Source organism: Streptomyces sp. TAA040 (assembly GCF_000424845.1).
This window is the reverse complement of the sequence record NZ_AUKR01000007.1, coordinates 173015-230072: the sequence shown is the minus strand read 5'-3', so window position 1 is coordinate 230072 and position 57058 is coordinate 173015. Positions and strand designations below refer to the sequence as shown.

The following is a 57058-nucleotide window of genomic DNA, read 5'->3' as shown; positions in this document are numbered from 1 at the left end:
GGGGTTCGCCGAGGCGATGGAACGCCGCTGGGCGGAACTCCCGGACGCCGCCCGGACGCCCGGCCAGATCCTCGGTCGGCACGGCGTCGGCTGCGAGGGCACCCACGGCGTCTTCCCCAAGTGCAACCTCGCGTGCACGCCCTGCTACCACTCCCGCGACGCCAACCGGGTCCGCGTCGACGGCCCCCACACCCACGAACAGATCGCCGCGCAGATGCACCTGCTGCGTGAGCTGCGCGGCCCACGCGCCCACGCCCAGCTCATCGGCGGTGAGGTGAGCCTGCTCGCCCCGGACGACCACGCCACCGCCCTGGCGATCATGCGGGACCACGGCCGGGAGCCGATGAGCTTCACCCACGGCGACTTCGACTACGACCACCTCACCCGGCTGGCCCTGGGCCCCGACGGCACACGGCGGTTCGAGCGGCTGTCGTACGCCGCGCACTTCGACAGGTTCATGTACGGCCGGCGCGGTATCGCACGCCCGCCGGACGAGGAAGCGCTGAACCCGTACCGGGCGCGGTTCGCCGCGATGTTCGCACGGTTGCGACGTGAGCACGGCGTGCGGTCCTTCCTCGCCCACAACATGACCGTCACCCCGGGCAACCTCGACGAGGTCGCGGGCGTGGTCCGCGACTGCCACACCATGGGCTACGGCATGTTCTCCTTCCAGCCCGCTGCCTTCCTCGGCGACGAGCGACGCTGGAAGGAGAAGTTCCGCGAAGCGACCCCGGACGCGGTGTGGGCGGAGATCGAGCGCGGCGCCGGAAGCCGCCTGGACCACCACGTCTTCGAAAACGGGGACGTGCGCTGCAACCGCACCGCCTACGGCTTCTACGCCGGCCGCCGCTGGTTCCCCTTCCTCGACGGTGACGACCCCCGCGACCTCGCCGTACGCGACGCGTTCTTCCGCTCCTTCGGCAAGGTGACCTTCACCGGCACCCCACCCGGACTGCTCGCGGCCCGGCTCCTGCGGGTGGTGGCCCGCCATCCCTCCACCGCGGTGACGGCGCTTCGCTGGCTCGCCCGCACCGTCCGCCGCGTGGGCCCGCTGCGGCTGGCCCGCCACCGGATGCGGGTGCGGCCGGTCACCTTCGTCATGCACCAGTTCATGGACGCCGATGTCGTCGCCCCGGCCTGGGAGATGACGCAGCACGGCGAGCGGGCCACGGAGCCCCGGCTGCGCGAGGCCCAGGATCGGCTGGCCGCCTGCCACTACGCCATGGCCCACCCCGAGAACGGCACCCTCGTCCCCGCCTGCGTGCAGCACGCCGTGCTCGACCCGGCGGAGAACGCCGCGCTGCGCACCCTGCTACCGATCATCGAGGTCCGCACCCCCGCCGGCACCCCGGCGCAGGAGAAGAAGTAGGCCCTGTACGGCCGGGCCGGGGCCGCATCACCGTGCGCGAACCGGTGCTGCCCGCCCGTCAGGGCCGCAACGCCCGAGACGCGCCGCAGAGGCGAGGGGAGGCGTCCTGTACGTCGGGTTCCCCTCGTATCGCCGTCTGCTGCGGGACGGGGTGGGACGGGGTGGGCCGCTGCGGGACGGGGTGGGACGGGAAGGTTCGGGCAGAAGGACCCGTCGGCGCCACCCGGGCGTGCCCGGTGGGGCAGACTGCACGGGCGAGCGGGCGACCACCCGGGGGGCGACCGGGACGGGAAGAGCCCGTCGGTCGGCCGCGGGGTACCGATCCCGCGCTGAGGTCCGCCGGGCTCTCGGCGTACGCAGACGGGACGGACGCGAAGTGAACGCAGAGGAGCAGAGCCGCACGATGAGCCAGGAACCGACTCTGCGCCGACTGGCCGCTGATCCCATGATCGGTCTGCCCGCGGGAGCGATCGTGCTGCGGGACGAGGGCACGACGACGGACTGGGAGGTCGAGGTCGCCGCCTTCCGGCTGGCGCCGAGCCCGGTCACCCGCGCGTGGTACGCCACCGTGCTGGCCGAGGTGCCGGAGAGCTCGGCCGGGCCGCGGACGCCGATGACCGAGGTCTCGTGGAAGGACGCCGTCCGGTTCTGCAACGCCCTCTCCCGCGCAACCGGGCTCGAACCCTGCTACACGAGGGGTGACAGCCCGGACGCGGAGGACGTGGCGTGCGACTGGACGGCGGACGGCTACCGCCTGCCGACCGAGGCCGAGTGGGAGTACGCGTGCCGGGCCGGCTGTTCCGACGTCCGGTACGGCGAGCTGGACGAGATCGCGTGGCATCGCGGCAACTCCGAGGGCCGGCCGCACGACGTCGCCACGCGGGCGCCGAACGCCTGGGGCTTCCACGACATGACCGGCAACGTCTGGGAGTGGTGCTGGGACGTCTACGACCCGCGGGTCTACGGCCCGTACCGCGTCTTCCGCGGCGGTGGCTTCTTCGACAGGCCCCGGGGGTGCCGGGCATCGTGCCGCCGCAAGAGCCACCCGACCCTCGCCATCGACGACCTCGGGTTCAGGCTGGCCCGCTCGCGGTGAGCACGGCACGTGGCCGGAGAGGCCGGTGGCCGGGGCGCGTACACGGGGAGCCCTCGTGAACGACGAGCGCAACTCCGGCCCGAGCAGCCCGCTGTACCAGGGCCTGGACACCTCCGAGGTGGACTTGCCGCGGTCACACGGACTCCGGGCATCCTGAACCTGATCGTCGGCACCCGGGAGACCTCGCCGCCGGGCGGTTGACCGCCCCCGATTCGACCAGCAGTACCGAGTCCGGCAGGTCCGGGCCGGCGCACCGGCCCGGACCCGGCCGCTTCAGGCCGCTCGGCTGGTCCGGTCGCACGCTTCCTGAGGGGTCGAGCGCTCCGGCTCCTCCCCCTCCTTCTCGTCCTCCCGAGGGCGCCACGGCAGCCACGTGAAGGGGTCGTCGGTCGCGCGCGGCCCGTTCGGCCCGCGCCCCGCCGGGGTCGATCGCGGGAAAGCGGCGTCTCCCTCGGCACGTGCCGTGATACCGGTCGGCAATTTCTTGTACCGAGTGCGCTGATACCGCGCAGAAGGCATGACGTTGCCCAGCGTGTCCATTTCTCTCTCCTGCCGCGTGCTTGAATGTGGGGGTTTGCACCGCGCATGACAAGGTTTCGACTTCCGACCGCCCCGCCCCGCGAATTCGCACGAGAAGGGCGAAGTCGAAACGGTAGTGGAGAGGCTAGGACAACATCACCCGGTGAAACAAGTGAGACCGAAGGAGAGGGAAACCCGGCCGGAAAAGGGCACCTCGCTGTGTTTGCGCCCGGGCATCCCTTCGCGTTCCGTCCGCGCCATAGGTGCAGGACAGCGCGGCTCCGTCGCGGAGCCGGTCCGCCCCGAAACCGCCCGGTGCCCGGGGCGTCGCCCGGACAGGGGGCGGGGCGGACCGGTTCGTGCCCGCTTCGGACGCCCGCTGCACCGCCCACGGCGACATCGAGCCGAACCGGTGCCCGGGTGCCCGTGCCGGAACCGGTGCCCCGGCGGCCGGCACCGGTCCCCGGGAGTCCGAGCAGCGGCTTCCGGTCGGAGGTGCCGCCGCTCGGGGCGCGTCGGCCGGCGGGCCTGCCGGGCGACGGGTCTCAGGAGGGGGGCTCGGGCACGGCGGCGGGCCTCCCGGCCGGCGCGAGGCGGCATTCCACCGCGCGGGCCGCACGGATGGTGACGCCCACCTCCAGCGGTACCTCCTCCGGCGTCCCGGTGAAGCGATGGCGCTGGAGGAGCGAGGCCACCGCGAGTCTCATCTGGAGCATCGCGAAGTGGTTGCCGATGCAGGAGCGCGGACCGCCGCCGAGCGGGAACCACGCGTAGCGCGGCCTGCCGCGCTCCTCCTCCGGGCGGAAGCGCTCGGGGTCGAACCGCTCGGGTTCCGGCCAGTAGGCCGGGTGCCGGTGCGTCACCCAGGGCGAGACGTACACATACGCCCCGGCCGGTATGGCGTGCCCCTCGACGACCGTGGGCCGGGCCGCCCGCCGGATGAGGACGGGCGCCGCGGGGTAGAGCCGCATGGCCTCCTTGAGCACCCGTTCCACGGCGGGCAGCGCGTCCAGGTCGGCCGGGGTGGGGCGGCGCCCGCCGAGGACGGAGCGCACCTCCTCGCGGACGGAGCCCTGCACTTCGCGGTGGCGGGCCAGCAGGTGCATGGTGAACGTGAGCGACGTGGCCGTCGTATCCGAGCCGGCGAGCAGGAAGACGAGCACCTGGTCGCGCAACTCCTCGTCGGTCAGCGGGGCGTCCTCGTCGCTGCGCGCGTTGATCAGCAGGGTCAGCAGATCGGTGCCCGCCCCACCCCCCGGGTCCCCGCTGCGCCGCCGCTGCTCGATCAGCCGGTCGCACAGCGCGTGCAGTTCCCGCTGCGCGGCCCGCGCCCGGCGGTTGGCGGGGGCGGGGAAGGACCGGGGGAGGTTCACCGGCATGAGCCCCCGCCTGAGGGTGTACGTGCTCAGCGCGGGCATGCAGCGGCGGACCACCTCGGCCGCCTGCTCCGCGTCCGAGCCGAAGAGGATGCGGGTGATCATCCGCACGGTGAGCCGGCTCATGTCCTCGTTGAGGTCGGGGTGTCCGCCGCGGTCGGCCTCCCACTCGCCGCACAGGGCGTCGACCTCCTCGCACACGGCCGTCGCGTAGCCCGCCACCCGCTTCTTGGTGAACAGCGGGGAGAGGAGGCGGCGCTGCCGCAGGTGCTCGTCGTCGAGGCTGCTCAGCAGACCGTTGCCGAAGCTCTCCCGCATCTCCTGGGAGAAGGCGTCGTCCTTCCGGAAGTCCGCCGACTGACCGGCCAGCACCTGCTGGGCGCCGGCGGCCGAGAAGACGAAGTGGATCGTCGTCCGCAGCCCCGGCGGCCCGGACACGATGCGCACCACGTCGCCGTGTTCCTCGCGGGCCCGTTCGTACGTCCCCAGCGGGTCGCGCCGAAGGTCTCTCATCGACCCCAGGAGGGGGAGTCCGCTGGCGGCGGGCACCTCGGTCGGGTTCGTCTCCATCCTGCTGCATCCCTTTCCACGGCTCGGTGCGGGCGGCGCGCCGCGCTCCCGGCTCCGGGGCGGCACGCGGCCTCTCCCTCCATTGCAGCCCCGCTGCTGCGCCCCCGGCAGGGCCGCCGTCCCCCTCCCCGTCTTCCGTGACCCGCGCTTGTGCCCTTGTGCAGCAGCGCTCGGCGCCTCGTTCAGCCCGCGAGGCGTTCCGGGGGGCCCTGGTAGGCGGCGTAACCGTCCAGGCGGCCGAGGGCCGAGCGCACGGACGGCCGCCGGGCGTGGGGCAGCAACCTGGTGCGCAGGTCGTCGAGCCGGTCGGCGGTGCGCGGGCAGCGGATGCGGCCGTAGTCGTCGAGCAGCCGGTCGGTGACGGTGCAGGCCCGGTCCAGCCGGCCCTCCAGCAGGTGGACCTCCCCGAGTTTGGCCAGTGTCAGTGCACGGGCGCGGTGCGAGCGCGGCGGCCGGTGCCGCAGCGACGCCCCCAGCGCCTCCCCGGCCCTGCCGTAGTCGCCGAGGCTCTGGAGCACCTGGCCCCGCTGGTAGTGCAGCGCCGCCAGGGGATAGCCGCTGAACGGTACGGGGGACTCCTCCTCGCCTCCGCCGTGCAGTGCCCTCGCGTCGGAGAGCGCCGAGAGGGAGCGTCGCCGCTCCCCCGCCGCCGCGTGCACCACGGCCAGGTGGCTCATGAGGTACGCCCGGATCGGCGCCGGAGCGTCCTCGGGGGCAGCCGACCAGGCCGCCTGGGCGAGAGCCGGGTCGTGGTGGCCGAGCTGGTTGAGCTGAGCGCTCATGGCCCGCAGTGTGACGGCGTACTGGGTACGGTCCCCGGCCTCCACCGCCAGCTGCGCGGCCACGTGGAAGTACTGCTGGGCCGCGCCGCTCTGCCGGCAGTCCACGCACATGCGCGCGAGCAGGTGGGTCAGCCGGGACAGCTTGCCGAGGATCAGCGCGTGGGTCCGCCGATCGGACCGGTCGGCGAGGAACGCGGCACCGTCCGTGGCGAGGTAGGCGGGCAGGGCGGTACGGCCGTGGGCGCCGCCGTGGACGTCGATGGAGTCCGCGTAGTGCGTGAGGGTGTGCGTCAGGGCCGCGGCGTCACCCGGCCCGATCCGCCAGGGGCCCCGCGCGGGACGGGGCTCGATCTCGCCCCACTCAGGAGGGGCGCTGGCCCGCTTGAGGGGGAGCGCGCGGAAGGCCGCCCGGGAGCCGGGTCCGAGATCCGCCGCGGTGAGCATCGCCAGTGCTTCCGGCCCGCGGCCTCCGGTCGCGCCCAGGGCGTCCGCCGGCTCGTGGGGGACGCGACCCAGCGCGGTCTCCTGGACACTGACGTGCCGGCCGAGCCGCCGGGTCAGGACCTCGGCCACCAGCTCGGGGACCGGGGCGGGGGGCCGCGAGCCTGCCAGCCAGCCGGCGACCGACTTGCGGTTGTACCGGAGCCTGCGCTGGTTCTCGGCGGCGCCGAGGTTGACGGACCGGGCAAGGGCCTCGCCCGAGAGCGCCGCCTCCCCCATGAGCCGTTTCAACTGGTGGTTCGGGTGACTGCGTGACATGACGGCTCCTCCGAGCTCGTTCCAGTGGCAGAAAGAGAACCCCCGCTGACGGCTGTGCACCGTTGGCCGACGCAACACGGCGACGGTATGCCGAGACCGTCCGTCGACCACAAGGCAGTCATCGTGTAACCGCGTTCGCGTGCACTAAGCGATGCTTTCCAGCCGCCTTTTTGCCGCCCCTGATCCGAGTGGCGAAAACAATCCCTCGGGCACAAGCTCACAAGAATGCGACCCGTGGGACACCGAGGTACGCGGAAGGATCTGGCACCGCGAGAGCGCCGCTGCTTGACTTCTGGATGTCGGCAGGCCGGTGAATTCGGCGCCGTAAATCACGGGTGAATTCCTCGCGTCCCGGGCGAGCGGTACGGCTCCCTGCCGCGGGCCGTCGCGGCGGTCCACGACGGCCCCGCGGACACGCGCCGCACCCGACATGACCGGACCAGTGGGAGTGGGAGACGAGATCCATGGAACAGACAGAGGTCCGCAGCGCCCCGACCGCCACCGGCGTCGAGGGAGTGCTGGCCGAGTGCCGTGCGGCCACGCTCCCCTCCCTGGGCAGAGCCGTGGAGGGCATGCATCCGCGGCTGGCCCGGGTCAGTGCCTACCACCTGGGCTGGTGCCGTGCGGACGGCACTCCGACCGGGGCGCACGCCGGCAAGATGCTGCGCGCCGCCCTGACCATGCTGACCGCGCGGGCGTTCGGGGCCAGTACCTCGGCCGCGGTGCCGGGCGCGGTCGCCGTCGAACTGGTGCACAATTTCTCTCTGCTGCACGACGACCTGATGGACGCGGACGAACTGCGGCGAGGCCGCCCCACCGCCTGGGTGGTGTTCGGCCGAGGGCCCGCCGTGCTGGCCGGCGACGCACTGCTGAGCGGGGCGCTGCGCGTCCTCAACGAGGTCCGCGGGACCTCCGGTCCTCCGGCGGTCGCCGCGCTCTCGTCCGCGGTGGACGCCATGATCCAGGGGCAGGCGGCCGATCTGGAACTGGACGGCTGCCCGGTGGACGAGGTGGGCACCGGCGACTACGAGGCCGCGTGCGCCAAGACCAGCGGGCTGCTCCGCGGCTGCCTCGAAACGGGAGCGGTGCTCGCCCATGCCCCGGCTCCGGCGGTCCGCATGCTCCGCTCTGCCGCTCAGGACCTCGGTATGGCGTGGCAGGTCGCCGACGATGCCGAGAGCCTGTGGGGGGACCCCGCTGCCAGTGGCAAGGCGCCGTGCGGCGACCTGCGTGTCGGCAAGAGGACCTACCCCGTCATCGCCGCGCTGCGGTCCGGCACCGACGCGGGATACCGGTTGGCCGAGCGGTTGGGCGGCGGGGAACCGGCGGACTCGGAACTGGCCGAACTGGCGGGCCTCGTGGAGGAGGCGGGCGGGCGCAGCGCCGCCGAGCGCACCGCCCGCCACCACCTCGACGAGGCTCTGCGCACGCTGGAACGGGCGGGCGGGGAGCCCGCTGCCGTCGCCTCCGTGTCAGCACTGTTCCGCCACGTGCTGGACCGCCATCACCGGCGGTCCTCCCCCGCCGCGTCCCGCACTGCCGCGGTCACCCCGCCCGGGGCCGCCGCAGCCGCCTCAGTCACGAAGGGAGCGGCTCTGTGAACGCGGTCGGGGCCACGGGCCCCACGGCAGGGGCGAGCACGGACACCGCCGCCCCCGAGGTGGCCTCTCCCGGCCCGGACACCGGTCCCGACGCGTGGCTCCACCACGCCCGCGCGGTCACCGATCCGGTGCTGCGGCGGGCGGTCGCTCCGCTGCACCCGCGGGCCCGGACCATCGCGGGCTACCACCTGGGCTGGTGGGACGTGCACGGCCGACCCGTCACGACGGGCTGGGGCAAGGCCGTGCGGCCCGCCCTCGTCCTGCTCTCCGCCCGGGCCCTCGGTGCCCCGCCGGGCACCGGCGCGCAGAGCGCCGCCGCCGTCCAGCTCGCGCACGACTCCTCGCTGCTGCACGACGACATCATCGACCGCGACGAGGTCCGGCGGCACCGGCCCGCCGCCTGGCGTGCCTTCGGCACCGCGGGTGCGCTGCTGGCCGGTGACGCCATGCTCGCCCTGGCGGTGTCCCTGGTCCGGCGGGACGGCGCGAGCGCGCCGGCGACCGCGGCCCTGAACGAGGCCGTGCAGCAGTTCCTCGGCGGCCAGTTCGAGGACATCGGCTTCGAGGAGCGCGCGACGGTCTCCCTCACCGAGTGCACCGCCATGGCCGCACGGAAGACCGGCGCCCTGCTGGGTGCCGCCTGCCGCCTGGGTGCGCTGGCCGGCGGGGCGGACGAGGCGCGAGCGGCAGAGCTGGCGGCCTTCGGCTGCTCCCTCGGACTGGCCTTTCAACACGTGGACGACCTGCTCGGCATCTGGGGGGACCCGCGGACGACCGGCAAGCCGGCGGGTGCCGATCTCCACGCCCGCAAGAAGAGCCTGCCGGTGGTGATCGCGTGGGAGTCGGGCACCTCCGCGGCCGGCGAACTCGCCGAGCTCTATGCCCGCGACCCCTCCCTGGACGACACGGAGACCCTCCGCCGCGCCGCCCACCTGACCGAGCGCGCCGGGGGGCGGCAGCGAACCGGTGAACTCGCACGCCGGCACCTCTCCGAGGCGCTGGACCGCCTCGACGGCGTGCGACTCCCCGAGGCCGACACCCTGCCGCTGCGCGACCTGGCCTCGTGGCTGGTCCTTCGCGACCACTGAAACGCCGCTCCGGCCCTCCCCCGCCCGCACACCCCTCACGCGCCCGCCCACCGGCGGCGCCGCCCGGCCCACGGCCGGGGAAAGGAGAAGTATCGTGCACAGCCCGGTCTCCGATCCCGTCCTCGACACTGTCCTGCCCCACTGGCCCTTTCCTGCCGCCCCCTCCCGCGACCCCGGCGACATCGCAGCCGTCGAGAGCGGCGGTGCCCGATGGGCGAGGCGCCTGGGCCTGATCGACTCGGAGGACCCCCGGCACCCGCTGCGGTGCCTGTGCGCGGGTGAACTGGTCAGTCACGGCTATCCCCGGGCGGACACCGGGGTCCGCGTGCTCATCACCCAGTGGACGATGTGGTACTTCACCCTCGACGACCACTTCGAGGACGGCGACGCGGGCGCCGACGCCGACGCCGCGGACCGTGCGGCGGCGCCCTTCAGGCGCCTGGTGGACGCCGCCAGGCGGCGCGAGCCGCTCCCGGACACGGAGGGCCCCCTCCAGCAGGCGCTCGCGGACCTGCTGGAGCGGACCGACCAGCACATGGCGCCCGTCCAGTTCGCCGAACTCCTCGCGCACCTCGACGACTACTTCACCTCCCTCGTCGTGGAGTCCGACTACCGCGCACGCGGCGTCCTGCCCGGCGTCGACTCCTACATCGCCCTGCGCCGGGACACCGGACCGGTGCTGCCGCTGCTGGACTTCGTGGAGCAGGCCGAGTGCGTACGGCTCCCGGCCCGCTTCTACGGCACCCCGGAGTACACCGAGATGATCGGCTGCGCCGCGGACATCGCCTCCTGGATCAACGACCTGTGTTCGGTCTCGAAGGAGCTGGAGCGCCCGGACGCCTACAACTTCGTGGTCCTGCTGCACCGGCTGGAGGACAAGTCGCTCCAGGACGCGGCCGCCGAGACACTGGCCCGCATCGAGCAGCGGGTGCGGGCACTGGAGCAGGCGCTGGAGCGGGCCGGCGGGCCCTCCGGCACCGGCGGGCCCTACACTCCAGCCGAGAGGGCGGCTCTGGACACCTGGGCCGGCGGGCTGCTCAGCTTCCAGAACCACGTCGAGTGGTATCTGCGCCACGGGCGCTACGACCGGGACGAGTCCCGTTCGGAGGTCCCGGCGTGACCGGCGGCGGCCCGGCCCCGAGCAGCACCCCCGCGGCGTCCACCGGGGGGCCCGGTCCCGACGGAGGTCCCCACGTCGTCGTGGTCGGCGCGGGCATCGCCGGCCTCACCAGCGCCTTCCTGCTGCAGCGGCAGGGCTGCCGGGTCACCGTGCTCGAAAGCGCGGGCCCGGAGTACGTCGGCGGCCGGATGGGCTCCGTGCAGCGCGGCGGCTTCTTCGTCGACACCGGTGCCTCCTTGCTGTCCCGGCGCTACCACGCGATGCTGCGGCTGGCCGATCTGGCCGGGGCGGGCGACCGGCTCCTGCCGTCCTCGGACACCATCGGGCTGATGCGCGACAGGCGGGTGCACCGCATCCGGGTCGGTTCGCTGCCGCGCATGGGGGCCGGACTGCTGCGGTTCGCCCCGTTCCCCTCCGACCTGCCCAAGCTGATGCTGGACCACCTGCGCATCCGGCGCTCGCTGGACTGGTACGACATGTCGGCGGCGGCCCGCCACGACGGTGAGTCGGTGGCCGGGTACGCGGTCCGCCGCGGGCTGCGGCCGGGGACCGTCAACCACCTGCTGGACCCGCTGTGCATGCTCGCCTCGCTCCAGGACGTCGAACGCACCTCCTCGATCGCTCCGTTCATGCTGCTCAACTCCCTGCTGGGCGGCGGCGGGCTGTTCACCTTCCGCGAGGGTGTCGGGCTCCTGCCGCGGCTCCTCGCGGCCCGGCTGGCCGTCACCCATCACGCCACCGTGCGGCAGGTCGAGGAGAACGCGACCGGCGTCGCCGTCACCTGGGAGGGGCAGGACGGCACCGGTGAGCACACCGAGCGGGCCGACGGCTGCGTGCTGGCCGTGCCCGCGTCCCGGGCCCCCGACCTCTACGGTCAGATGCGGCCGCCGTTCGCCGAGTTCTTCCGGCGCACCGAGTACACCGGCAGCGTCCACGTGGCCTTCGGCCTGGACCGGCCCACCGCCGAGCGGTCCGTGATGGTCAACGTCCCGCGTGCGGAACACCCCGCCCTCGTGGGCGTGATCCTTCCGCACAACACCGCTCCCGGGCGGGTGCCCGAAGGCCGGGGGCTGGTCATGGCGCACTTCCGCGGCTCCTGGTCGGACCGCCACCGCGACCTGCCCGAGGAGCGGCTCGTCGGCCACGCGCGTTCCGCCCTGCGGAGCGTGGGCCTGGCGCCCGAGACCGAGGAGCACACCGTCATGACGCACGTCATGCGCCCCGGCCAGTGCGTGGTCTTCCGCCGGCCGGGCGACTACCGCGAACTCGCCCGGCTCAGCTCGGCCTGGCCGGCCGCCTCCCGGGTCCGCCTCGCCGGCGGCGACTTCTTCACCCAGTCCAGCACGCACCACAGCATCTGCTCAGCCGCACGGGTGTCCCGCGAGCTCCGGGAGCGGCTGGAGTCGGCTCCGCCGGCCCGCCCGCACGCATCCGTCTCCGTCCGGACGAAGGGAACGCAGTGAACGCCACGGACACCAAGGAACCGATCATCGTCGTCGGGGCCGGCATCGCCGGTATGACCGCGGCCTTCCGACTCCGTCAGGCCGGGCACCCGGTCCGCGTCCTGGAGGCCGAGGACCGGGCCGGCGGCCGGATGCGCACCCGGGACAGCCGGGGTTACCACATGGACCTCGCCGCGATCCTGCTGATCGAGAACTACACGCAGATGCGCGCGCTCGTCCGCGACCTCGGCATCGAGGACACCACGCTGCGCACCAACAACCTCGTCGGCATCCGCCGCGAGGGCCGCGTCCACCGCCTGCGGGCGGACCGGCCCACCGACCTCAAACGGTCCGGTCTGCTGCCCTGGTCCTCCGTCCCGGGGATGGTCCGCCTGCAGGCGGACCTCCGCCGGTACGCGAACCGCCTGCGCTGGGACAGCGACATGGGCGAGGCGGCCGCGCTCGACACCGAGACCGCCGCCGCCTACGCGGAGCGCCGGCTGGGGAGCGCGTTCCGCGACTGGATCGTGGACCCGATGAGCGCGATGTTCTTCAACTCGCCCCCGGACCTGTCGGTGGTCAACTTCCTGTTCTCGATGCCGGCCGTGAACGCGCCCTGGTTCAACTTCCAGGACCGCGTGGACACGCTCACCACGGCCCTCGCCGCACGCCTGGACGTGGAGACCCGCGCCGAGGTCACCCGGGTGGAGGAGACCGCCGACGGGGTCCGGGTGCACTGGCGGCGGGAGGGCGAGCCCGGGCACACCGAGGAGGCCGCCGCCGCGGTGGTCGCCCTGCCCGGCCCCGTCGCCGCCGGGCTCTGCCCGGGTCTGGGAGCGGCGACCCGGGACTACCTGGCGAACGTGCCGTACGTACCGGACATCCACGTGTACTTCGGTGTCGACCGCGTCCCGGACGAGCCGGCCACCTGTGTGCTCTTCCCGATGCGCGAGCACGCCGACCTGGGGGTCATCACCTTCAACCACAACTTCGCCCCCGGCCGCGCCCCGCAGGGCCACGCCCTGCTGACGAGCTACTACCGCTACCCGTGGGCGATGCGGCACTGGGACGACGACGACGAGAAGGTCGAGGAACTGACCCACGAGGTGCACCGGCAGGCCTGGCCGGAGATGGCCCGGCACATCGAGGCCCACCAGGACATGGCCTACGTGCAGCGCTGGAAGAACGCGGTCATCCTGCGCAAGCCCGGCGACTACGCCCGGCTGCGCGATTTCAACCGCGGCCTCGACCCCCGCTCGCGCATCCAGCTCGCCGGGGACTACCTGGCCTTCAGCGCGACCAACTCCAGCCTCGTCACGGGCGAGCGCGCCGCCGAGCGGGTGAGCCGGGTCGTCACCGCCGGCACGGTCGCCGCCGACCACGGCTGAGGACTGTCCGGATCGAGTGCCGGACCGGAGAAGCGCCCGGGCGTCCGCGGCGTCCGAGCCGGGCTCGGCGCCGGACCGTCGTGCGGCCGCCCGGCCGGTTCGGAGCGGCGGCGTCCGTCGGAAGGGAAAGGAAGCCGGACCATGTCCACGTACTGCACGTCCACGCCCGGGGAGCAGCGGATCGCGACGGGTGAGGCGCACGGCAAGGCGATCCTGCTGGGCGAGCACGCGGTGGTGTACGGGGCGCCCGCGCTGGCTCTGCCGTTGACGGCGCTGACCTGCCGTGCCACGGTGCGCCGTTCGCCGGGAACGGGTCCCGCTGCCGCCGGTCCGCTTCTCGCCGCTCCCGGCAGCAGCGGCCAGCGCAGCGGGCCCGGGGGACACGTCCCCGACGAGTTCCGGCTCCTGCTGGGTGCCTTCGCCGAACGGGCGGGCCTCGGCGCGCCGCCCGCCGTGGAGATGCGCCTCGACAGCCGCATCCCGACCTCCCGCGGACTGGGCTCCAGCGCCGCGCACGCCCGCGCGCTGGTCCGTGCGCTCGACACCCTCTTCGGGAGCGGCCTGGACGAGGAGGCAGCCTTCTCCCTCGTGCAGGTGGCCGAGCAGGCGGCGCACGGCCGGGCGAGCGGGATCGACGCCCGGGCCACCGGCGGCGAGCGGCCGGTCCTCCTCGCGGACGGGCGTCCCCGCACCCCCGGGGTGGGGGCCGGGTTCCACGTCGTCGTGGCCGACAGCGGCAGCGAGGGCAGCACCCGCAGAGCGGTCGGCATGCTGCGGGACGCCTTCGCACGGGAGCCGCAGCAGCGCACGCGGTTCCTCGGCCGGTCGACCGCCCTCACCCGTGCCGCGCTCGACGACCTGGCCGCCGGCCGCCTCGCCATGTTGGGCAGCCACCTCACCGAGGGCCACCGGATGCTCGCCGGTCTCGGCCTGACCACCGACCGCACGGACGCCCTGGCCCGGACCGCCCTGGAGGCGGGCGCGCTCGGAGCCAAGATGAGCGGCGGCGGGCTCGGCGGCTGCGTCGTGGCCCTGGCGGCGACGTCCGCGCACGCCGGGTCGGTGGCCGCCGCACTCACCGCCCGCACGGGCGCCCGCACCTGGACCGCCGCCGTGGCGAAGGGAGCCGGACATGACCACCACCCGTGAGACGGCGACAGCCGTCGCGCACCCCAACATCGCCCTGATCAAGTACTGGGGCAAACGCGACGAGCGCCTGGTGCTGCCTCTGAACGACAGCCTGTCGATGACCCTCGACGTGTTCCCGACGACGACTTCGGTCGGACTCGACCCGGACGCGGTGGCGGATCGCGTCGTCATGGACGGCACCCCCGCCCGGGGCGAGGTGCTGCGACGCGCCACCGGCTTCCTGGCGCTCGTGCGCGAGCAGGCCGGGCGACGGGAGCGGGCCGTGGTCGACACCCGCAACACCGTGCCGGTGGGCGCGGGGCTCGCCTCGTCCGCCGGGGGGTTCGCAGCCCTGGCGCTGGCCGCGACCCGGGCCTACGGCCTGTCCCCCGACGCGGTGCGGCTGTCGCGGCTGGCCCGCCGGGGGTCGGGGTCGGCCGCGCGGTCCGTCTTCGGGGGCTTCGCCGTCTGGCACGCCGGCGATCCCGGCGCCGCCGACCCCGACGCCGCGTCCTACGCGGAACCGGTCGCGGACGCCGCCCTGGACGCCGCGCTGGTCGCCGTCGTCCTGGAGCCGGGGCCCAAAGCCGTGTCGAGCCGCGACGCCATGCGCCGTACCGTCGCCACCTCGCCGCTCCACCGGGAATGGGTGGCGGAGAGCCGCGCCGACCTCGCCCGGATGTACCCGGCGCTCCGTGCCGGGGACATGGCCGCAGTCGGGGAGATCGCCGAGCGGAACGCCCTCGGCATGCACGCCACCATGGAGACCGCCCGACCCGCCGTCCGCTACCGCACCGCCGCCTCGGAGGCGGTCCTCGGCCACGTCCGCGGACTGCGCGCGGACGGGGTGGGCGCGTGGGCGACGATGGACGCCGGTCCCAACGTCAAGGTGCTGTGCGCCTCCGCCGACGCCGTACGCGTGGCCCGGCGGATGCGCGAGGCCACCGGCGCGCGGGTGGTCGTGGCGCGCAGCGGCCCCGGTGCGGCGCTCCGGCAGGTGACGGCCCCGTGACGGCCCGGACCGTCCGGCGCGCGCCCGGGAAGGTCATGGTGGCCGGGGAGTACGCGGTCCTCGAACCGGGGCGGCCCGCCGTGGTCGCGGCCGTCGACCGCTACGTCACCGTCGGCGCCTCGACCGACGGGGACTTCGGGGGCGCCGACGTCGTCGTCGCGTCCGACCTGCTGGACCGCGAAGTGCGGCTCGGCCGCGACGGGGAGCGGCTCGACGCGCTGCCGGGGCAGGACCCCGCCCCGGTGCGGGGCGTGCTGGGACACGTGGTGTCGGTCGTGGAGACGGTCGGGCGGTTGCGGACCGAGCAGGGCCTCGGGCTCGCGCCGGTGCGGCTGTCGGTGCGCAGCGAGCTGCACCACGGCGGCGTCAAGACCGGGCTGGGGTCCAGCGCGGCGGTCACCGTCGCGTGCGTCCGGACCCTGCTCGACCTGTACGGCATGCGGCTGTCCGCCGAGGACCGCTTCCGGCTGGCGCTGCTGGCCACCGTCCGGGTGGACGCGGGCCCCTCGGGGGCCGATCTGGCGGCCGCGACCCGGCGGGGGTGGGTGTCCTACCGCTCGCCCGACCGGCGGGCGCTGCGGGACGGCCTGCACCGCAACGGCGTGGCGCACACCCTCCGGGCGCACTGGCCGGGGCTGGCGGTCCGGTCGCTGCCGCCACCGGACGGGGCGGCCCTGCACGTGGGCTGGAGCGGCACCCCGGCGTCGACGAGCGCCCTCGTCGCCGACCTCGCCGCCCGGCCGGGCCGGGAGAGCGCCTCCCGCGTCCGCTTCCTCGACGAGAGCGAGGAGTGCGTCACCGCCGTGGAACGGGCGTTGCGGCGGGACGGGCCGGAGGCGCTGCTCGACGCCGTGCGCACCGCGCGCGGTCTGCTCAGCCGGCTCGACGAGGAGACCTCCCTCGGCATCGTCACCGCCTCCCTGCACGAGCTCTGCGAAGTCGCCGAGTCCTGTGGTGCCGCCGCCAAGCCCTCCGGCGCGGGCGGTGGCGACTGCGGCATCGCCCTGCTCCCGGCCCACTGCTCCGCCGGACTGCTGCACCGCCGCTGGACGGCGGCCGGCATCACCCCTCTCCCGCTGCGGGTGGCCGACGGCGCCGGACCCGAACCGGGACCCGTGGCGGCGCCCGAGCGGGGGCCCGGACCGGGGCCCGGCCCGGCGCCCGGCACCCGCCTCCACGGCACCGCTCCCGCCTCCGGCAGACGCTCCGGGCCCGAGGCCCGGAGCAGTCCCGAAACCCCACCCTCTCCGCAAGGACGGACCCGATGACCGCACACCGGAAGGACGACCACGTCCGGCTCGCCCACGCGCAGTACGCGCCCGCGGCGGAGCCGCCGCAACCCGGCACACCCTCCAAGGCGCCCCCCGCGTCCCGGCCGAGCCAGTTCGACGAGGTGCGCTTCGTGCACCACGCCCTCGCCGGCACCGACCGCGCGAGAGTCTCCCTCGCGACCCGCTTCGCCGGCATGCGCTGGCCGGTGCCGCTGTACATCAACGCCATGACCGGTGGCAGCCCGCGGACCGGCGAGATCAACCGCGACCTGGCCGTCGCCGCACGCGAGACCGGACTGCCGCTGGCCACCGGCTCCATGAGCCCCTACCTCAAGGACCCGGCCACCGCTTCCACCTTCACCCCGGTGCGCCGCGAGCACCCCGACGGATTCGTACTGGCCAACCTGAACGCCGACGCCACCCCGGAGCAGGCCCGGCGCGCCGTCGGGCTGCTGGCCGCCGACGCGCTCCAGGTCCACGTCAACCCCGTGCAGGAGACCGTCATGCCCGAGGGCGACCGGTCCTTCGCGCACTGGGCCTCCGGCATCGAGCGCATCGCGGCGGCCGTCGACGTCCCCGTCGTGGTCAAGGAGGTCGGCTTCGGACTGAGCGGACGGACCGTGCGTGAACTGGCCTCGCTGGGAGTCCGCGCCGCCGACGTCGCCGGCAGCGGCGGAACCGACTTCGCCCGCGTCGAGAACGACCGCCGCGACAGTCCCGACTACGGCTACCTGGAGGGCTGGGGGCTCAGCACACCGGCCGCGCTCCTGGACGCCCGCGGCTGCGGCCTGCCGCTCCTCGCCTCCGGCGGCGTGCGCAACCCCCTCGACATCGCGCGGGCGCTCGCCCTCGGCGCCCACGCCGTCGGCGCCTCCGGCCCCTTCCTCACCACGCTCCTCGACAGCGGCGTGGACGCCCTCGTCCGGCACATCACGACCTGGCTGGACCACCTGACCGCTCTCATGACCCTGCTCGGCGCACACAGCCCGGACGCACTCGCCGACTGCGACGTGCTGTTCACCGGCTCACTGCGCGCCTTCGCCCACGACCGCGATCCGAAGCGGACCGCGGAGAACGGAGCAACCGCATGACCCTCACGGCCGAACCGTCGACCGACACCGCAGCGGCGAACGTCCCCCTGCGCTGGGTGGGCCCCGTACGCATCTCCGGCAATGTCACCACCACCGAGACGGAGGTGCCCCTGGCCACCTACGAAACCCCGCTCTGGCCCTCCGTCGGCCGCGGCGCGAAGATCTCCCGCCTGGTCGAGGGGGGCATCCGCACCACCCTGGTCGACGAGCGGATGACCCGGTCCGTCCTGGTCGAGGCCGACGACGCCGCGGCCGCCCACTCCGCCGCCCGCGCGGTGACGGAGGACCTCCCCCGGCTGCGGGAGATCACCCGGAACAGCAGCCGCTACGCCCGCCTCCTGGACGTGCGCCACGAGATCACCGGCCCGCTGCTGTTCATCCGCTTCGAGTTCGCCACCGGTGACGCCTCCGGCCACAACATGGCCACCCTCGCCTCCGACGCGTTGCTGGCGCACCTCCTGGCCACCGTCCCGGGCATCCGCTACGGCTCGATCTCCGCGAACTACTGCACGGACAAGAAGGCGACCGCCGTCAACGGCATCCTCGGCCGCGGGAAGAACGTCGTCGCCGAGATCCTCGTCCCCCGGCACGTCGTGGCCGACCACCTGCACACCACCGCCGACCGGATCACCGCGCTCAACATCAACAAGAACCTCGTCGGCACCCTGCTGGCCGGCGGCATCCGCTCCGCCAACGCCCACTACGCCAACATGCTCCTCGCCTTCTACCTGGCCACCGGCCAGGACGCGGCGAACATCGTGGAGGGCTCCCAGGGCGTCACGTACACGCAGGACCGCGACGGCGCCCTCTACTTCTCCTGCACCCTGCCCAACCTGGTCCTCGGCACGGTCGGCAGCGGGAAGGGGATCGACTTCGTCGACACCCACCTCACCCGGCTCGGCTGCCGGGAGGACCGGCCCGACGGCGACAACGCGCGAAGGCTCGCCGCCCTGGCCGCCGCCACCGTCCTGTGCGGCGAACTGTCGCTCCTCGCCGCACAGACGAACCCCGGCGAGCTGATGAAGGCCCACACCCGCCTCGAACGCGCCACGGGAGACGCCCATGTCCGCTGAGACCGCCATCGGCATCCACGACCTGTCCTTCAGCACCACCAGCCTGGTGCTGCACCACACCGAACTGGCCCGCTGCAACGGCACCGACGTGGCGAAGTACCACAAAGGGCTGGGCCAGCGCGCGATGAGCGTACCCACCGCGGACGAGGACATCGTCACCATGTCGGCGGCCGCCGCGCTCCCCCTGGTGCAGCGGCACGGCACCGACCGCATCCGCACCGTCGTCCTCGCGACCGAGAGCTCGATCGACCAGTCCAAGGCCGCGGGCGTGTACGTCCACTCGCTGCTGGGGCTGCCGCCGCAGGTCCGCGTCGTCGAGGTCAAGCAGGCCTGCTACGGCGCCACCGCCGCCCTCCAGTTCGCAGCCGGACTCGTCCACCGGGACCCGGACGAGCAGGTGCTCGTCATCGCCAGTGACATCTCCCGCTACGACCTCGACAGCTCCGGCGAGGCCACGCAGGGCGCGGCGGCCGCGGCCATGCTCGTCTCCGCCGACCCCCAGCTCCTCGAACTCACCGGCCCCACGGGCCTGTTCACCACGGACGTGATGGACTTCTGGCGCCCCAACTACCGCGCCACCGCGCTGGTCAACGGCAAGGAGTCGGTCACGGCCTACCTCGACGCCGTCGAGGGCACCTGGCGGGACTACCGTGCGCGCGGCGGCCTGCCGTTGGAGGAGTTCCGCGCGTTCTGCTACCACCAGCCCTACACGCGGCTGGCGTTCAAGGCGCACCGGACGCTGCGGGAGACCTGCGGCGCACCGGCCGACGAGGACTCGCTGCACCACGCCGTGGCCCCCACCACCGGCTACAACGAGACCGTCGGCAACAGCTACACGGCCTCCGTCTACCTCGCCCTCGCCGCCGCCCTGGAGAACTGCCCGGACCTGGAGGGGCGGACGCTGGGCCTGTTCAGCTACGGCTCCGGCAGCGTCGCCGAGTTCCTCGCCGCCCGGGTGCGCCCCGGCTACCGGTCGCTCCTGCGGTCCGACGCGCACCGGGAGGCCGTCGACACCCGGCAGACCATCGACTTCGACACCTACCGCGCGCTGCGCCGGCAGGACCTGCCCACCGACGGAGGCCACCACGAGCTGCCCCACCGCACCCGGGGGCCCTTCCGGCTGGCCGCGCTCCGCGACCACCAGCGCATCTACGAGGCCGCCTGACCCGCAGCGGTCCCCCGGGCCCCCGGCGCACGGGCTCCGCGGTCCCCGCCGGACCACCGACGCGCCGGGGCCCACCCCCCACCGCCCACTCGGGCCGATCGGAAACGAGTCCTCATGACCAGTCGTTCAGCCGCAGTCCCCACCGCGGGAGCCGTCGGTGTGCTCGGCACCGGTTCCTGCCTGCCCGGCGACGTCGTCACCAACGAGGAGGTGGGAGCACCGGCCGGGGTGACACCGGAGTGGATCGTCCGGCGCACCGGTATCCGGAGCCGCCGCCGGGCCGCGCCCGACGACGCCACCTCCGGTCTCGCGGCGACCGCCGCCCGTGCCGCTCTCCGGGACGCCGGGGTGGGCGCCGAAGACCTCTCCCTGATCATCGTGGCGACCTCCACTCCGGACTCGCCGCAACCGCCCACCGCCGCCGCGGTGGCCGCCGAACTCGCCGTCCCGCCCGGTACGCCCGCGTACGACATGAACGCCGTGTGCAGCGGCTTCGTCTTCGCCCTGACCACGGCCGAGCGGATGCTGCACGGCACCGGCGAACGCGCCCTGGTCGTCGGTGCCGACATCTACTCCCGCATCCTCGACCCTGCCGACCGGCGCACGGCGGTGCTGTTCGGCGACGGCGCGGGGGCCGTCGTCCTGGGGCCGGTCCGCGGCAGGGGTGTGCTCGCGACCCGTCTGGCGTCGTTCCCCGACGACCGGGACCTGATCCGCGTCCCGGCCGGCGGCTCCCGGATCCCGGCCTCGCCCGAGTCCCTCGCCGACGGACTGCACTACTTCACGATGGACGGCCGGGCCGTGCGCACCTTCGTCGAGGACCGGGTCGGGCCGATGATCCGCGACTTCCTGGACACCCACCTCGTCCGTGCCCAGGGCGAGCACGGGGCGCAGGGCGGGCAGGGGGCAGGCGGGGCGCGGTGGGCGGGTGGCGCGCGAGGAGAGGCAGAGCCCCGCGTCCACTTCGTGCCGCACCAGGCCAACGGCCGCATGATCGAGAAGCTGGCGGCCGACCTCGGCTTCGCACCGGACCGGACCCACGTGACGGCAGCGGACTTCGGCAACACCGGGGCGGCCTCGGTACCCCTCACCCTCGACCACGCCACCGACCGCCTGGCCCCCGGGGACCTCGTCCTCCTGGCGGGCTTCGGGGGCGGCATGGCCGCCGGACTCGCCCTCCTCGAATGGGAGCCCCCACCCGCGCCGACCCCCTGACCCCGACCGGCCGCGACGTCGCGCCGGGACCGGACCCCGGGGCCGGAACCCGCCCGGGCAGCCCCGACTGCGGCCCGACCGGGAAGCCCTGAGCACGCGGGGCCCGCAACCAGGTGTGCCGTCCACGCCTTCGGTGCTCCGGCGGTGCGGACGGCACACCCCTGCTCGGTCAGTGCCGCGAGGCGAACTCCACGAACGACGCCCATCCCGCGTGACCGACCGCGAGGGGCGGACGGCACACGTCCTTGGAGTCCCGCACGTGAACAGCCGGTTCCCCGATCGCGATCTCCACGCAGTCGTCGCCCTGCGTTCCGCTGTAGCTGGACTTGAACCAGGCGAGCTCCGTCATACCGCTGCTCATGGCTCTCCTCGGAGTCGCTCCAGCAGGTCCCTGGGCTCCTTCGGATTCAGGCCTGAGAGCGCAGTGTTTCATAGCGCTGACAGAGCAGGCTCATCTCTTTCGGGACGGAGATGAGGCGCCCGTTCTGCTGACCCTCGGAGTAGCCGAGTCGCCGTCCTTCCGAGGTCTCCAGGATGCGCACGGGACCGTCCAGACACCCATGGAACTCCGAGTCCGTGGGCACCACTTGCAACGTCACGTTCCTGGGCGCCGTCACCTCCAGCACATGATCGAGCATGCTCGGGTACACATGCGTCCCACCCAGCCTGCGCCGAGAGATGGACTCATCCACGATGAAGCTGAACGGCACGGTCGGTCGCTCCCGCATCATCGTCTGCCGAGCCAGTCGCGCTGCGAGTTGGGCGTCCCGCTGCTCATCGGTCAGCAGCGGGACGCTGTTGTCGAACACCGCCCGGGCGTACGCCTCGGACTGGAGCAGTCCCGGCACCAAGCGGCACTCGTACGTGCACAGGCTCACCGCTTCGCGTTCCAGCCCCGCCCACCGCCGGAACCACGCCGCCAAGCCGACCTCACCCCGCGTGAGATGACGGGCCGCCTTCCGCAGCGCGCCGGTGTTGCCCAGCGCCTGCTCCGCACGTTCCACGAACGACTCGTCCGGCATCCGGCGCCCCAACTCCGCCGACGCCACCGTGTGCTTCGAGTACCGCACCCGATCACCCAACTCCGCCCGACTCAGGCCCGCATGTTCCCGCAACGTCTGCACGAACGCCCCGAACGTCCGCGTACTGTCCGACGGATGCGGCTCCCGGTCCCAGCACTCCCCCGAACCGCCGCGCACGGCAGCACCCTCCCCGTCGGCCACGGTGCCGGGCCCGGCACCCGCCCCGGCACCGCCCTCGTCCCTCATATCCATCCGCTGCCCTCTCCGAACGCGCCGTGCCCTCACCACGACGGCCCCTGCCCCGCCGCCGCACTCACCCACCATCCTGACCCCGCACAAGGCGCGCCACCGCAGCCTCTGCCACGGCTTCGCCACCCTTCAGGGGGCCAACGGCTTCCAGTGGAGCGCCGACGTCGACGAGAGCTTCGAGTGGCTGATCGCCTTCGCCGACCGCGGCCTGCGCGCCGGATGAGTGCGCTTCCGCCGGGGTTCGGCCCACCGCCGGGCCCCCGGCACTCCGGCACCCCGATGCGTGGCCGTGCGCCGCTGAAGGCGGCCGGATGCGGCCTCCGTCAGCGGCGGACGGCGCGGACCACTGTGTCCAGGGCCGTGGCGTCCCCGACCGGACGCCGGGCCACCTCGGCCAGGACGATCTCGGCGTACGGCTCCCAGGCGGCGCGCACCTGCCCGACGCGGGAGAGCAGCCGCTCGTCCTGCGGGCCGCCGGTGCCGTGCTCCCGGTTGCTCACGTCGTGACCGACGAGGAGCAGGGTGCCGCCGGGCGCCGCCGCACGGCAGGCGCTCGCCAGCACCCCGTCCATCTCGGGGCGGGGCAGGTGCAGGTAGGAGATCAGCACCAGGTCGTAGGCGGCCTCCGCGGGGGTGTGGCGGGTGACGTCGGCGACCTCGGCGTGCACGGCGTCCGCGTGGAGCCCGGCCGCCTCGGTGATCCGGCGCACCGCCACGGGTGAGAAGTCGAGGGCGTCCACCTGCCAGCCACGGCTCGCCAGCCACGCCGCGTTGCGCCCCTCCCCCGCCGCCAGGTCCAGGGCCCGGCCGGGAGGCAGGCCTCCGACCTCCCGGGCCACCCAGCGGTTCGGCTCCGCCGACCACACGCGCTCCGCGGCCCGGTAGCGCGCATCCCAGTCGTCCGCGTCCATGCGTTCCTCCTCCGTACTCCGACCCGCCGGCGGCGCCGACCGGGTCGAGCGGATCGTCCGGCGGCTCACGCTACGGGAGCGGGACGGGTCGGGTGCCTGAGGGCTGTCCCGCACGTTCGACCGGCCGGAAGCGAGACCCGGAACCGGAGAGAAACCGACCGGACGGTATGCAGTCGCTCCCCACGGGGCTAGGCTGCTGCCGTCCGTGACGGAGAGGGCCCGGCGGCGCCGGGCGCTCAGCGACGAGAAGGGCCGCACCGTGGCAGTGGATCCCTCGGAAGCCGAGATCGCCCGGTTGGTGGCGGAGGGCCCGGACGGCCCGGTCGTCATGCTCAACCTGCTCCGCTTCAGACCCGACGGCCGGGCGTCGTACGAGGAGTACTCCCGGCAGGCCGGCCGTTTTCTGAAGAAGTACGGCGGCGAGGTGCTCCACGCCGGTGACGGGGGCACTCCCCTGGTCGCGGAGACGGGACAGTCCTGGGACGCGGTCCTGGTGGTGCGCTACCCGAGCCGGGCGGCGTTCGGCGCCATGGTCGCCGACCCCGAGTACCGGGCGATCACCCACCTGCGCACCCGCGCACTGAGCGAGGCCGTGCTCCAGCCGACCACGCCCTGGGGCACCCGCTCGCGCGGCTGAGCCCGTGGGGCCTGCCCGGCGACGTTCCCGGCGGCGGAGCCCCGGGCGGGGTCACGGCCTCGGCGGGGCAACCGTCCCGGCGGTGCGGACAGGAACTCGAGGGCCCCCTCCGCGTCCCACACTTCGGCCCAGGCGTCGCCCCTTGTCCGGCAGCAACCGCGGGCCCCGGCGGTACAGGTCCGCAGGGGCGGTGGTGCGGGTGTCCCTCGTGCCCCGTTCCGCAGCAGTTCGGACCGCCGGTCCGTTTCGTTTCCACTATACGGACCGAAGGTCCGCATAGTAACCGGTCGGCCTCGCCCGGGTTGCCCGCGGGGAGGTTGCGGCGAGCGCCGGCCTCCGCGACAGGGCAGCGGTGCTCCGGGCCCGTTGCCCGACGTCCGCGGTGCGGGCCGGCGTGACCGGCCCGCACCGGGCCGTGCGGAGATCGCCTACTGTGGTGGACCGGCGGGAGGACTCGCCGCGCCCCGGGCAGGCCACGGCATCCGCCCGGTCCCCGCACACCCACCGGACCCGTACCGCGGCAGAGGACGCCGCAGAAGGCACCCGCCGTGTTCGAGACGTACCTGCTGCCCGTCGAGGCCGCGGTTTCCCTGTTCCCGCTCATCACCGCCCTGATCATGGTCCCGGTGGCCATCCGCGGCTACCGCCGGCGCGGAAGGGCCGGCGGGTGGTCGGCCCTGGTCTTCTACAGCTTCGTCTTCTACCTGCTCGCCGCTCTGCTGCAGACCGTCATGCCGCTGCCGGCCGACACCAGCGCCCACTGCTCCGCCGTGCGTTACGCCGCCAGTCCGCAACTGGAGCCGTTCGCCTTCTACTCCACGGTGTCCACGGCCGCCGGCGGCGACTGGGACCCGGCGACGCTGTTCGTCCTGACGCCGACCTGGACCACACTGCTGAACGTCGCGCTGCTCTTCCCGCTGGGCATCTACCTGCGCTACCTCCTGCGGCAGAACCTGCTCCCCGCGACCGTCCTGGCGTTCACCGTCTCGCTGTTCTTCGAGACCACCCAGTACACCGGCCTGTGGTTCGTCTACGACTGCCCCTACCGGCAGTTCAACGTGGACGACCTGCTGCTGAACACCGGCGGCGCGGTCCTCGGCTGGCTGGTCGCCGGCCCCCTGCTGCGGCTCCTGCCCGCGAACGACCCGGACCGCGAGCGCTCCCGCTACGGCGACCGGGTCAGCGTGATCCGGCGGGCACTGGCCTTCCTCACCGACCTGGCCGGCTGGCTGATCACCTGGACGCTGACCACCGGCCTGATCGCCGTCGGAACCGACTGGCCCACCGGTCGGCAGTACGCCCTGCCCATCGGCACCGCGCTGGGCGTGCTCTGGTTCTGGTTGCTGCCCGCGGTGTTCGCCTCCACCCCCGGCAAGCGCGCCGTGCTGCTGCGCATCGCCCGGCCGGACGGGAGCAGGGCGGGGCCGGTACGCATCACGCTGCGCACCTGGATGCTGCACTCCCCCCTGGCGGTGGGCTGGTTGGCGGTCGCCGAGCACGTCGGCGCGGTCTCCGTCCCCGACCCGGTGGGGCCGCTGCTGCCGTACGCGGCGGTGCTCGCCGCCACGGTCGTGTGGGGCTGGTCGCCGATGGCGGTCCTGCCCCACCGGGACCGGACGGCCCCGTACGAGCGCTGGTCCGGTACGGCGAACCTCGCCGTACCGGGACGGCGGGACCGCGTACCGTCCGTCCCGGCGCAGGACGGGCCGGCCGACGGGCCGGACTCCTCCGCCGAGGCCGACGTCCCGGCGGGACCGCAGGAACGGTAGGACGCCGCACCTCGCCGACGCGGCCCTCCCCCACCGCGGCCCTCCCGCACCGCGTCCGTCCGGTGCCGCCCTCCGCACCCGGACCGCCCCCGCGCCCCCACCCGCGCCCACCACGGACCTCGCCGCGCCCCGGCGCCGGCGGGCGGGGCGGTGGTGCCCGCTGTACCGTGCCGGACCCGCGGGCACTCCGGCCACGCGGCGGTCCGCCCCCATGCGGAAGGCCCGCTGACGGGTTCGATGTGTGGATCTTGGTCCGCCATGCTGATGCGGACCCCGCGACACCGGCGCGGCGCCGGGCCGCGGGACGGGGTCCGGCGCGCGCTCGGAGAACGGGTGCGACGCGACGGCTTCCCCGCCGCGCTGGCCGCGGTGCGCGGCCGGGACATCACCGTGCGGCAGGCCCTCCAGCACGCCAGCGGGCTCCCCGAGTACGTCGAAGGTACTCGGCACCCACTTCCCGGCGCTGCGGGACGCCTGCACCGCTCCCCGCGCACTGCTGGACCTGGCGCTCTCCCGGAAGGCGGTCTTCGCGCCGGGCACCGAGTGGTCCTGCAGCAACACCGACTACCTGCTGGCGGGGCTGCTGGTGGAGAAGGTCACCGGCCGGCCGCCGGCGGAGGAGCTGACGGAGCGGGTGATCCGTCCCGCGGGGCTGCGTGCGACGTACTTCCCCGACGTCGGTGAGCGCGGCATCCGCCGGGCGCACCCCCGGGGGCTACCACGCCGAGGGACCGGACGCGCCGATGCGCGACATCACGAGGATGGATTTGTCCTGGGGATGGGCCGTGGGCCAGTTGGTCTCCACTCCACGGGACGTGAACCGCTTCCTCACCGCGCTGCTCGGCGGACGGCTGCTCGGGAAGGCGGAGCTGGCGCAGATGCGCCGCACGGTGGAAGCCGACCTGTGGCCGGGGGCGCGCTACGGGCTCGGACTGATGAGCACACCAGTGAGCTGCGGTGGTCTGGTCCGGGGCCACGGGGCGACATCCCCGGCTACGAGACCCGGGGCGGCGCGACCCGGGACGGTCGGGCCGTCTCCGTGGCGGTCACCGCGCTGCCCACCACGGACGCCGGCGGCGCGAACGTCCTGGCGGCCTTGGACGAGGCACTCTGCCACTGAGCACCGCGACGCCCGGGAGCGGCCACGTTTCCCGCACGCGGCGGCGGGGACCCGCGCGGGGAACGACGGAGCCGCGAAGAGGAGATACTGCCGTGGTCGACACCTCACCGGAGACCGACGCCCTGTGGGACGAGTTCCACCGCGTCGTGAACATGACCTCACAGGAACTGAGCGAGTGGCTGCGGACGGACACCGCGCTGGAGAACAGCGAGACGGTGCCGGACCAGGCCGGCACCCCCAAGGGGAGGCAGGTGCTCGCGGTGCTGCGCAAGCGGCGCACCGACCTCACCGACGACGACCTCCGGGTGATGGAGAAGGTCGTCGACACGGTGTCCTCCGAGCGACGGGAGGATCTGGAGCCCACCGCGGGCCAGGAGAACTGGCGGCACCGGCTGATGCGGCTGGGCCACGACCCGCTGAAACCCCCGCGATGAGCAGCGCGGCCGACCGGCGGACCGTGGAAGCGCTGCTGGACACGGCGGGCCGCACCTACGCGGCGCAGGCGGGCATCACCCTGCGCGACACCCCGCAGCCGTTGTTCCAGCTCACGGTGCTCGCCGACCTGCTGAGCGCGCCGATCCGCGCCTCGGTCGCCGTCGCGGCGGCCGAGGCACTGTTCCGGGCGGGGATGCGCAGCCCCCAGCCGATGGCGGAGGCGACCTGGCAGCAGCGGGTGGACGCGCTGGGCGAGGGCGGTTACCGGCGCTACGACGAGCAGACCGCCACCCGCCTGGGGCAGGCAGCGGAGACGGTCCTGGAGTCCTACGGCGGGGACCTGCGGCGGATGCGGAAGAAGGCCGACGGCGACCCGGACGAACTGCGACGGCTGCTGCGCGGGCTGCCGGGGCTCGGCCCGACCGGCGCGGACATCTTCCTGCGCGAGGTGCAGGAGGTGTGGCCGGAACTGCGGCCGTATCTGGACGCCAAGGCCCGCAAGGGCGCGGAGCGGCTGGGGCTGCCGGGCGACACGGACGCGTTGGCGGCACTGGCGCCCCGGGGTGCGACGGCGCGGTTCGCCGCCGCCCTGGTGCGGGCGGCGCTGGAGAAGGCGGTGGTGGAGGAAGTCCGGCGGGAGGCGGCGTGACCCCGCGGCCCGGCCGCCACGGGAGGACCGGTGACGCCCGGCCGGGCCGCGGGTCGGCCGGTCCCGGCCCGGGAGGGCGCGCGACGGGCGGTACCCGGCCGTACGCGGGAACAGTGTCAGGCCCTGCGGACGATACCTACGGTCGCGACGCGGCGGGCCGCTCGGCGGTGACGCGGCGGCGGCGGTACTTCGCGCTGATGGGGCTGTGCCTGCTGCTGTTCGTCGGCGCATGGGCGGTCGTGCGGCTCTACTCGGTGCCCCTGGCGATCGGCATGTGCGCGGTGGCGGCGGTGATTCCGCCGGTGGCCGCGGTGGTGGCCAACCGCAGGGGCCCGGAAGAGCCCTGGTGGGACGAGGACGGATCGACCGGCGACACGGACGGAGCACGCGACGCGGACGGCGGCACGGACGGGGACGCCCGGTGAGCGGGTCCCGGCCCGGTGACCGCCGGTCCGTGCTCCGCCCCAGCGCCGCCAGGCCGCGACGAAGACGGCCAGGCAGGCGATCGCGGCGTGGGGATGCCCCCGCGGTCCGAGGAGCACAACCCGGGGATACGGGTCCGCCGGCCCGCACATACCGAGGAACGCACAGCCGAACGACACGGCAGCAGTGAGGGAAGCAGCGGTCGGCGTCCCGAACCCTGCACGGACAAGCAGCGCCACTCCCAGGAGGACCAGCAGGTTCCGAGCCGACTCCAGCGCCGAGGGGATGTCCGCGAACCTTCGAAGGCGACATGCCCGTCCGGCACCAAGGTCTCCGGAGGCGGACACTTCTCCAACACCTTCCACTACGCCAACGGCGGCAACATCTACGACGCGGTGCGGGCCAACGTCCCGACGCGCACGGGCGACGGGGTGTGTGGCGCAGCAGGTCAAGGGCAAGGTACAAGCCATGGCGCTGTGCGTACCGGCCTGACGGACTGACGGCCGAGCACAGCCACGTGAGGCGCTGGGCGGGGTCCCCGCCGAGCGCCTCACGGCTGACTGCTCGTGGTCTTCTCGACAGAAGCGGGCGGCGCCGTCCCTGCCGCAACTCTCATCCGCCCAGGTGGGAGTCGGCGTGCGGAGGCGTTGGGTCTCGCTCACGCAAGCTCGAATCGATACTCCCGCACCGCTGGCGATCGCCCGGCATGATCGCTGATTGTGCTGCTGCGACGTGCCCGCCCGGGGTGACGCACGTGGTCGCCGTACCGCGCCTGCTGCCGAGGGGCGACCGGGGCAAGGACGCGGAGATCCGCGCACTGCGCCATCGGGGACGTGCGCATCCGTCCGGACCCGCGCACCTCCTCTTTGCCTGGTTCCGGGCGACGAACGGACCGAGAGCCGAGGTGGCTGAGGTTCCCGGGCTCTGCTGGAGTGATCGACCAACTGGTCAAGCCGGTCACCGAGTACGTCCGGTCCAAGGGCCTCCGCACCCTGCCACCCTCTCCAGGCGGACGCGGAAACCAATCGGAAGGCCACGCCCGAACCACCTCGGTGGATCAGGATTCAGGGTGCCAGCAGGTCGAGTTCCGCCATCGCTCCGGCGGTGATCTCCCGCGTCAGCCGCTCGGCCTCCTCCTCGTCTCGGTGCCGCACCGCCTCCGCGACCTGGACGTGCAAGGTCACCGCGGCCGGGTCGGGGTCGGTGAACATCACGTGGTGCTCGGTGCGCCCGCTGAGGACCTCGGCGACCACATCACCCAGCTTGGCGAACATCTCGTTGCCCGAGGAGGAGAGGATGACCCGGTGGAACGCCACGTCGTGGACCAGGTAGGCGTCCAGTTGCTGGCCGCGTGAGGTCGCCACCATGCCCAGAGCGTGCTCGGTCAGCTCGGCGCACTGCCCGGGATCGGCCAGCCGGGCCGCCAGCCCGGCGGCGACGGGTTCGACGGCCGAGCGCAGTACCGTGAGAGACCGCAGTTGCCGGGCCCGGTCGGCACCTTCCATCCGCCAGCGGATCACCTGGGGGTCGTACACGTTCCACTCCTCGGTGGGGCGTACCGTGACGCCGACGCGGCGCCGTGACGCCACCAGGCTCATGGACTCCAGGACGCGTACGGCTTCGCGCACCACCGTGCGGGAGACGTCGAACCGCTGCTCCAGTTCGTCGGTGCGCAGCACCGTGCCGGGAGGACAGCCGCCGGACGTGATCTCGGGACCCAGGCACGCCAGCAGCCGCGCGTGCAGTCCCTGCCCCTCACTGGTCATGGCTCTCCCGTGTCCGGCCCGCACTTCGTTTTCCCCCTGCTGCTCTCACCCTACGCGTCCGCGTGATCCCGCAAATATGTATGACTTTTGAGAGACAAGGACTTGAATACGTCGTACTCATGGGCTTGAGTGTGCTGCGGCATCGGGTCGAGGAAGACAGCGAGGTTCACGGATGTCCCCCTCCCAGTTCGTGGCCGTCATGGGCGTGTCCGGCACGGGCAAGTCCACGATCGGCAGACTGCTGGCGGACGAACTCGGGGCCCCCTGCGCCGAGGCCGACGCGTTCCACCCGCCGGCCGACATCGCGCGGACGAGCACCGGTGGCCCGCTCGACGACAGCGACCGGGAACCGTGGCTCGACGCGATCGGCGCCGGGGCCGCGGGACGCGGCGGGGTGGTGAGCTGCTCGGCCCTGAAGCGGGTCTCCCGCGACCGGCTGCGCTCCGGTTCCCCGCGTCTCTTCTTCGTCCATCTGACCGGCGATCGCGCGCTGATCGCCGAGCGGCTCGCCCAGCGCCGCGACCATTTCATGCCCGGTGCGCTGCTCGACTCGCGGTTCGCCCCGCTCGAACCGCTTCAGGCGGACGAGCTCGGCACCTCGATCCCCCTCACGGCGGGCCCCGAGAGCGTCACCGCACAGGCCGCTGCCGTCCTCACCGGCAGTCCCGGGTCCGGCCCGGACATCCACGGCACGGAGAATTCAATGGAGTGTTCTCATGGAAGCAATTGAGCCGGCGTACGGCACGGCAGCGCTGCTGCTGATCGCAGCGGGGGCCGTCGCCCTGCTGCTGTTCCTGATCATGAAGGTGAAGCTGCACGCCTTCGTGTCACTGGTCCTGGTGAGCGTGCTCACGGCGCTCGCCGTCGGCTTCCCGCTCGCCGACATCCCCGACGCGATGATGTCGGGATTCGCGGGCACCATCGGGTCGGTGGCCCTGCTGGTCGCCTTCGGCGTGATGCTGGGACGCCTGCTGGAGGTCACCGGCGGCGCGCAGGTTCTGGCCGACACACTGATCGGCAGGTTCGGGGAGAGCAGGGCGCCACTCGCCCTCGGCATCGCGGCCCTGCTCTTCGGGTTCCCGATCTTCTTCGACGCGGGCCTGGTCGTCTTCCTGCCCATCATCCTGACGGTGGCCCGCCGCTTCGGCGGCTCGCTGCTGCTCTACGCGCTGCCGGCGGCCGGCGCGTTCGCCGCCATGCACGCCATGACCCCGCCGCACCCGGGCCCGGTCGCCGCCGCCGAGGTGCTCGGCGGCAACATCGGCGTCACCATGCTGGTGGGCATCCCTATCGCGGTGCTCTCCTGGTACGTCGGCGTCATGCTCGTCTCCCGGTTCCTGGGCGCGCGCATCTACGTCCCGGTTCCCGAGGTCCTCTTCGGCGAGCAGAAGGACAGCCGCGGCCGCGGACCCTCGGACGGCGGGACGAAGACGCTCACCGGCGGCGGCAACGCCGCGGGCACGGACACCACGGGTGGGACCACGGCGGACACACACGCGAAGGACGGCGGGAACGCCACCGGTGGCGGACTCGGTGCGGAGCGGCAGCCGCCGACCTTCGGCACCGTGCTCCTGCTGCTGTTCGTACCGCTGGTCCTGATCTCCTTCAACACCGTCCTGGACACTTTGGTCACCGCAGGAGCGCTCGATGACGGGCAGGGCTGGGTCGCCTTCCTGGGGCTGCTCGGCAACACCCCGGTGGCGCTGCTGATCACCGTCCTCGTCGCCATCGCGATCCTCGGCCTCCCCCGGGCGTCGTCGATGTCCGAGGTCACAAGGACGCTGGACAGCGCCCTGGGCCCGATCTGCTCCATCATCCTGATCACCGGTGCGGGTGGGATGTTCGGCGGCATCCTGCGGCTCAGCGGCATCGGCACCGCGCTGAGCGACTCCCTCGCGGACCTCGGCATGTCGCTGATCGTCCAGGCCTTCGTGATCGCGACCCTGCTGCGCGTCGCACAGGGTTCCGCGACAGTGGCCCTGACCACCGCGTCCGGCCTGATCGCGGGCTCGGTCGCCGAGGCCGGACTGGGCGACTTCCAGATCGCGCTGCTGGTCGTGGCGATCGCAGCCGGCGCCACAGTCCTCTCGCACGTCAACGACTCGGGCTTCTGGCTGGTCAGCCGGTTCTTCGGCATGGACGAGAAGACCACCCTGAAGACCTGGACGGTGATGGAGACGACCCTCGGCCTGTCGGCCTTCCTGGTCGCACTGGGCCTGTGGGCCGTCGTTTGACCGGCTTACCCGGTCCGCAGACGACGGCATCACCGGACGAAAGGGGTGCGGGTTCCGTACGCCACGGAGCCCGCGCCCCTTCGGCCGTCCGTGCCCGGCCGCCGGTGCCGTAGCCACGGGCGGGAAGACTTCCGCCGGGCGGATCTGCGGCGCTACGGGCGGCGGGGACCCGCACCGGCCATCGTGGCGACGAGTACGGCCTTGATGGTGTGCATCCGGTTCTCCGCCTCGTCGAACACCACGGAGTGCTCCGACTCGAACACCTCGTCGGTGACCTCCAGCGACTCCAGCCCGTACCGGTCGTGGATCGCCCGCCCGACGGCCGTACCGAGGTCGTGGAAGGCCGGGAGGCAGTGCAGGAACCTGACGTCGGGGTTCCCGGTCGCCCTGAGCACCTCACTCGTGACCGCGAAGGGCGCCAGCGCCGTGATCCGCTCGTCCCACACCTCCTCGGGCTCCCCCATCGAGACCCAGACGTCGGTGGCCACGAAGTCGGTGCCACGCACCCCGGAGGAGACCTCCTCCGTGAGGGTGATCCGGGCACCGGTCCGCTCCGCGAGCTCCCGCGCCCGGTCCTGCACGCCCTGCTCGGGCCACAGCCCGCGCGGGGCGACAATCCGCACGTCCATTCCCAGCAGCGCCCCGGTGACGAGATAGGAGTTGCCCATGTTGCTGCGGGCGTCGCCGAGATAGGCGAACGCGATGCGCTCCAGCGGCTTGGCGCAGTGCTCCGTCATCGTGAGCACGTCGGCGAGCATCTGGGTGGGGTGCCACTCGTCGGTCAGCCCGTTGAACACCGGCACCCCGGCGTGCGCGGCCAGCTCCTCGACCACGGACTGGCCGCTTCCGCGGTACTCGATGCCGTCGAACATCCTTCCCAGCACGCGGGCGGTGTCCCTGGTCGACTCCTTGTGGCCGATCTGCGCCCCGGCCGGGTCCAGGTAGGTGGTGTGTGCACCCTGGTCGGCCGCGGCCACCTCGAAGGCGCAGCGGGTGCGGGTCGAGGTCTTCTCGAAGACGAGCGCCAGGTTACGGCCGGACAGCTGCGGCCTCTCGGTGCCCGCCCGCTTGGCGGCCTTGAGCCGGCCCGCCAACTCGACGAGGTGCCGGAACTCCTCGGGGGTGAAGTCCAGCTCCTTGAGGAAGTGGCGCCCCGTGAGGTCTGTCGCCATGGGATGGCTCCTAGGTCGGGTACACAGACCCGGAAGTATATACGGCGGAGCGCATGCCTATACGACCGGTACGGCGGTTGCCGCGAGCGGCCCCGCTCCCGCTCACACCGGGTCGCGCTCGACCGGGCAGCTCATGCAGCGCGGCCCGCCCCGCCCCCGGCCGAGTTCACTGCCCGGGATCTCCAGGACCTCGATGCCCTCCTTGCGCAGATGGGTGTTGCTCGTGACGTTGCGCTCGTAGGTCACCACCACCCCCGGCTCCACCGCCAGGACGTTGCAGCCGTCGTCCCACTGCTCCCGCTCGGCGGAGTGGACGTCCTGGACGGCCGTCAGCACCCGCACGGAATCCAGGCCCAGCGCCGCCGCGATCGCCCGGTGCATGTGCTCGGGCGGGTGGTCGGTGACCTTGAGCTCCTCCTCCTCGGCACCGGGCTCGATGGTGTAGGAGCGGAGCATGCCCAGGCCCGCGTACTGGGTGAAGGTGTCGCCGTCCACCATCGTCAGGACGGTGTCCAGATGCATGAAGGAGCGCCGCTTGGGCATGTCGAGCGCGACGATCGCGCGGGCGGATCCTGCCGCGAAGAGCGAGCGCGCCAGGGTCTCCACCGCCTGCGGGGTGGTGCGCTCGCTCATGCCGACCAGTACGGCTCCGTTGCCGATGACGAGGACGTCGCCGCCCTCGATCGTCGAGGGGTGGGTGCTCTCCCCTCGGGACCAGAAGGTGAAGTCGTCGCCGGTGAAGAGGGGATGGTGCCGGTAGATCGCCTCGAAGTGCACCGTCTCCCGCTGACGTGCCCGCCAGCGCATGGCGTTGATCGCGACCCCGTCGTAGATCCAGGCCGAGGTGTCCCGAGTGAAGAGGTGGTTGGGCAGGGGGTTGAGCAGGAAGTCGTCGGGCTCCGTCACGTGGAAGCGGACGGACACGGGCTCCGGGTTCCACCGGAGGAACTCCCGCTTGGTCTCGCCGCCCACCAGCACCCGGGCGAGCTCCGGCGCCGGCAGCCCGCCGTACGCGGCTCGCAGCCGCCCGGTGGCCAGCGGCCCGTACTCCTTCTCGTCGAACACCCGGTCCAGGACGAGTTCCCGGGCGGCGGGGGCGTCGAGCACCTCGCCGAGCAGTTCGTCGAAGAGGTGCACCTGGACGCCGCGCTCGCGCAGGAGCCCGGCGAAGTGGTCGTGCTCCTGCTGGGCCCGGCGGACCCACAGCACGTCGTCGAAGAGGAGGTCGTCCTTGTTGGTGGGGGTGAGCCGCTTCAGCTCCAGCCCGGGCCGGTGCAGGATCACCCGGCGCAACCGCCCGGCCTCGGAGTCCACGTGGAATGCCATGACCCCATCCTGGCCGAGCCGACCGGCGAACGCCCACGGGCCACCGGTGGCGGCCCGGCGCCGCTCACCCCTCCCGCCCGGGTGCCGACGCCTCCAGGCGGGCGGCGAGCCGGGCGATCTGCTCCGGACCGACGCGGCAGCAGCCGCCGACGAGCCGGGCCCCGTCCGCGCACCAGCGGTCGACCGCCTCCGGGGCGAAGGCCGGGAGACCGCGCCACCCGCCCCCGCGGCCGCTCCAGCCCTCGCCGCTGTTCGGGTAGACCACCACCGGCTTGCCCGAGACCTCCGCGGCCACCGGGACGGCACGTCCCGCTTCGGTCGGGTCGCAGCAGTTCACGCCCACGGCGAGGACCTGGTCGAGCCCCGCCGCGAGGGCGAACGCCTCGGTCAGCGGCTGCCCCGCCCGGGTCCGGTCGCCGGCCACGGTGTAACTGAGCCAGACCGGTGTGCCGCAGTCCTCGGCAGCCCGCAGCATCGCCTCCGCCTCGACCGTGTCCGGCACCGTCTCCAGGGCCAGGACGTCGGCCCCGGCGTCGACGAGGGCGGCCACCCGCGGCCGGTGGAAACGGACGAGTTCCGCGACGCTGCGGCCGTACCGGCCGCGGTACTCGCTGCCGTCGGCCAGCATCGCGCCGTAGGGGCCGAGCGAGCCCGCCACCCACACGGGCCGGTCGCCCGCCGCGGCGCGGGCCAGGCGCACGCTGCTGCCGATGAGCGCGGCCGCCGCCGCGCTCGCGATCCCGCGCCGGGCGAAGCCCTCGAACGAGGCCTGGTAGGCGCTACTGAGGAGGACCCGCGCCCCCGCCCGCACATAGGCGGTGTGCGCCGCGACGAGCTGCTCCGGCGCGTCGGCGAGCAGCCGGGCGGACCACAGCGCGTCCGACAGGTCGCAGCCCTGGTCGGCGAGCTGGTTGGACAGGCCGCCGTCCAGCGGCAGCGGACCGCGGGCGAGTGCGGCGGCGAGCGGGAGCGCGGGAGGTGTCACGACAGCTGGGACTGCACCTGCTCCGAGATCAGTTCGAGGTGGTCGAGATCGGCCAGATCGAGCATCTGGAGGTACACCCGGGAGGAACCGATCTCCTCGTAGCGTCCGATCTTGTCGACCACCTCGGCCGGGGTACCGGCCAGACCGTTCTCCTTCAGCTCTCCGACCTCCCGGCCGATCGCCGCCGCCCGGCGGGCGACCTCCGCGTCGTCCCGGCCCACGCAGGCCACCAGGGCGCTGGAGCAGACCAGTTCCTCCGCCGGGCGGCCGTGCTCCAGTGCGGCCGCGCGCACCCGGCCGAACTGGGCCTCGGTGTCCGCCAACGAGGCGAAGGGGATGTTGAACTCGTCGGCGTAGCGGGCGGCGATCCTGGGGGTGCGGACCTTGCCGTGCCCACCCACCAGCACCGGCACCCTGCTCTGGGCCGGCTTGGGCAGCGCGGGCGAGTCGGTGAGACGGTAGTGCTTGCCGTCGAAGCTGAAGGTCTCGCCCTCCGGAGTGTTCCAGAGGCCGGTGATGACCGCGAGCTGCTCCTCCAGTCTGCTGAACCTCTCCTTCGGGAACGGGATGCCGTAGGCGGTGTGCTCCGCCTCGAACCAGCCGCTGCCGAGGCCGAAGTCGATCCGGCCGCCCGACATGGCGTCCACCTGGGCCACCTGGATCGCCAGCACACCGGGAAGCCGGAAGGTGCCCGCCGTCATGAGAGTGCCCAGCCGGATGCGGCTGGTCTCCCTGGCCAGACCGGCGAGGGTGATCCAGGCGTCGGTCGGGCCGGGCAGGCCGTCCCCTCCCATGGCGAGGTAGTGGTCGGAGCGGAAGAAGGCGTCGAAGCCCAGCTCCTCGGTGGCCTTGGCCACCCGGAGCAGGGTGCCGTAGTCGGCGCCTTGCTGGGGTTCGGTGAAGATGCGCAGATCCATGCCCCCATGCTGCCCCCTCGCCCGCTGCCGGACCGAGCGGCCGGCCGCCTTCCGCCGGGGCGCCCTCCTCCTTCGCTGCCACCGAGTAGTTCCCCATCGCCGCCACCGTCCGTTCCTTCGCCTCGCCGAGCCGGGTGTGCCATCACGGTGCCCGGCCGCGACCGGGCCCGCCGGGCAGCCGCGATTGCGGTGGACGACCGGGCAACGGTGGAGAACTCGCTCACCCTTCGGGTGGAATCACCCGGGGCGGGCGGCCGGGAGGCACCGGACGCGGCTCACTCCGGTGCGTGCGGTGCGTCGCCGGAAGCGGCCGGCGCCGGGAAGCGGGACTCGTTGCGCTCGATCTTCGCGGCGAGCGCGGCGAGCGGATCCACATCGAGCACCTGGCAGAACTGGAGCAGGTAGGCCAGGACGTCGGCGACCTCGTCCTCCACCCGGCCGGCCCGCTCGGGGTCCGCCATCACCGCGGCGGACTGCTCGGGCGTGAGCCACTGGAAGATCTCCACGAGCTCCCCCGCCTCGACGCTCAGCGCGGCGGAGAGGTTCTTCGGGTTGTGGTACTGCCCCCAGTCGCGGGCCGCGGCGAACTCCGTCAGCCGGCGTTGCAGCGAGGCCGGCGTGTGCGACGAGGCGGGCGGAGCCGCCGGGACGGTCGGCGAACGGTCCTCGGGGGATGCGGACTCCGGGCGGTGCGCGGCTTCGGTGCTCATCCCCCAGGTCTACCACCGCCCGCGGCCGCGCCCAGCCGCAGCACCCGGGCTCCGGCGATCCGCTCGACCGGCGCCGCGTCCGACACCGAGCCCAGCAACCGGACCCGCCCCCGGCCGCAGGCGCGGGCGGCGAGGGCGAGCAGTTCGGCGGTCTGCCGCGGATCCATCTGCTGGTCGAGGCCGTCGGCGAGCAGCAGCAGGGGGCGCCCGTCCGACGGCCCCTCGGGTGCGGTGCTGCTTGCCAGCACCCGGGAGCCGGCAAGCAGCACCAGCGCCCAGGCGGTGCGGCGGAGTTCGCCGTCGGAGAGCCACTCAAGCGGCAGCGGCCCACCGGACGCGCCCGCGCCGGACCGGTCGCGGGCGTCCACCGGACGTGCCCCCGTCCGCACGGGGTCGGCGGCGGGGCCGGTGCGCACGGGGTCGGCGGCGGCCGCCAGCGCCGCGTCCACCGCCGCGAGGTCGGCGCGCACCCGCCGCATGACGGCGGTGATGTTGGCGCAGTCGCCGCGCAGTACGGAGTTCATCCCGCCCGAGGGTCTGCGCATGGCCTCCGGGCGCGGGTGGCAGTCGAAGACCGGACCGAGGGCGAGCAGCAACTGCTCGGCGCAGGCCAGCACCCGGAGCTGACCGGGCGTGGTGCCCGCGACGCGCAGCGGCAGCAGCGCGGTGGCCAGCAGGTCGTCGGGCAGCGGCGCCCGGGTGACGGAGGCGCTGCCCGCGGTGTGCCAGGCGGCCTGCACCACGCGGCGGTCCGGGTCACGCAACGCCGTGCTCAGGAGCATGTCGCCGTCGCAGGTCAGCCGCTCACCGACGATGCGCAGCGCGGGTTCGGCCTGGACGGCCACGTCGAGGCGGATCCGCCCGGCCGGTCCGTCCGCGGTGCAGCCGATCCGGAAGCCGCGCCGACCCGTGGGGTCCGGCCGCGCGCCGGCGGGGACGCATCCGGACGGACCGCCGGGCACGGCGGCGACCGCCTCGTGGACCGAGTCGCCGGCGGCCAGTCGGGCGAGGAGCGCGAAGGCCGCCAGCGCGCTGGACTTGCCGCTGCCGCTCGGGCCCGTCAGCAGGGTCAGGGGCGCGAGGGGGAGGTGGAACCGGGTGAGTGAGCGGAACGCCGAGATGCGCAACTCGGTCACGGCCGGCGGGGGCCCGGTTTCGCTCATACCGAGGAAGCTAGCGGCGGTCCGGTGCGCCGAACCGTTCCCGCCGGCCGTCATTCCTGCGAACGGGTGACCCCCGGGTCGGCGACCTCGGTGCCGGCCGGAGCCAGCAAAAAGACGTTGGTGTCCACCCGGTGCATCCCGCTCGCCAGTCCGAACACGACGCCACTGCTGAAGTCGAGCACCCGGCGGGCGACGTCGGCGTCGGCGGCGCTGAGGTCGAGCAGCACCGGGGAGAGGCCGATGAGGTGCTCGGCCACTTCCCGGGCGTCCGCGAAGCACTGGACGCGGATCACCACGAATTGCCGGTGTTCGTCGCCCTCCTGCAGTTCGGGCGGACGGCTGCCCGCGGGCCAGGTGGGCCACTCGTAGCCACCGCGGAGCGGGACGACCTCTGCCAAGGCCTCCCACTGCTGATCGGTCGGATCGCTCGATATGCGCATTCCGCGAGTGTAGGGAAAGCAGATCATTCGAGTGCAGAACCCGCCGCCCCGACGTGTCGCGGCGGCGGAGCGGGCGCCGCGGGGGGGGCGCCGCGGATACCGCCGGCCTCGCCCGCTCCCGCGACGTCGCCGCAGGGCTCCACGCCCAGGTGGCGCACCCCGGCCTCGGCGATCTTCCACAGCACGACGCCGTCGTTGCTGCCCACCGTCACCTCCGGCATCCGCGAGGGGAGCCGGAGCGGCTTCCGGCCTGATGAACACCACCCGCCCACGGGACGGTGTCGTCGGCCTCGCCTCCCTCGTCACCCTCGCCACCGCTGACGACGGCCCGCGACTGTCGTACTCGGCGGTGTTCTTGGCGACGGCCGCCTCGTGCGCGGCCGTCGCGTTGACGGCCGCGGCGCTGCCCGCGCCACGACAGGAACAGGACTCGTCCGCTACGCGGCGTGCGTGAGCCCCCGCAGCGACCCCCGTCCCACGAGCGCTGCCGAGCCGGCGTCGGGGTGGAGGCCGAGGCGAACCGCTCCGCCCCCACGGGCTCAGAGCTCCGGGTCGTCCGTCCGGGCTGCCAGATACTCGGCCAGCGCGTCCGGGATGCGCTCCGCGAGCGTCTCCCGCGTGGCCCGGACGGAGCGTTCGGCATCCGGCCGGCCGCTGAGCGAGGCCACGGCCTGCACCTGTCCGGTGAACCCCTCGCACCGCACGGTGTTCGCCCCTTTCGTACGGGTTCGGCTCTCCGTTCCCGGGTGGCCGCGCCGAAGGGGTCCATGCCGCTGCAAATCCTCCACACGGTACTTCCACACTGCTCGCACCTTCGAGGCATGAGTCCGCTCGCATCCGGGAACCCGTGCCGACCGACCGCAAACCCTCAATCGAAGCCGGCCGCGGGAGGCCGGCGGGAGGGGAATCATGAGCAGCACAATGGGTCTCGGCGGCCCCGGCGGTAAGGATCCGTTCGGTGACTTCCTCGCACGATTCTTCGGGAATCACGGCTCCGGGGGCAACCAGCCGGACCCCCGGTCCTTCGACTTCCTGCGGCTGATGAGCGAACCCGCACGGGAACTGGTCTCCTCCGCCGCCACCTACGCCGCCCAGCACGGCCACGCCGACCTCGGTACGGCGCATCTGTTGCGCGCCGCACTGAACGTCGAACCGACCCGCTCGATCATCCAGCGTGGCGGTACCGACCCGGAGTCCCTCGCCGAGCAGATTGACCGGCGGGCCGGGCAGGGGCCTGAGCGCAGCACCCTGGCCATCAGCCCCGCGGTCAAACGCGCCCTGATCGACGCCCACGACGTGGCCAGGTCGGACGGCAGTCCCTACATCGGCCCCGAGCACGTCCTGGTCGCTCTGGCGGCCAACCCCGAATCGATGGCGGGGCGCATTCTCAACGACGCCCACCTCACCCCGGACAGCAGCCCGCCTCCGGGCAGGAGCCGGTCCGGGCCGAGTGCGGGCACCGGCCGGGCGGGGCCGGAACCGGAGGGCCCGCGCCCCGGACCTGCGGGTTCCGAGGGGACGCCGACACTGGACTCGCTGAGCCACGACCTCACCCGGATGGCACGCGAGGGCCGGGTCGACCCGGTCATCGGACGCGACGAGGAGATCGACCAGACGATCGAGATCCTCGCCCGCCGCGGCAAGAACAACCCGGTGCTCGTCGGCGAGGCCGGAGTGGGCAAGACCTCGGTGGTCGAGGGCCTCGCCCAGCGGATCGCGGACGGGGACGTGCCGGACAGCCTGCTGGGACGCCGGCTGGTGCAGGTCGACTTCTCCGGCGTCGTGGCCGGTACCCGCTACCGCGGGGACTTCGAGGAGCGGCTCAAGGGCCTGATCGACGAGGTCAGCGCCCACTCGGACGAGGTGATCGTCTTCATCGACGAGCTGCACACCGTCGTCGGGGCCGGCGGATCGGGAGCCGGTGGCGAGGGCGGCTCGATGGACGCCGGCAACATGCTCAAACCCGCGCTCGCCCGCGGTGAACTGCACGTCATCGGGGCCACCACGCTGGAGGAGCACCGGCGTCACATCGAGAAGGACGCCGCGCTCGCCCGGCGGTTCCAGCCGGTGCTGGTCTCCGAACCCAGTACCGAGGAGTCGGTGGAGATCCTCAAGGGGCTCCGCGACCGCTACGAGGCCCACCACCAGGTCCGGTACAGCGACGACACTCTGAGCGCCGCCGTCCGGCTCTCAGACCGCTACCTGACCGGCCGGTTCCTTCCCGACAAGGCGATCGACCTGGTCGACCAGGCCGGGGCGCGTGCCCAGTTGCGCTCCAGCACCCGCGGCACCGACGTACGGGCCAGGGAGCGCGAGCGCGAGCAACTGCTGCGCGACAAGGCGCAGGCGGTCGCGGCGGAGGACTACGAGAAGGCGTCCCGGCTGCGCGACCGGCTGAACACGGTCGAGCAGGAGCTGGGGCAGGACGGCGGCGAGAATCCGTCCGCGGACCGCATCACCGAGGTCACCGTCGAGGACATCGCGGACTTGGTGTCGCGGCAGACCGGCATTCCGGTCAGCAGCCTCACCGAGCAGGAGCGCGAGCGGCTGCTCGGTCTGGCGGACCGGCTGCGGGAGCGGGTGATCGGCCAGGACGAGGCGGTCTCCGCCGTCGCCGACGCGGTGCTGCGGTCCCGGTCGGGACTGGCCAGCCCGGACCGGCCGATCGGCAGCTTCCTCTTCCTCGGGCCCACCGGTGTCGGCAAGACCGAACTGGCCCGGGCGCTGTCCGCCTCGCTGTTCGGGAGCGAGAACCGGATGGTCCGGCTGGACATGAGCGAGTACCAGGAGCGGCACGCCGTCAGCCGCCTGGTGGGCGCACCCCCCGGATACGTCGGCCACGAGGACGCCGGCCAGTTGACCGAGACCGTGCGGAGGAACCCGTACGCGCTGCTCCTGCTGGACGAAGTGGAGAAGGCGCACCCGGACGTGTTCAACATCCTGCTCCAGGTGCTGGACGACGGGCGGCTGACGGACTCCCAGGGCCGCCGGGTGGACTTCACCAACACGGTGATCGTGATGACCAGCAACCTCGGCTCGGAGGCGATCACCGGACGGGGCGGCGCGCTCGGTTTCGGCACCGGCGGTGAGGACGCCGACGAGCAGGCCCGACGGGACCGGGTGCTGCGCCCGCTGCGGGAGCACTTCCGGCCGGAGTTCCTGAACCGCGTCGACGAGACCGTCATCTTCCGGCAGCTGTCGGCGGCGCAGTTGCGCCGGATCACCGAGCAGTTGCTGGACGAGACGCGCGAGCGGCTCCGGGCGCAGGACGCGGACCTCGACTTCACCCCGGAGGCGGTCGACTGGCTGGCGGAGCGCGGCTACCAGCCCGAGTACGGCGCCCGCCCGCTGCGGCGCACGATCCAGCGCGAGGTGGACAACCGGCTCTCGCGGATGCTGCTGAACGACGAACTGCATCCGGGCACCCGGCTGCTCGCCGAGGTGCACGAGGGGGAGCTGAAACTGCGCCACCGTGCCCCCCGGGACCCAGCGGCGGCGGAGGGCCCCGCACCCGGCGGACCGGCTCCGTACGACGGCCCGTCCGGCGACGTGGAGGAGGCGGACGCCGACCGGCCGCGCAGCGGGCCCACCTGAGGTCCCGCGTCCGGGCCCCGCCGTTTCAGGGTCCGGACGCCCGTCAGGACCCGGCCCCTCGCGGCCCGGGCGACCACCGCGGCGGTCCCGGGACCCGCGCACCGGGCGGGCTCAGGCGAGGCGGTGGGCGCCCCGGGAAGGGAGCGCCGCGAAGATCCGCGGCGCGCGCAGTCCGGCCGCCGCGAAAGCGGCCAGGACCGCCTCGCTCACCGCGTCCCCGACGGCGTCCTCGGTGAGCACCAGCGCCGAGCCGCCGAAGCCGCCGCCGGTCATCCGGGCGCCGAGCGCACCGGCCGCGTGCGCCGACTCGACGACCAGATCCAGCGCCGGGCAGGAGACCCGCAGGTCGTCGCGGAGCGAGGCGTGCCCGGCGGTGAGCACCGGCCCGACCGCGCGCACCTCCCCGGCGTCCAGCAGCGCCCGCACCCGCTCCACACGGTGGTTGTCCGAGACGACGTGGCGCACGTACCGGCGCACCCGGTCCGGTCCCCCGTCGGCGGGCCCGCCCCCGCCGGGGTCGGCCAGTGCGGCCAGCGCCTCGTCGAGGCGGGCGTGCTCAATCTCGCGGAGGCTGCGCACCCCCAGGCGGGCGGCGCCTTCCTCGCAGCCCGCGCGGCGCTCCGCGTAGGCGCCGTCGCCCAGCGCGTGCTGGACCCGGGTGTCCACGACGAGGAGCCGCAGCCCGTGCGCGGCCGCGTCGAAGGGCACCTGGTGCCGGCTGAGGTCGCGGGTGTCCAGGTACAGGACGTGGCCCTCGACGCAGCAGGCGGCCGCCGTCTGGTCCATGACTCCGCAGGGCACGCCGACGTACTCGTTCTCGGCGCGCCGCCCGAGTTCCGCCAGCTCGGGGCGGGTCAGGCCGAGGCCGTACAGCGCGTCGAGGGCGAGCGCGGTGACGATCTCCAGGGCGGCCGAGGAGGAGAGGCCGGCGCCGACCGGCACCGAGGAGGCGAAGTGCAGGTCGGCGCCGCCTCCGATCGGGTGCCCCGCCTCCCGCAGCGCCCAGGCCACCCCCGCCGGGTAGCGCTCCCAGCCGCCGTCCGCGGAGGGTGCGAGGTCCGCAGTCCGCAGGGGGGCGATCCCGTCCCCGACGTCCGCGGAGTGCAGCCGCAGCAGCCCGTCGGTCCGCCGGGACGCCGCCGCGACGGTGGTGTGCGGCAAGGCCAGCGGCATGACCAGGCCCTCGTTGAGGTCGGTGTACTCGCCGATCAGGTTGACCCGTCCGGGTGCCGCCCAGACACCCTCGGGGCGGCTGCCGTACAGCGCGCGGAAGGTGTCGCTGGCACTCACCGCCGGGACCTCCCGCCTCGGGGCCCGACGGCGGCGGCCGGAACCTCCGCGGCCGGGCTCGCCACCTCGCGGAGGCGTGCGGCCGCCGTCTCGGGCAGTACGTCGTTGATGAACGCGTCCATGCCCGATTCGGAACCGGCCAGGAACTTGAGCTTCCCCGGCGCGCGCCGGACGGTGAAGAGCTGCAGGTGGAGGGCGAACTCCGCACGGTCCACCGGCGCGGTGCCGCCTGCTCCGGGCGGGCCGGCGGGACCCCCGCCCCCCGCGGGCCCGTCCGGGGTGCCGGTGCCGAACGGGGCCTGGTGCCAGGCGGCGATGTAGGGCGTGGGCGGTGCGTCCGGGCCGAAGACCCGGTCGAACCGGCGGAGCAGTTCGAGGTAGACGCCGGGGAACGCGGCGCGCGCCGCGTCCCCGAGGGCCCGCAGGTCCGGGACCCGCTGCCGGGGGTGCAGGTGCACCTCGTACGGCCAGCGCGCGGCGTACGGGACGTAGGCCACCCAGTGCTCCGCTTCGAGGACCAGCCGGGTCCGGTCGGCGAGTTCGCGGGCGAGGAGGTCGTCGAAGAGGTTGCCGCCGGTGGCACGCGCGTGCCGGTCCAGGGCGGCGAGCATCGCGGCGGTGCGCCGGGTGACGTAGGGGTAGGCGTAGATCTGGCCGTGCGGGTGGCCGAGCGTCACGCCGATCTCCGCACCGCGGTTCTCGAAGCAGAACACCTGCGTCACCCGGGGCAGTTCGGCGAGCACGGCGGTGCGGTCGGTCCAGGCGGCCAGGACGAGGGCGGCCTGCTCCTCGGAGAGTTCCGCGAACGAGGCGTGGTGGTCGGAGGTGAAGCAGACCACCTCGCAGCGCCCGAGGTCGCCGGCCAGGGAGGGGAAGCGGTTCTCGAAGACCACCACGTCGTAGTCGGACGCCGGGATCTCGCTGCGCCGGTCGGCCGCGGAGGGGCAGAGCGGGCACTCGTCGGCCGGCGGATGGTACGTGCGCCCCTGCCGGTGGGAGGCGATGCACACGTCGTCGCCGAGCAGCGGGTCGTGGCGGACCTCGGAGGCCGTCGCCACCAGGTCGAACGGGCGCTCGTCCACCGTGTCGCGGACGGTGCCCTCGTCCCGGTCGTAGTAGAGCAGTTCCCGGCCGTCCGCCAGCCGGATCGCGGTCTTCCGCACGCCACCTCCCTGATTCGTGCCCGGGGGCCGCCCCGCGCTCTCCGGCGGGCGCGCGCACGGCGCCGGTCGCGGTGCCTCGCAGGACGTGCGCCCGGTGGGGAGCCGCGGGAGCCCTCGGCACAGCCAAGCACACCCGACCGACTTCTGTACATCGTTGTAACCCGCGATGCGGCCCCTCGTCACCCGTACGGCGCGGCGCCCCCGCCCGGAGGCCGGTGCGGCGGCGGAGACCGGCTTGCCAGCGGTCGGCCGGGAGACGTATAACGTGGCAAGCCCAGCGGCCGAGCCCCCCTGAGCCCGGTCCGTCGCGGGTCCTCGACCGGCCGGCACGGACCCGGGTCGCGGGTGGAGCCCGGGCCATCGACCGGAGGGAACGTCGTGCGGGTCAGCCTCAAGGACGTCGCACTGCGTGCGGGCGTGTCGGTCAAGACCGTCTCGAATGTGGTGAACAACTACCAGCACGTCACTCCGGGAATGCGGGCCCGGGTGCAGTCGGCGATCGACGAGCTGGGCTACCGGCCGAACCTGGCGGCCCGGCACCTGCGCAAGGGGCGCACCGGGATCATCGCGCTGGCCCTGCCCGAGCTGGGGAACCCGTACTTCGCCGAGCTGGCGGCGGCGGTGGTGGACGCCGCCGCGGAGCAGGAGTACATCGTGCTGCTGGACCACACCGGCGGGCGCCGGGAGCAAGAGGTGCTGGTGAGCCAGGGCTTCCGGGCCCGGGTGATCGACGGCCTGATCCTCGACCCGATCGAGCTGGAGCACGAGGATCTGGCGGACCGCACCGAGAACGTGCCGCTGGTACTGCTCGGTGAACGCTCCTACGACCTGCCGTACGACCACATCGCCATCGACAACGTCGCCGCCGCCCGGACGGCCGTCGGGCACCTGGCCGCGCTGGGCCGCCGGGAGATCGCCTTCCTCGGCGCCCGCAGGGGCCAAAGCCAGCCCGCGCGCCTGCGGTTGCAGGGGTGGCGCGAGGAACTGCGGGCCCGCGAGCTGCCGGCGAACGAGGAGCTGGTGGGCACTACGGACGGCTGGGGGCACGCCGACGGGGCGCGGGCGATGGCCGCGCTGCTGGACTCCGGTCGTCGCCCGGACGCGGTCTTCGCGTACAACGACCTGATCGCGATCGGCGCGATGCGGGTGCTCTCCGAGCGCGGTCTCCGGGTCCCGGCGGACGTCGCCGTGGTCGGGTTCGACGACGTGATCGAGGGCCGCTACGGCGCGGTGACGCTCACCTCCGTCTCACCCGACAAGGGCGCCATCGCCCGGTTGGCCGTGGAGTCGGTACTGGCCCGGCTGAACGGCGAGGAGCACACGGCGGCCCGGCTCCAGGCGGGCTACAGCCTGATCGTCCGCGAGAGCAGCCGCGGCAGCCGCTGACCGGGAAGTGCCGACGGACGTCTGCCCACCCGCCGTTGCAACGTCTCCGGGTCCGGGCCGCCGTGGACAGCGCGCCGGGACGCGCCGACGCGACCTTCTACGCCGTCGCCGGTGACGGGGTGCGGTGGAGCTCCTGCAACTTCCCGGAGCAGTTCCTGCGGCCCTACGACTCGGAGTTCTGGCCGGCCACTCCGGGCGGCGCGAACACGTGGGACGACGCAGCCTCCTTCACCGAGGACACCACCTGGACGGTCGAAGCACCCTGGGCGCCGTGAGCCGAGCGCCTTCCCCGTAGAGCTCACCGCCCCGGGGCGCCCGTTCCTCCGGGGGGACGCCCCTTCCGCCGGGCGCGATCCCGTGCGGGAGCCGGCCCGGGCCTCAGCCCGGGTCCGGGCCGGCTCCCGCACGCCGGGCGAGGAGCCCCCCGACCACCGCGAGCAGCAGCAGGCCGCCCAGGGCCGGCGACAGTCCCGGCGCCCCCGGCTCCCGCAGCGAGCCGCCGAGCGTCGCGTACACCACGGTCGCCGGCACGATGCCGAGGGCGGTGGCCGCCAGGTACGGTCCGAACCGCACGGCGGTGACCCCGGCCCCGTAGTTGACCACGGCGAACGGGAACACCGGGACCAGCCGCAGCACGAGCACGGCGGCGAAGCCGCGGCGGGACAGCCGCGCGTCCAGTTGCGCCAGGCGCCCCGAACCGGCAAGCGCCGCCACCGCAGGCCGTCCCAGCCGCCGGGCCACCGCGAACGAGAGGACCGCTCCCGCGATCCCGCCCACCAGCGCCGTGGCGATGCCCGTCCCGACTCCGAACAGCACACCGGCCGAGGCGGTCAGCACCGACCCGGGCACGAACGCCCCCTGGGCCAGCGCGAAGAAGCCCGCGTAGACCAGCGGGGCCCAGAAGCCCAGCGCGGCTGTCCCGGCGTTGACCTCGTCCAGCGTCTGGCCGCCGTGCACCACCGCCCACCAGCCCAGCACCGCGGCCGACACGGCCAGCAGCACCAGCCGCAGCACCGCGCTCCAAGAGGAGGCGGCCACCGCCCACCGGGCACGACCACTGCGTACTGGCTCCACCGCCGGTGCTCCTTCCGCTGCGGGAAACGGGTCGGGAGCACCGCGGGAACGCGGCCTCGCCGTGCCCAGTGGACCATGGCCCCGCCGGAGCGGTGCGGGCGGCTCGTGCGCCTCCCCCACCGAGGGCCCGTTCAGCCGAACGGCACCCGCTCCAGCCAGAAGTCGAGCAGCTCGGCGTCCCCCAGCACCTCCACGCCGCCGACACGCTAGACGTCCGCACCGACAGCACGAAGACGGATCGGCATCCGGGACGTGGCAGGGAACCGATCCGCACCCCACTACCAGGCGCTTGCCCTAACAGGCGTGCGCAATCAACGTGCCGGCGAGCGGACACGGTCCCGCGGCCGAGGAGCCGCCCACCGGCCGGAACGCGCCGCCGCAGCACGCGGCAGCGGACCGGGTACCCCGGACGCCCCCACGCAATGCGACGTGAAGGACCCCGGCCGGATCGCCCACGCGGACTCCGAAAGCCGGGGCACGGGCTCGGGCTCTCGCTCGTCGCGGGCATCGTCCGGGCGCACGGGGGAGGGGACCCTGCACCTCACGCCGCACCCGGAGGGCGGGCTGTACGTGCAAGTGGCCCTGCCCGGCACTCCGTGAGACCCCGGGCCCGCCGGGGCGGCGGGTCAGGGGTGCGCGACGTACTCCACGAAGCGCGCCCAGCCGTCCCACCTCACCGCGAGGGGTGAACGTTCCACGTCCTTGGAGTCCCGTACCCGGACCGCCCGTCCGGTCACCGCCACCTCCACGCAGTCGTCACCCTGCGCGCTGCTGTAGCTGGACTTGAACCAGTCGAGGTCGGTCATGGCATTCATAGCGCTCCTCGCATCCGCTCGAGCAGGCTCAGGGAGTCCTTCGGCGAGAGAGCCTGCGAACGAAGTCTGGCACAGCGCAACTGGATGCTCCCGACCTCTTTCAGGTCAGCGATCAGGCGGCCGTGCCCCTGCCCCTCGGAGTAGGCGAACCTGCGACCGTCGCCGGTCTCCAGCACCCGTACCGGACCCGCGAGACAGGCATGGTGCTCGCTGCCCGCAGGCATGACCTGGAAAGTCGTGTTGCGCAGCGTGGTCAACTCCAGCATGTGGTCCGGCAGGTCGCGGGTCACGGCGTCGCCACCCAGACGCCGCATCAGGACGGCCTCCTCGACGACGAAGTCGAACGCCGTGCCGGGTCGCTCCCTCAGCAGCCGCTGCCGCTCCATGCGCGCGGCGACCGTCGCCTCCAAGGCCTCGTCGTCCAGCGGCGGGATGTCGTTCTCGCACAGCGCCCGGACATACCCCTCGGACTGGAGCAGTCCCGGGACGAGTCGGCACTCGTAGGTGCACAGGCTCACCGCCTCGCGCTCCAGACGGGCCCACCTGCGGAACCACAGCGCGAGTCCGGGCTCACCGCGCGAGAGGAACCGCGCGGCCCTCCGCAGCGCGCCGGTGTTCCCGAGTGCCTCCTCCGCGCGCTCGACGAACAGCATGTCCGGCATCCGCCGTCCCTGCTCCACCGATGCCACGGTGTGCCGGGAGAAGCACACCCGGTCCCCGAACTCCGCCCGGCTGAGGCCCGCGTGCTCCCGCAGGCCCTGCACCACCGCGCCGAACGTCCGAAGACTGTCCGACGGATCGGGTTCCCGCTCCCCCTCGCTCCCGCTCGTACTCGTCACACCGCTCACCCTCCACGTCCCCCTCCTCGTACACGCGGGACCTCCCCCGCACTCCACTCACCCAGAGTGACGAACCGGAAAGCGTACTGTCCACCCGTCGTGCTCGTACGGTCGCCCTGCGTACTCGATGCGCCACTGGTGAACGCCCCCTCGCCACCACCACGGTGTCCCCCATGCACTTCCTCGCTCCGAACTGCCCAGCCGACGAGCACGTTCTCCGCCGTCTGCTGCCCGCCACCCGGCCCGGCGCACGGCGTGCGCGGCTCGTGGCCCGTGCGGCGCTCCGCGACTGGGGCTCGCCGCCACCGGTGACGGAGCGTGCCGAGCACCTGGTCGCCGAACTCGCCGCCAACGCCGTCCTGCACGGGCGGGTGCGCGGACGCGGATTCCGGCTCGGCGTCGGCCTCGCCCTGGCCCCGGAGCAGCGCAGTGGCGTGCTGCGGGTGGAGGTCACCGACGCCCGCGGCGAGCGCGCTCCGCAGGACCGCGCCGCCCGCCGTCCGGACGCGGAGTCCGGCCGCGGCATGTTGCTGGTCGCCGCGCTCGCGGACCGCTGGGGCTGCGAGCCCTTCCCGCCCGGCGGCAAGACCGTCTGGGCCGAGTGGCGCTTCACCGCGGAGGGACGGCCCCGGTCGTAGCGCGAGGGCAGCGGCCGCCGTGCACCTGTGCCGGCCGCAGAGCCGCACCGCGCCGCCCTCACCCGAACGGCGAGGGGGTTTACGGAGCCGCCATCGGTGGATTCCGTCAGGTGACGGATAAAAAAAACGGCACCGTACCCGCGCGTGTGGTCACATGAACGCCAGGAACCGCGTACCTCCGCGCGACAGCGACCGCACGGCGGCGCCGCACCCGACTCGCGAGCACCTTCACAGGCACAGGAGCCCCCAGGTATGAGCAACCCAGCCCAGATCGGCGTCACCGGACTCGCGGTGATGGGCCGCAACCTCGCCCGGAACTTCGCGCGCAACGGCTTCACCGTCGCCGTGCACAACCGCAGTCCGGAGAAGACCCGCGCACTCGTCGAGGAGTTCGGCACGGAGGGCGACTTCGTCGCGGCGGAGTCGGCCGAGGAGTTCGTGGCCGCGCTGGAGCGGCCACGCCGCCTGGTGGTCATGGTGAAGGCGGGCGACCCGACCGACGCCGTCATCCGCGAGTTCGCTCCCCTGCTGGAGGAGGGGGACGTCATCATCGACGGCGGCAACGCGCACTTCGCCGACACGCGGCGCCGGGAGCGGGAACTGCGCGAGCGCGGCATTCACTTCGTCGGCGTCGGGGTCTCCGGCGGCGAGGAGGGGGCGCTGAACGGCCCGAGCATCATGCCGGGCGGCTCGCGCGAGTCGTACGACTCGCTGGGCCCGCTGCTGGAGCGGATCTCCGCGAAGGCCGCGGACGGCGCGCCCTGCGTCACCCACGTCGGCCCGGACGGTGCCGGGCACTTCGTGAAGATGGTGCACAACGGCATCGAGTACGCCGACATGCAGCTGATCGCCGAGGCGTACCACCTGCTCCGCTCGGTCGCCGGCTACTCTCCCGCACAGATCGCCGAGACCTTCCGCACCTGGAACACCGGGCGGCTCGACTCCTACCTCATCGAGATCACCGCCGAGGTGCTGGCGCACACCGATGCCGCGACGGGCAGGCCCTTCGTGGACGTGGTCGCCGACCAGGCGGAGCAGAAGGGCACCGGCCGCTGGACGGTGCAGATCGCCCTTGATCTGGGTGTGCCGGTCTCGGGGATCGCGGAGGCGGTCTTCGCCCGCTCGCTGTCCGGCCACACCGAGCTGCGGGAGGCGTCCCGGGGGCTGGCGGGGCCGACCGCCTCCCCGCTCGCCCCGGAGGCCGCCTCGGCCTTCGCCGACCAGGTCGAGCAGGCCCTGTACGCGTCGAAGATCGTCTCCTACACCCAGGGGTTCCACCAGATCCGGGCCGGCAGCGAGGAGCACGGCTGGGAGATCGACCCGGGCGCGGTGGCGGCCATCTGGCGCGGCGGCTGCATCATCAGGGCCGCGTTCCTGGACCGCATCCGCTCGGCCTACGACGCCCGGCCGAACCTGCCCAGCCTGCTCTCGGACACGACCTTCGCCGAGGAGATCGGCGCCGCCCAGGACGACTGGCGCGCCGTGCTCGTCGCGGCCACGCGGCAGGGCGTACCGACCCCCGGCTTCTCCGCGGCCCTGGCGTACTACGACGCGCTGCGGACCGAGCGGCTCCCGGCCGCCCTCACCCAGGGCCAGCGGGACTACTTCGGCGCCCACACCTACCGCCGCACCGACCGCGAGGGCGTCTTCCACACCCTCTGGGGCGGGGACCGCACCGAGGTCGCGTCCTGAGGACGTGCGGCTTCCCCGCGGACGGCGCACGGGCGCGCGCCGTCCGCGGGGAAGCGGGCGGTCAGCCCACCCGCAGGTAGGCGGTTCCCCAGCCCGTGGCGTTGCAGTTGCCGCGGTTGCGCCGGTCGGTGTCGCTGTAGGTCATCCCGGACGGCACGGTGCACGCCCAGAATCCGGCGGGCGAGCCGTTCAGGCGCCCGGCGCCCGGTCGACGCCGGGCGCCGCGGCGAGGACGCGCGGACGGAACCGGAGGATGGCGCCGGCCACCGCGTCGAGGTGGCTCTCCAGGAGGAAGTGGCCGCCGTCGAGCAGGACGATCTCCGCGTCCGGGGCGTCGCGCCGGAACGCCTCCGCACCGGCCGGGCCGAAGATCTCGTCGTTGCGGCCCCAGATCGCGAGAACGGGGACCCGGCTCGTCCGCAGCCACTCGTGCACCGCCGGGTACAGGGCACGGTTGCCCGCGTAGTCGCCGAACAGGGCGAGCTGAGCGCGGTCGACACCGGGGCGGGCGAGAAGCGCCAGGTCGTGCTCCCAGGCGTCCGGGTCGATCAGGCTCGGGTCGGGGACGCCGTGGGTGTACTGCCACTCGACGGCCTCCCGACCCAGAGCGGGCCGCAGCCGTGCCTCGTTCTCCGGGCCGGGCTGTGCTCCGTAGGCCCAGACGGGCTCCCAGAAGTCCGGCACGAAGCCCTCCTCGTAGGCGTTGCCGTTCTGCGTGACGACACCGAGCACCTCCTCGGGGGCGTCCAGCGCGAGGCGCCACCCGAGGGGAGCACCGTAGTCCTGCACGTACAGGGCATAGCGGTGCACGCCGAGGGCGGCCAGGAAGCCCCGGGTCACCTCGGCGAGGGCGTCGAAGGTGTAGTCGAAGTCCGCCGCGTCGGGCGCCGAGGAACGGCCGAAGCCGATGTGGTCGGGGGCGATCACCCGGTAGGGGCCGGCCAGGGCCGGGATGAGGTGCCGGAACATGTGCGAACTCGTCGGATAGCCGTGCAGCAGCAGGAGGACGGGGGCGTCCGAGGGGCCCGCCTCCCGGGAGAAGACGGTCAGGCCGTCGACGTCCACGGTCCGGTGGTGAACAGCAGCCACGGCAACCCCTTAACTAGTTTTAACTGGTTAGGCTATGCTGATAGTGCACAGGCCCGCATGGCATGTCAAGAGGAGTGAGTCGTGGTCGAGGACGAGGAACTGCTGCTCACCGTGCTCAACAGCGCTCCGGTGATCGACGGGCACCGAACGGACGCCCTCGCCGGCGAGGGGGCGGCGGAGTGGGTACGGGCACGGGGAGGCCAGGGCACGAGGGAGGAGTGCGACCGCCTGCGCCTGGTGCGTGACGCACTCCACCCGCTGATCCGGCGGACGTCCTCGGAGGTCGGCGAACTGACCGCCGTGCTCGATCGGGCACGGCTCCGCCCCGTCGTTTCGCCCACGGGCGTGTCCTGGCACCTGGAAGCGGCACCCGAGGAGGAACTCGCCGTCCGTGTGGTGCTCGCGTGGTCGCGCGTCATGGCGGAACTGCCCCGACGACTGCGGGCCTGCGCCAACGAGGAGTGCAACCTGTTCCTCGTCGATCACAGCCGCCCCGGCACCGCCCGGTGGTGCTCGATGGCGGTCTGCGGCAACCGCATGAAGGCGCGCACCCACGCACGCAGGCAGCAGCGGCCGCGCTAGCACCGGATGGGCGGGCCCGTGGGGCCGTCCATCCTCCGGCCGGCCCCCGCGCTCCGGCCGGAGGACGTGCGCACGCGACCGTCAGTGCAGGGGCGCGAAGGGCGCGCTGCCCTCTGGCTGCCCCGCTTCGCACACCGCCGTCCGCCCCCGCCGCCCGGGCGGCAGGGGCGGACGAGGACCGGGGCCGGTCAACCGGTGGTGCAGCCGCCGATACCGGGGGCCGACCAGTTGCCGTTCGCCATCACGGTGAAGCCGAAGCTCGTGGAGGCCCCGGGACTCAGGTTCCCGTTGCCGTTCGGCCGCATCGTCATCACATTCCCAGCCCGGCCGCCGCGGCGTCCAGGGTGTCGGCGACGTGCGCCGGTCCAGCCGTCACCGCCACCAGTCCGACCACCGCAAGGGTGCCGGTGAGGCCGTACACGAGCCCTGCGCGGAGGCGCGGGCGTCTCGTCCGCGAGCGACTGCTCGCGCCCGTCGGGGAACTGTTCATGGCCACCTCTTCTCCCGGGGACCGGGCGGGCGGCGGTGGAGCACCGCCCGGCCGGCCCTGGTGGAGTTGTGCACCATGTACGGCGCCGGGCATGCGGCACGGGCCTTCCGGCCCGCGACAACTGCGGGGAGCAGGCGCCGATTGACGAGAGTGCGCCCCTGCGGAAGTACCGCGTCAACGACTCGTGTCCGAAATATTTCGAGCAGAATGCTTTGTGCATTCGAGTGCCGATCTCGGCAACGACCTGCACGGATACCTAGGAGAGGAAGACAAGGGCACCTTTACCGTGCAGGGCATTTTGCCGCGCTTTTAACGAAATACCCGGAGCAAAAATCGGACAGCCGTCTCCAGTATTGCCCGAATCCCGCCCCACCCCGAAGGGGCTTCCCTGCCCGGGTCGCCTTCCCACAGCGCCTCGTCACCGCGGACCCGGCACGTCATTCCGAAAGTTTCGAAACCCGTGTCCCCGACACCGGAACCGCCGGAGGACGGAGCGACGGAGCGACGGACGGCGGAGGAGGACGGCCCCCGCCCGTCGCGGACAGGGAATCGCCGTGCCCTGCGGCTTCCTCCGCGGGCGGACGGGTGGACACCTCGGATGCGATCCGGCGCGCCGGGCCGGTGGACGCTCCGGTTGCGGCAAGGCACCCGGCACGGACGGCCATTGACACACTCGAAGCTTTGTCCAATCATCTTCGAAGTTCGAAGATCGACACGGCCAACGGGGGAAAGAGCCGTAGACGCTTCGCCGGACCGGGTGACCGCCCGGTCGGTGAGAACCCGCGTCCCTCCTCCGCAATCCTTCCTCCTGGGAAAGGGCAGGTCTTGTCGGCGACATCGCACCCCCACGGTCCGGCCCTCGCAGCCCGGCACGACATCCCTGGCGCACCGTCCCCCGCCGCACCGTCCGGCGAGACGGACGCGGGGACGAACGGGGGCGCCGGGACGGCACCGCTGTCGATGGCCCAGCGGCGGCTGTGGGCACTGGCCCAGCAGAGCACCGACGCCGGCGCCGCCTACAACGAACCGACCGGTTTCGACCTGCGCGGCCCGCTGGACCGGACGGTGCTGGCCCGGGCGCTCGACGCGCTGGTGGACCGGCACGAGGCGCTCCGCACCCGGCTGGTGGCCCGCGGGGGCGACGCCCGTCAGCTCGTCGCCCCCGCCGGTGCCGGCTTTCCGCTGCGCCGGCACGACCTGACGGGGCGGGAGGACGCCGGGGCCCGGCTGGCGGCGCTGCGGGAGGAGGAGGCGCACACGCCGTTCGACCTGGAACGCGGCCCGCTCGCCCGCGGCAGGCTCGTGACCCTGGCGGACGGTCACCACGTGCTGCTGATGACCTTCCACCACCTCGTCTTCGACGGCTGGTCCCGCGACCTCGTACTGCGCGAACTGGGCGTGCTCTGCACCGCTCTGCACAGGGGCGGGCAGCCCGACCTGCCGGAGCTGGACGGGCAGCACGCGGACCACCTGAGGCGCCGGAGGGAGTGGGCGGACGGGCCGGAGCCCGCCGCCCAGGCCGCGTACTGGGCACGGACCCTGGCCGGCGCCCCGCCGCAGCTGGACCTGCCGGCCGACCGCCCACGCCCGGCCGAGCAGGACTTCCGGGGCGACCGGGTGGACCTCCGGTTGGGCCCCGGGCTGACCGCGCGGCTGAAGGCCGTCGCCGAGGAGCACGGAGCGACGCTCTACTCGACACTGCTGGCCGGTTGGTCGGTAGTGCTGTCGCGGCTGGCCGGGCAGGAAGACATCGTCATCGGTGTCCCCACGGCGAACCGTCGCCGCGGGAACGTGGACGGCTTGGTCGGCTTCTTCGTCAACACGCTCGCCCTGCGCGTCGACCTGTCCGGGACGCCGACCGGCTCCGCGCTGCTGAAGCAGGTGCGCGGCAGCCTGCGGGAAGCACTGCGCCACGTCGACCTGCCCTTCGAACGGGTGGTGGAGGTGGTCAACCCGCCCCGGAGCCCGGCCCGCACCCCGCTGTTCCAGGCGATGTTCGCGTGGGTGCCCACGATGCGGGGCCTGCTGCGCCTGCCCGACGTCGACGTCGTGCCGCTCGACGCCCCGCGTCCGCCCGCCAAGTTCGACCTGACTCTCGCCCTGACCGAGGAGGGCGGTCAGATCGTCGGCGGCCTGGAGTACGCCTGCGCGCTGTTCGACCGGGAGACCGTCGAGCGGCACGCGCGCTGCCTGGCGCGGGTGCTGGCACAGCTCGTGGACGGGCCGGGACAGGACGTCGCCGACCTGGAACTGCTGGATGCCCGCGAACGCGACGCGATCCTGACGCGCTGGAGCACGGGAGCCGCCCCGGCGCGGCCCCCGCGGACTCCGGACGCGACGAACCGAGCGGGCTGCGACGACCCCGTGGGCGCCGATGACCTCGTGGGCCGCTTCGAGGCGCAGGTGCGGGCGCGCGGCGCCGAACCCGCCGTGGTCTGCGGCGGGCGGCGGATCGACTACGCGACGCTGGGGCGCCGCACCGACCGCCTCGCGCGCGCCCTGCGTGCACGCGGCGTGGGCACGGGCGACGTGGTGGGCCTGCACGCGGCGCGCTCGGTGGAGTCGGTGGTCGGCATCCTCGGCGTGCTGAAGGCCGGAGCCGCCTACCTGCCCCTGGACCCCGCCCAGCCGCCGGAACGCCTCGCCGCGATGGTCGCCGACACCTCTCCCGTCCTGGTGCTCGACGACGCGGCGCCGGAGGACGCCGTCCCGCCGCTCGGCGCGCACCGACTGCGGTTGACGGAGGCGGAAGCGGAGGTCGAGGAGGAGGCAGAGGCGGCCGGTGAGGGTGCGGCCGACGTTCCGTGCGACGCCTCGCGTGCGGCGTACGTGATCTGCACCTCAGGCTCGACCGGGCGGCCCAAACCGGTGGCCGTCACCCACGCGAGCGTGCTGAACCTGTTCGACCAGTGGTTGGACCGCTTCGGCGCCACGCCCGGCGAGGCGGTGTCGGCCTGGTCGAGCATCGGCTTCGACGCCTCGGTGCACGAACTGCTGCTGCCGCTCACCACCGGGGCCGTCCTGCACCCCGTCCCCGAGGAGCTGCGCGAGGACCCGGGCGCCCTGCTGGAGTGGATGCGGGAGCACCGGGTCGTCCAGGCGTTCCTGCCGCCCGCCTACGTCACCTGGATCGACGAGGACCCGGAGGCCAGGCTGTCCGGACTCGCGCTGCGCCACCTGCTCACCGGTGTCGAGTCGCTCCCCGAGCGGGCCCTGCACCGCATGACGCGGGCGCTGCCGGGACTGCGCATCTGCTTCGGCTACGGGCCGACGGAAGCCACCGTGTACGCGACCGCCTACCACGATCCGCAGCCCCTGGACCGGCAGTGCCCGATCGGCCGCCCGCTGCCGGGCGCCCGGCTCTACCTGCTCGACGAGCGGATGCGCCCGGTACCGCCCGGCGTGGTCGGGGA

52 protein-coding genes and 2 pseudogenes (2 of these 54 cut by a window edge) are annotated in these 57058 nt (G+C 73.7%); 31 read left to right on the top strand and 23 right to left on the bottom strand.

Annotated elements, in window-relative coordinates; genetic code table 11:
• Positions 1-1369: the 3' portion of a hypothetical protein gene (locus H300_RS0108000; RefSeq protein WP_028427011.1), read on the top strand. It extends 56 nt beyond the left edge of the window; only the last 1369 of its 1425 coding nucleotides appear in the window; its start codon lies beyond the left edge, outside the window; the stop codon is at positions 1367-1369.
• A 403-nt stretch (positions 1370-1772) separates the two neighbouring features.
• Complete coding sequence (locus H300_RS0107995) at positions 1773-2465, top strand: SUMF1/EgtB/PvdO family nonheme iron enzyme (RefSeq protein ID WP_037979446.1); 693 nt, start codon at positions 1773-1775, stop codon at positions 2463-2465.
• A gap of 1064 nt (positions 2466-3529) precedes the next feature.
• Here H300_RS0107995 and H300_RS25665 read toward each other — a convergent pair.
• Together H300_RS25665 and H300_RS0107975 are read right to left on the bottom strand one after the other, a co-directional pair.
• Positions 3530-4930, bottom strand: coding sequence for a cytochrome P450 (locus tag H300_RS25665; RefSeq protein ID WP_037979442.1), 1401 nt, complete (start codon positions 4928-4930; stop codon positions 3530-3532).
• Positions 4931-5112: 182 nt separating this feature from the next.
• Positions 5113-6471, bottom strand: coding sequence for an NsdA family TPR-like regulatory protein (locus H300_RS0107975; RefSeq protein WP_028427008.1), 1359 nt, complete (start codon positions 6469-6471; stop codon positions 5113-5115).
• A gap of 464 nt (positions 6472-6935) precedes the next feature.
• Here H300_RS0107975 and H300_RS25660 point away from each other — a divergent pair, with 464 nt between their 5' ends.
• The 12 genes from H300_RS25660 (at position 6936) to H300_RS0107915 (ending at position 21065) form a co-directional block, all read left to right on the top strand.
• The gene (locus H300_RS25660) at positions 6936-8072 is read left to right on the top strand and encodes a polyprenyl synthetase family protein (protein WP_051269740.1); all 1137 of its coding nucleotides are present in this window, start codon (positions 6936-6938) and stop codon (positions 8070-8072) included.
• Positions 8069-9160 (top strand): polyprenyl synthetase family protein, encoded by a 1092-nt coding sequence (locus H300_RS0107965; protein ID WP_106966755.1) that lies wholly within the window; start codon positions 8069-8071, stop codon positions 9158-9160. The genes H300_RS25660 and H300_RS0107965 overlap by 4 nt, the downstream gene beginning before the upstream one ends.
• A 94-nt stretch (positions 9161-9254) precedes the next feature.
• Positions 9255-10280, top strand: coding sequence for a terpene synthase family protein (locus tag H300_RS31430; protein WP_028427006.1), 1026 nt, complete (start codon positions 9255-9257; stop codon positions 10278-10280).
• Entirely contained in the window at positions 10277-11743 is a 1467-nt protein-coding gene (locus H300_RS0107955) for an FAD-dependent oxidoreductase (protein WP_028427005.1), read from the top strand. The genes H300_RS31430 and H300_RS0107955 overlap by 4 nt, the downstream gene beginning before the upstream one ends.
• Positions 11740-13110: an NAD(P)/FAD-dependent oxidoreductase gene (locus H300_RS0107950; RefSeq protein WP_028427004.1), complete on the top strand. Its 1371-nt coding sequence runs from the start codon at positions 11740-11742 to the stop codon at positions 13108-13110. The genes H300_RS0107955 and H300_RS0107950 overlap by 4 nt, the downstream gene beginning before the upstream one ends.
• A 141-nt stretch (positions 13111-13251) precedes the next feature.
• The gene (mvk, locus tag H300_RS25655) at positions 13252-14259 is read left to right on the top strand and encodes a mevalonate kinase (protein ID WP_051269737.1); all 1008 of its coding nucleotides are present in this window, start codon (positions 13252-13254) and stop codon (positions 14257-14259) included.
• Entirely contained in the window at positions 14243-15250 is a 1008-nt protein-coding gene (mvaD, locus tag H300_RS0107940) for a diphosphomevalonate decarboxylase (RefSeq protein WP_028427003.1), read from the top strand. Before mvk ends, mvaD begins: the two co-directional genes overlap by 17 nt.
• On the top strand, positions 15247-16518 hold the full coding sequence (locus H300_RS25650) for a phosphomevalonate kinase (protein ID WP_486583634.1): 1272 nt from the start codon (positions 15247-15249) through the stop codon (positions 16516-16518). The genes mvaD and H300_RS25650 overlap by 4 nt, the downstream gene beginning before the upstream one ends.
• Complete coding sequence (gene fni / locus H300_RS25645) at positions 16515-17612, top strand: type 2 isopentenyl-diphosphate Delta-isomerase (RefSeq protein ID WP_037979440.1); 1098 nt, start codon at positions 16515-16517, stop codon at positions 17610-17612. The genes H300_RS25650 and fni overlap by 4 nt, the downstream gene beginning before the upstream one ends.
• Entirely contained in the window at positions 17609-18685 is a 1077-nt protein-coding gene (locus tag H300_RS0107925) for a hydroxymethylglutaryl-CoA reductase (RefSeq protein ID WP_158678336.1), read from the top strand. Before fni ends, H300_RS0107925 begins: the two co-directional genes overlap by 4 nt.
• The gene (locus H300_RS0107920; RefSeq protein ID WP_028427001.1) at positions 18675-19850 is read left to right on the top strand and encodes a hydroxymethylglutaryl-CoA synthase; all 1176 of its coding nucleotides are present in this window, start codon (positions 18675-18677) and stop codon (positions 19848-19850) included. Before H300_RS0107925 ends, H300_RS0107920 begins: the two co-directional genes overlap by 11 nt.
• 114 nt (positions 19851-19964) lie before the next feature.
• Positions 19965-21065, top strand: coding sequence for a ketoacyl-ACP synthase III (locus H300_RS0107915; protein WP_051269734.1), 1101 nt, complete (start codon positions 19965-19967; stop codon positions 21063-21065).
• Positions 21066-21234: 169 nt separating this feature from the next.
• Here H300_RS0107915 and H300_RS0107910 read toward each other — a convergent pair whose 3' ends face one another.
• Positions 21235-21426: a DUF397 domain-containing protein gene (locus H300_RS0107910; RefSeq protein WP_028426999.1), complete on the bottom strand. Its 192-nt coding sequence runs from the start codon at positions 21424-21426 to the stop codon at positions 21235-21237.
• Positions 21423-22339: pseudogene (locus H300_RS25640) on the bottom strand (helix-turn-helix domain-containing protein). Before H300_RS25640 ends, H300_RS0107910 begins: the two are co-directional and overlap by 4 nt.
• Positions 22340-22349: 10 nt before the next feature.
• On the opposite strand from H300_RS25640, the pseudogene H300_RS32265 reads away from it, so the two are divergent.
• Positions 22350-22559 (top strand): annotated as a pseudogene (locus H300_RS32265) (TetR-like C-terminal domain-containing protein); the annotation flags it as partial.
• A 100-nt stretch (positions 22560-22659) separates the two neighbouring features.
• On the opposite strand, the gene H300_RS0107895 reads toward H300_RS32265, so the two are convergent.
• Positions 22660-23247, bottom strand: a complete 588-nt coding sequence (locus H300_RS0107895; RefSeq protein WP_028426997.1) for a class I SAM-dependent methyltransferase — start codon at positions 23245-23247, stop codon at positions 22660-22662.
• 205 nt (positions 23248-23452) lie between these two features.
• Between H300_RS0107895 and H300_RS0107885 the strand changes: the two genes are divergently transcribed.
• The 6 genes from H300_RS0107885 (at position 23453) to H300_RS32260 (ending at position 28282) form a co-directional block, all read left to right on the top strand.
• Entirely contained in the window at positions 23453-23884 is a 432-nt protein-coding gene (locus tag H300_RS0107885; protein WP_486583632.1) for a DUF1330 domain-containing protein, read from the top strand.
• Positions 23885-24432: 548 nt separating this feature from the next.
• A complete protein-coding gene (locus tag H300_RS25635) occupies positions 24433-25653 on the top strand; it encodes a VanZ family protein (protein ID WP_051269730.1) in 1221 nt (406 codons plus the stop codon).
• A 463-nt stretch (positions 25654-26116) separates the two neighbouring features.
• Positions 26117-26773: a serine hydrolase domain-containing protein gene (locus tag H300_RS29915; RefSeq protein ID WP_078515799.1), complete on the top strand. Its 657-nt coding sequence runs from the start codon at positions 26117-26119 to the stop codon at positions 26771-26773.
• 92 nt (positions 26774-26865) lie between these two features.
• Positions 26866-27207, top strand: coding sequence for a DUF3140 domain-containing protein (locus H300_RS0107870; RefSeq protein WP_028426995.1), 342 nt, complete (start codon positions 26866-26868; stop codon positions 27205-27207).
• Positions 27204-27857, top strand: a complete 654-nt coding sequence (locus H300_RS0107865) for an endonuclease (protein ID WP_028426994.1) — start codon at positions 27204-27206, stop codon at positions 27855-27857. The genes H300_RS0107870 and H300_RS0107865 overlap by 4 nt, the downstream gene beginning before the upstream one ends.
• A gap of 197 nt (positions 27858-28054) precedes the next feature.
• A complete protein-coding gene (locus tag H300_RS32260; RefSeq protein ID WP_051269758.1) occupies positions 28055-28282 on the top strand; it encodes a hypothetical protein in 228 nt (75 codons plus the stop codon).
• A gap of 1062 nt (positions 28283-29344) precedes the next feature.
• Here the strand turns inward: H300_RS32260 and H300_RS0107855 are convergent.
• A complete protein-coding gene (locus H300_RS0107855) occupies positions 29345-30046 on the bottom strand; it encodes an FCD domain-containing protein (RefSeq protein WP_028426993.1) in 702 nt (233 codons plus the stop codon).
• A 172-nt stretch (positions 30047-30218) separates the two neighbouring features.
• On the opposite strand from H300_RS0107855, the gene H300_RS25620 reads away from it, so the two are divergent.
• Both H300_RS25620 and H300_RS0107845 read left to right on the top strand, forming a co-directional pair.
• Entirely contained in the window at positions 30219-30776 is a 558-nt protein-coding gene (locus tag H300_RS25620) for a gluconokinase (protein WP_051269723.1), read from the top strand.
• Positions 30763-32280, top strand: a complete 1518-nt coding sequence (locus H300_RS0107845; protein ID WP_028426992.1) for a GntP family permease — start codon at positions 30763-30765, stop codon at positions 32278-32280. Before H300_RS25620 ends, H300_RS0107845 begins: the two co-directional genes overlap by 14 nt.
• Before the next feature lie 152 nt (positions 32281-32432).
• Here the strand turns inward: H300_RS0107845 and argF are convergent, their stop codons facing one another.
• From argF to H300_RS0107805, 8 genes are all read right to left on the bottom strand, one after another.
• Positions 32433-33452, bottom strand: coding sequence for an ornithine carbamoyltransferase (gene argF, locus H300_RS0107840; protein ID WP_028426991.1), 1020 nt, complete (start codon positions 33450-33452; stop codon positions 32433-32435).
• Positions 33453-33554: 102 nt separating this feature from the next.
• The gene (locus tag H300_RS0107835; RefSeq protein ID WP_028426990.1) at positions 33555-34778 is read right to left on the bottom strand and encodes an arginine deiminase; all 1224 of its coding nucleotides are present in this window, start codon (positions 34776-34778) and stop codon (positions 33555-33557) included.
• A gap of 64 nt (positions 34779-34842) precedes the next feature.
• A complete protein-coding gene (gene mmuM / locus H300_RS0107830) occupies positions 34843-35763 on the bottom strand; it encodes a homocysteine S-methyltransferase (protein WP_028426989.1) in 921 nt (306 codons plus the stop codon).
• Positions 35760-36680: an LLM class F420-dependent oxidoreductase gene (locus H300_RS0107825; protein ID WP_028426988.1), complete on the bottom strand. Its 921-nt coding sequence runs from the start codon at positions 36678-36680 to the stop codon at positions 35760-35762. The genes mmuM and H300_RS0107825 overlap by 4 nt, the downstream gene beginning before the upstream one ends.
• Before the next feature lie 275 nt (positions 36681-36955).
• Positions 36956-37390: a nucleotide pyrophosphohydrolase gene (locus tag H300_RS0107820; protein WP_078515797.1), complete on the bottom strand. Its 435-nt coding sequence runs from the start codon at positions 37388-37390 to the stop codon at positions 36956-36958.
• The gene (locus H300_RS25615; protein ID WP_037979526.1) at positions 37387-38553 is read right to left on the bottom strand and encodes a hypothetical protein; all 1167 of its coding nucleotides are present in this window, start codon (positions 38551-38553) and stop codon (positions 37387-37389) included. Before H300_RS25615 ends, H300_RS0107820 begins: the two co-directional genes overlap by 4 nt.
• A gap of 50 nt (positions 38554-38603) precedes the next feature.
• On the bottom strand, positions 38604-38993 hold the full coding sequence (locus H300_RS0107810) for a cell division protein SepF (RefSeq protein WP_028426986.1): 390 nt from the start codon (positions 38991-38993) through the stop codon (positions 38604-38606).
• Positions 38994-39016: 23 nt separating this feature from the next.
• Positions 39017-39199 carry a hypothetical protein gene (locus tag H300_RS0107805; protein ID WP_199779150.1) on the bottom strand — a complete coding sequence of 61 codons (183 nt, stop codon included), beginning with the start codon at positions 39197-39199 and terminating at the stop codon, positions 39017-39019.
• Between the two features lie 47 nt (positions 39200-39246).
• Between H300_RS0107805 and H300_RS0107800 the strand changes: the two genes are divergently transcribed.
• Positions 39247-39447: a hypothetical protein gene (locus tag H300_RS0107800; protein ID WP_028426984.1), complete on the top strand. Its 201-nt coding sequence runs from the start codon at positions 39247-39249 to the stop codon at positions 39445-39447.
• Positions 39448-39532: 85 nt separating this feature from the next.
• Here H300_RS0107800 and H300_RS32255 read toward each other — a convergent pair whose 3' ends face one another.
• A complete protein-coding gene (locus H300_RS32255; protein WP_486583629.1) occupies positions 39533-39661 on the bottom strand; it encodes a hypothetical protein in 129 nt (42 codons plus the stop codon).
• Positions 39662-39902: 241 nt separating this feature from the next.
• Here H300_RS32255 and H300_RS25610 point away from each other — a divergent pair, with 241 nt between their 5' ends.
• Positions 39903-42587, top strand: a complete 2685-nt coding sequence (locus H300_RS25610; RefSeq protein WP_106966749.1) for an ATP-dependent Clp protease ATP-binding subunit — start codon at positions 39903-39905, stop codon at positions 42585-42587.
• A gap of 111 nt (positions 42588-42698) precedes the next feature.
• On the opposite strand, the gene galK is transcribed toward H300_RS25610, so the two are convergent.
• A complete protein-coding gene (gene galK / locus H300_RS0107785; RefSeq protein ID WP_028426983.1) occupies positions 42699-43877 on the bottom strand; it encodes a galactokinase in 1179 nt (392 codons plus the stop codon).
• Positions 43874-45040, bottom strand: coding sequence for a galactose-1-phosphate uridylyltransferase (gene galT, locus H300_RS25605; protein WP_051269720.1), 1167 nt, complete (start codon positions 45038-45040; stop codon positions 43874-43876). Before galT ends, galK begins: the two co-directional genes overlap by 4 nt.
• Before the next feature lie 378 nt (positions 45041-45418).
• Here galT and H300_RS0107775 point away from each other — a divergent pair, with 378 nt between their 5' ends.
• Both H300_RS0107775 and H300_RS0107770 read left to right on the top strand, forming a co-directional pair.
• A complete protein-coding gene (locus tag H300_RS0107775; RefSeq protein WP_028426982.1) occupies positions 45419-46426 on the top strand; it encodes a LacI family DNA-binding transcriptional regulator in 1008 nt (335 codons plus the stop codon).
• 35 nt (positions 46427-46461) lie between these two features.
• Positions 46462-46701 (top strand): AbfB domain-containing protein, encoded by a 240-nt coding sequence (locus tag H300_RS0107770; RefSeq protein ID WP_028426981.1) that lies wholly within the window; start codon positions 46462-46464, stop codon positions 46699-46701.
• Positions 46702-46804: 103 nt separating this feature from the next.
• On the opposite strand, the gene H300_RS25600 is transcribed toward H300_RS0107770, so the two are convergent.
• The 3 genes from H300_RS25600 to H300_RS0107755 all read right to left on the bottom strand — a co-directional run bounded on the left by H300_RS25600 (position 46805) and on the right by H300_RS0107755 (position 49154).
• A complete protein-coding gene (locus H300_RS25600) occupies positions 46805-47500 on the bottom strand; it encodes a TVP38/TMEM64 family protein (RefSeq protein ID WP_106966747.1) in 696 nt (231 codons plus the stop codon).
• Between the two features lie 626 nt (positions 47501-48126).
• Entirely contained in the window at positions 48127-48315 is a 189-nt protein-coding gene (locus H300_RS0107760; protein ID WP_028426980.1) for a DUF397 domain-containing protein, read from the bottom strand.
• Positions 48312-49154 carry a Scr1 family TA system antitoxin-like transcriptional regulator gene (locus H300_RS0107755; RefSeq protein WP_028426979.1) on the bottom strand — a complete coding sequence of 281 codons (843 nt, stop codon included), beginning with the start codon at positions 49152-49154 and terminating at the stop codon, positions 48312-48314. Before H300_RS0107755 ends, H300_RS0107760 begins: the two co-directional genes overlap by 4 nt.
• A 173-nt stretch (positions 49155-49327) precedes the next feature.
• On the opposite strand from H300_RS0107755, the gene H300_RS0107750 reads away from it, so the two are divergent.
• Positions 49328-49792 carry an ATP-binding protein gene (locus H300_RS0107750; RefSeq protein WP_051269716.1) on the top strand — a complete coding sequence of 155 codons (465 nt, stop codon included), beginning with the start codon at positions 49328-49330 and terminating at the stop codon, positions 49790-49792.
• Positions 49793-50044: 252 nt separating this feature from the next.
• Entirely contained in the window at positions 50045-51484 is a 1440-nt protein-coding gene (gndA, locus tag H300_RS0107745) for an NADP-dependent phosphogluconate dehydrogenase (RefSeq protein WP_028426977.1), read from the top strand.
• Positions 51485-51673: 189 nt separating this feature from the next.
• Here gndA and H300_RS25595 read toward each other — a convergent pair whose 3' ends face one another.
• Positions 51674-52573, bottom strand: a complete 900-nt coding sequence (locus tag H300_RS25595; protein WP_051269713.1) for an alpha/beta hydrolase — start codon at positions 52571-52573, stop codon at positions 51674-51676.
• Between the two features lie 81 nt (positions 52574-52654).
• Between H300_RS25595 and H300_RS0107730 the strand changes: the two genes are divergently transcribed.
• Positions 52655-53155 carry a CGNR zinc finger domain-containing protein gene (locus H300_RS0107730; protein ID WP_028426976.1) on the top strand — a complete coding sequence of 167 codons (501 nt, stop codon included), beginning with the start codon at positions 52655-52657 and terminating at the stop codon, positions 53153-53155.
• A gap of 188 nt (positions 53156-53343) precedes the next feature.
• Here the strand turns inward: H300_RS0107730 and H300_RS32250 are convergent, their stop codons facing one another.
• Entirely contained in the window at positions 53344-53466 is a 123-nt protein-coding gene (locus H300_RS32250) for a hypothetical protein (RefSeq protein ID WP_486583626.1), read from the bottom strand.
• The gene (locus tag H300_RS31795) at positions 53466-53645 is read right to left on the bottom strand and encodes a hypothetical protein (protein ID WP_199779151.1); all 180 of its coding nucleotides are present in this window, start codon (positions 53643-53645) and stop codon (positions 53466-53468) included. The genes H300_RS32250 and H300_RS31795 overlap by 1 nt, the downstream gene beginning before the upstream one ends.
• 825 nt (positions 53646-54470) lie before the next feature.
• Here H300_RS31795 and H300_RS25590 point away from each other — a divergent pair.
• Positions 54471-57058: the 5' portion of a non-ribosomal peptide synthetase gene (locus H300_RS25590; protein WP_486583624.1), read on the top strand. Its footprint extends 1519 nt past the window's final position; the window shows 2588 of its 4107 coding nt (coding positions 1-2588); the start codon lies at positions 54471-54473; its stop codon lies beyond the right edge, outside the window.

Bases quoted from the DNA above. Each gene is read 5' to 3' on its own strand.
- argF (WP_028426991.1), bottom strand. From the start codon at position 33,452: ATGGCGACAGACCTCACGGGGCGCCACTTCCTCAAGGAGCTGGACTTC.
- H300_RS25615 (WP_037979526.1), bottom strand. From the start codon at position 38,553: ATGAGCGAAACCGGGCCCCCGCCGGCCGTGACCGAGTTGCGCATCTCG.
- H300_RS0107835 (WP_028426990.1), bottom strand. From the start codon at position 34,778: ATGGCATTCCACGTGGACTCCGAGGCCGGGCGGTTGCGCCGGGTGATC.
- H300_RS0107920 (WP_028427001.1), top strand. From the start codon at position 18,675: ATGTCCGCTGAGACCGCCATCGGCATCCACGACCTGTCCTTCAGCACC.
- H300_RS32260 (WP_051269758.1), top strand. From the start codon at position 28,055: ATGGGGCTGTGCCTGCTGCTGTTCGTCGGCGCATGGGCGGTCGTGCGG.
- H300_RS0107925 (WP_158678336.1), top strand. From the start codon at position 17,609: ATGACCCTCACGGCCGAACCGTCGACCGACACCGCAGCGGCGAACGTC.
- H300_RS0107820 (WP_078515797.1), bottom strand. From the start codon at position 37,390: ATGAGCACCGAAGCCGCGCACCGCCCGGAGTCCGCATCCCCCGAGGAC.
- H300_RS0107865 (WP_028426994.1), top strand. From the start codon at position 27,204: ATGAGCAGCGCGGCCGACCGGCGGACCGTGGAAGCGCTGCTGGACACG.
- H300_RS25610 (WP_106966749.1), top strand. From the start codon at position 39,903: ATGAGCAGCACAATGGGTCTCGGCGGCCCCGGCGGTAAGGATCCGTTC.
- H300_RS0107760 (WP_028426980.1), bottom strand. From the start codon at position 48,315: ATGAATGCCATGACCGACCTCGACTGGTTCAAGTCCAGCTACAGCAGC.
- mvk (WP_051269737.1), top strand. From the start codon at position 13,252: ATGTCCACGTACTGCACGTCCACGCCCGGGGAGCAGCGGATCGCGACG.
- H300_RS0107810 (WP_028426986.1), bottom strand. From the start codon at position 38,993: ATGCGCATATCGAGCGATCCGACCGATCAGCAGTGGGAGGCCTTGGCA.
- H300_RS25660 (WP_051269740.1), top strand. From the start codon at position 6,936: ATGGAACAGACAGAGGTCCGCAGCGCCCCGACCGCCACCGGCGTCGAG.
- mvaD (WP_028427003.1), top strand. From the start codon at position 14,243: ATGACCACCACCCGTGAGACGGCGACAGCCGTCGCGCACCCCAACATC.
- H300_RS0107910 (WP_028426999.1), bottom strand. From the start codon at position 21,426: ATGAGCAGCGGTATGACGGAGCTCGCCTGGTTCAAGTCCAGCTACAGC.
- gndA (WP_028426977.1), top strand. From the start codon at position 50,045: ATGAGCAACCCAGCCCAGATCGGCGTCACCGGACTCGCGGTGATGGGC.
- H300_RS0107750 (WP_051269716.1), top strand. From the start codon at position 49,328: ATGCACTTCCTCGCTCCGAACTGCCCAGCCGACGAGCACGTTCTCCGC.
- H300_RS0107995 (WP_037979446.1), top strand. From the start codon at position 1,773: ATGAGCCAGGAACCGACTCTGCGCCGACTGGCCGCTGATCCCATGATC.
- H300_RS31795 (WP_199779151.1), bottom strand. From the start codon at position 53,645: ATGAACAGTTCCCCGACGGGCGCGAGCAGTCGCTCGCGGACGAGACGC.
- H300_RS0107975 (WP_028427008.1), bottom strand. From the start codon at position 6,471: ATGTCACGCAGTCACCCGAACCACCAGTTGAAACGGCTCATGGGGGAG.
- H300_RS0107915 (WP_051269734.1), top strand. From the start codon at position 19,965: ATGACCAGTCGTTCAGCCGCAGTCCCCACCGCGGGAGCCGTCGGTGTG.
- H300_RS0107800 (WP_028426984.1), top strand. From the start codon at position 39,247: ATGAACACCACCCGCCCACGGGACGGTGTCGTCGGCCTCGCCTCCCTC.
- H300_RS0107855 (WP_028426993.1), bottom strand. From the start codon at position 30,046: ATGACCAGTGAGGGGCAGGGACTGCACGCGCGGCTGCTGGCGTGCCTG.
- H300_RS25620 (WP_051269723.1), top strand. From the start codon at position 30,219: ATGTCCCCCTCCCAGTTCGTGGCCGTCATGGGCGTGTCCGGCACGGGC.
- H300_RS0107825 (WP_028426988.1), bottom strand. From the start codon at position 36,680: ATGGATCTGCGCATCTTCACCGAACCCCAGCAAGGCGCCGACTACGGC.
- H300_RS25665 (WP_037979442.1), bottom strand. From the start codon at position 4,930: ATGGAGACGAACCCGACCGAGGTGCCCGCCGCCAGCGGACTCCCCCTC.
- H300_RS0107895 (WP_028426997.1), bottom strand. From the start codon at position 23,247: ATGGACGCGGACGACTGGGATGCGCGCTACCGGGCCGCGGAGCGCGTG.
- H300_RS0107845 (WP_028426992.1), top strand. From the start codon at position 30,763: ATGGAAGCAATTGAGCCGGCGTACGGCACGGCAGCGCTGCTGCTGATC.
- H300_RS32250 (WP_486583626.1), bottom strand. From the start codon at position 53,466: ATGACGATGCGGCCGAACGGCAACGGGAACCTGAGTCCCGGGGCCTCC.
- fni (WP_037979440.1), top strand. From the start codon at position 16,515: ATGACCGCACACCGGAAGGACGACCACGTCCGGCTCGCCCACGCGCAG.